Consider the following 56,247-nt stretch of genomic DNA (forward strand, 5'->3'; position numbering starts at 1 on the left):
GACGTCGGTGCTCCCGCCGCCGCTTCGGCGTCGGCCGCGCCACAGCCGGCCGCACCACAGCCGGCAGCACCTGCAGCGGCACCTGTTGCCGCCCCGGCGGCTTCCGCTGGGCCTGCAGCTTCCCCAGCGCCCGCCGCCGCACCGGAACCCGCTCCGGCCGCGCCAGTACAGCCCGCGCCCGTTCAGGCCCCGCCCGTCCAGTCACCGCCGGTTCAGGCACCGCCGGTTCAGGCACCGCCGGTTCAGGCACCGCCGGTTCAGGCACCGCCGGTTCAGGCACCGCCGGTTCAGGCACCGCCCGTTCAGGCCACCAGCCCCGTGGCGGAACCCGCCACCGGACGAAGCGAGGCGCCCGCGCGCGAAACCATCACTCCGCCGCGGGTTTCCACCACCGACTGGCCCGTTGACGAGCCCTCCGCGGCAAATCGGGGCACGGCCGGCCAGGTTCCCTCCCGCTCCGCCGCTCAGCAGGTCCCGCCTGCGGCTGCTGCGGCTTCTACGCCCGCAACGCCAACACCGGCTGAACCGGCAGCGGCCGAGCGCACACCCCTGAAGTCCGAAGCGGCCCAGCCGGCCGCGGCAGGCAATCCTGCAGCCCCAGGTCCCGCCGGCGACGTCGAGGTACTGCGCCGCGCCTGGCCTGATGTCCTGCAGACCCTGAGCAAAATCAAGCGCAGCACCTGGGCCCTTGTGGAACCCAACGCCCAGGTGAGCCAGTTCGACGGCCAAGTGCTCACCCTGGCCTTCACCACGTCCGGACTGGCCGGGGCCTTCGGCCGGGCCGACCATTCGGAAAACCTTCGGCAGGCAATCCACAAGACCGTGGGGATCGACTGCCAGATCAATGCAGTGGCCGGCGGCGCCAGCAGCTCAGCGAGCTCTGAGCCAAACCCAAAAGCACCCGCTAGCCCGGAAGCTCCGGCACTCAGCCAGCAAGCTCCGGCAACGTCCGCCGACGTTGCCTGGGGTCTTGCCCCGGCGCCCGCCGCGCCGGCCGCCGGACCCGCGGTAAGCCCTGCGGTTCAGCGCCCGGCCGCCACGCCTGCCGGCGGTCAGGTCGCGGACACACCTCCGGCCCGTGCCGCCGCCGCAGCCGAACCTGCCGACGCGGTCAACGCCGCCAGCGCTGCCAACGCCGCCACCGTGACCAACGCCGCCACCGTGACCAACGCCGCCAACGCCGCCAACGCTGCCAACGCTGCCAACGAGCGTGAGTCCGTGCAGGTCCCCCCGGCACCGCGGCCTCAAGATGACGCGTCCGGTTCCTACAGCTACCCCGACGACGACTGGGGCCCGCCCCTGGACGAAGACGCTCCGCCGCTGGACGAGGAGCCGCCCATGGACTGGGCTCCGTCCGCTCCGGCGCAACCAGGTCCGGCGCAGTCCGCTCCGGCGCAGTCCCGCAGGACCTCTCCCGGCGCACCGGAACGTGCACGCACGAATAGCGGGAACTCCAGCGAACAGCCTTCCGGGCGCTCAAGTGCCGCAGACTCTTCACGTGCCGCAGCCGAACTGTCGAACGACGATCCATGGTCCCGTGCGAAGGAAGAGGCTCCGGGCGTCTGGACCGTGGGTGCCGAGTCGAACGTCGGCAAGTCCGTGGAAGATCCGGACCGCGCCGGCATGCCCGTGGTTCCGGAACCCCAGGCGCCCCGATACGAGCCGGCCACGGCCCAGTTCCCCCGGCCCGCCGGGATGCCTGACGACGCTTCGACCCGCCAACCGGACGACTCCCCGCACCCGGCCGAAATCCGGCAGCCGGTGGGTGCACTCGCTGGTGCGAACAGTTCCCCCGGTGCAGGCTGGGCAACCTCGGCGCAGTATGTTCCGGCCCCGGCCACTGACCCGTCGACAGCAATTGCCGGCCCGGATGTCCGGAGCATCGCGCCCGCGGCTGCGCCGTCGTCTTACGCGTCCGCCCCCGCCCAGGCTGCCCCGGCCCCCGCAACCGCGCCCGGCGCGGTGAAGCAAAGCCTGTACCAGCGGCTGTCCAACAGCCCCGAGGCCGAAGCCGGCCGGGCCAATGCCCCTGCGCGGCAGGCCGAGGCGGTCAAGACCTATGTCCAGGACACGCCCAGCCCGGACGACGAAACAATCGAGGAATCAAGCGTGTTTGGCCGCGCCGCCGTCGAGCGTATTCTGGGCGGAAAACTGGTGGAGGAGCGGTCGTTGGACGGCAGCCCGATCGCGCCCCGCTTCTAGACTGCCACCCGGGATATCCGGGAATCCTTCCAACAAACGAGTCAAACGAACGAGGACATTGTGTACGAAGGTGCAGTTCAAGAGCTGATCGACGAACTGGGCCGGCTCCCCGGCGTGGGGCCCAAATCCGCCCAGCGGCTAGCTTTCCATATCCTCGAGGCGGACCCGCAGGACATGAAGCGGCTCGTCGAGGCCATCACCACGGTGAAGGAACGGGTGAAGTTCTGCACGGTCTGCGGCAACGTCACGGAGCAGGAATTGTGCAACATCTGCCGCGACCCGCGCCGGGATCCGTCGGTCATCTGCGTTGTGGAGGAGTCCAAGGACGTCCTGGCTGTCGAGCGCACACGTTCCTTCCGGGGCCGGTACCACGTCTTGGGCGGAGCGATTAACCCCATCGCCGGAGTCGGTCCGGAGCAGCTGCGCATCCGGGAACTCCTTACCCGGTTGAACGACGGCGCCATCCAGGAAATCATCATCGCCACCGACCCCAATCTCGAGGGCGAGGCCACCGCCACCTACCTGGCCAGGATGCTGAAGTCGATCGGCATCACTGTCACCAGGCTCGCCTCGGGCCTGCCGGTGGGCGGAGACTTGGAATACGCCGATGAGGTCACCCTGGGGCGCGCCTTCGAGGGCCGCCGCAACGCCCTGAGTTGATCCGGATAGCGACGGCACACCATGGAACTGTTTCCCGCCATCGTCACTGAACGCCTGGAACTGCGCCTCGTGGCGGAAGCCGACGCCGCCGCGCTCCGAGGATTCCGGGGTCATCCCGGCGCGGTCCGCTATTTGTCGCACCATCCTCTGACGGCGGGGCAGACGGACCGGCTCCTCGCTGAACTCCTGGTCCGTGCTGAACGCTCCACGGCCGATTGGTTCCACTACGCCTGGGCGGTGGTGCTCCGCTCGACCGGCACGGTGATCGGCGACGCCCGCACATGGAACACAGCCGAGCCGCCTCTGCCCGGCGGCATTCCTGCGGACTTTGCCAGCCTCGGCTACCTCATCCACCCGGACCACCACGGCAAGGGGTACGGCAGCGAAGCCGCCGGGGCTCTGGTCCGCTGGCTCTTCACCAGGCGAGGAACGAACGCCATCTACGCCGGCGTCTACGAACCGAATACTGCTTCGCGGCGCCTCCTGGAAGGCCTCGGCTTCGTCCAGGATCACTACTTCACCGCCGCCCAGGATACCCATGGCAAGGGTCTGGCCTCGTGGCGCTACCGTCTTGACCGTACGGCGTGGCACCTCGTTGAAGATGACTAGCGGGAGGCCACCATGCGGTCACAATTCAGCGCGGCGCTATTCCCGGCGATAAACTGGGCACATCAGTTACGCCGTCGCGCCGTTTTTGGTTGCTTGGCCCCGGAACCCCGATTTGATGCAGTGAGGGTGCGCGCATGAGTATGCCCACTACCGAAGTGAAAACCGAGAACCAGCCCGGCGTGCTGCCTGTCGCTACCGCCCGCACCAAGCAGCTCATCGTGCAAAAGTTCGGCGGCTCATCGGTTTCCGACGCTGACGGCATCAAACGGGTTGCCAAGCGCGTCGTCGACGCACAACGGGCCGGCAATGAAGTCGTCGTGGTGGTCTCGGCCATGGGTGACACCACCGACGAACTGCTGGACCTCGCCGCACAGGTCACCGATGCTGCGCCCGCACGTGAAATGGACATGCTCCTCTCCGCCGGTGAGCGCATTTCGATGGCCCTGGTGGCCATGGCCATCAACAAGCTCGGCGCCTCCGCCCAGTCGTTCACGGGCTCGCAGGCCGGCATGATCACCGACGGCATCCACGGCAAGGCGCGCATCATCGACGTCGACCCGCACCGCATCCGCACCGCCCTGGACAAAGGCCACATCGCCATCGTTGCCGGTTTCCAGGGAATGAGCCGCACCACCAACGAGATCACCACCCTGGGACGCGGCGGATCCGATACCACCGCCGTGGCGCTGGCCGCAGCCCTGGACGCTGATGTTTGCGAGATCTACACGGACGTGGACGGCATCTACACGGCGGATCCCCGCGTTGTGCCCTCCGCCCAGAAGATCGACCGCATTTCCAGCGAAGAAATGCTGGAGCTGGCAGCTTCCGGCGCCAAGATCCTGCACCTGCGTTGCGTGGAATACGCGCGGCGATTCGGCGTGCCCTTGCACGTTCGTTCGTCATTCAGCCAGAACGAAGGCACCTGGGTCATGCCCGGAGCCGACGACAAGATCAAGACTCAAGAGGGAGTTGCCTTGGAGCAGCCAATCATTTCCGGCGTTGCACACGACCGTTCCGAAGCCAAGGTCACCGTGGTGGGCGTCCCGGACATCCCGGGCAAGGCCGCCGCGATTTTCCAGGTGATCGCCGACGCACACTCCAACATCGACATGATCGTCCAGAACGTCTCCACGCATGGCACGGGCCGGACGGACATTTCCTTCACGCTCCCCATCGTGGAAGGCGCCGACGCCCTCGCCGCCCTCCGTGCCGCCCAGCCGGAAATCGGCTTCGAAAGCATCGAGTACAACGAAAAGATCGGCAAGCTTTCGCTGATCGGCGCCGGCATGCGTTCCCACCCCGGCGTCTCCGCCACGTTCTTCAAGGCGCTTTCCGATGCCGGCATCAACATCAACATGATCTCGACGTCGGAAATCCGCATCTCCGTGGTGACGCACGCCGACCTGCTGGATGATGCAGTCCGGGCCATCCACAAGGCATTCGACCTGGACAGCGAAGACGAAGCAACGGTCTACGGCGGCACCGGCCGCTAAGGCAGGCCCGCCCCGGTCCCAGGACCAGCACTGAAGTACGCCAAAAAGGAACGGCACCGCGGAAATCCCGCGGTGCCGTTCCTTTTGGCGTTGGTGTGCTGCACAACGGGGTCGCAGTTCCGTTGCGCCGCAAGGGGGCTAAGTGATGTCTTCCTTGCGGACTGCGTAGTGGTGTCCCTCAGAGTCTGTCTCTACCTCGAAATGGGCCAGGTCCTCTTCGGAAGCAGCCTCAAAGTCGTCGTGCCTGTGAACAACGGGGACTGTTGGATCACCGCGTGTGGCGGGTCCAAAGAAGAACCGCAGCTTGTCAGTCTTCCTCATAAAGCGCTGTATCGCCTTTGCCACAATTCCCACCCCCTTTCCCTTGCTCGGGTCAAGCAGTGATGCATTGGCCGGTTGGTATCTGTGCCCATATTTTACGCCCGGGGACAGAAAAAGGCCCCGGCCCGCACGCCACTGTGCGGCACCCCGGTTCGCAGACTAGCGCGGTTCGCAGACTAGCGCGGTTCGCAGACTAGCGAAGGGACTTGTCCTCCGGATTCCTGGGCACCACGTACGTGCTGCCGTCCGGCCTGCGGATCGTTTCCCACTGCTGGGACTCCGCTTCCCGGCGCAAAAGCAGGGCTTTGTTCTCGTCGGTCATCTCATGGCCGAGGGCACTGCGGTTGGCCGGCCCGAAGATGGCACGGAGCTTGCCGGTGGCGCGCATGAACCTTTGGGAGGCGTTTTCCTTGTTAGCCATTGCGGGTTCCCTTCAGAACGGTCGAGTCCAATCCAGTGTACGCTAATGATTAGCCCACTAACGATTGAGAGGACGCCGATGAACCAGCGCTCGGCCGAAGCCATCGAAGCCTCTGACGAAGACCTCCTGCTGGAACACCAGCTCTGCTTCGCCCTCACGGTGGCGTCCCGTAGCGTCGTGGGCGCGTACAAGCCGGTCCTGGACACCTTGGGACTGACCCACCCGCAGTACCTGGTGATGCTGTGCCTGTGGGAATCCAGCCCCCGCACGGTGCGGGACATCAGCGATGCGCTGGCCCAGGAACCGGCCACCATATCGCCGCTGTTGCGCCGCCTCGAAGCAGCCGGCTACATCACCCGCGGCCGGGCTGCCGGCAACGAGCGCGCACTGGCAGTGGGGCTGACACCGAGCGGCGCCGCGCTCCGGCAGCGGGCGACGGCGGTTCCCGGCACCATGATGGAACGCCTTGGCCTGACCCGCGACCAGGTAGGCGCACTACACCAGGCGATGATGGATCTGATCGCCGCCACCAGGGACGCAGCCGAACGGGATGCAGGCGAACCGGACGCAGCCGATCTGGTCGCGGACGGGGATACCGGCGGGGCCTAGCCCCGCCCTGCCCGCAGCCAGGAAGGCAGTGCGGCTGGCAATCACTGCGCTGTTACGCCGACGTTCAGCTGCGTTGTGGGCCCCGTTCCGTACTTGATCAGGCCCACCCAGTTGCCCGCCGCCAGTCCAGCCCAACTGGCAGTGAGCTCACCGGTGGTGCCGTTTTCAATGCTGAGGGGGTTGGGGCTCACCGTCAGGTTTCCCGCGTCTCCGCCAAGGACCATCACCTCAACCGAAGCTGCCGTCGCCGCGCCGCCGGGGCTGGCGAACAGGTTGGTGGTCACCTTCCAGTCGCCCGCCACGGGATCCGTGATGGTGACTGCCTCGTTGGCAGCTGGCGTGGCCCCCGGATACAGGAGCCCGGCCGGGGAAACCACGTACAAATCGAAGTCCGCTGCCGGGTTGGCGGAGGTCACCGCAAACTTGGCCAGGGAGGAACCTGCCGCAACGGTGACGATCTGCACGTCGTTCGCGGCATCCTTGACCCCGGTGTACGGCCCGGGAACCAGGCTGATCGCCGTTGAGTTTGCCTTGGCGAGCCCCTTAACGGTGACGTCGATCGGCTCGGGGCTGCCGGACGTCACCGGAATGACGATGCTGCCCGTGCCGCCGGCGGAAGCGGCATTAACCACCGCCGGCGCAACGGCGGTCACTGAACGGATTGCCACCGGCGCACGGACAGTGGCTTCATCCGAGGTCCAGGTCAGCGATCCGCCAACAAAGGTGTCCAGGGCGGCGCCGGAATTCGTGAACTGCACCGTGAAGGTGGCTTTTTCTCCTTCGGCCAGGGTCAGCACGTCCGGGGTGACCTCAGCCGTGATCCCGGGGACGTCGACTTCCGCACTGTAGCTTCCGGCCGATAGCGCGGTCACTGTCCGCGTCACGGTTTGCGTGCCCGTGAGCCCGCCGATCGCAATGGAGGGCAGGTTGACGTCCTTGGCGGCCACCGGAGCAACGCCCAGCTGATAGCCCTGGCCCTGCAGGAAACCGAGCCAGTCGCTGGGGCCCGCGTCGTACACCAGCCCCGGCGTTGCCATCCGGGCCGGATCGATCTGTCCGGCACCCTGGGCAAAGACGTCGTGGACGGGAGATCCCTCGGCATCCACCATATCGTAGGCCGTGGTCATCATCGCTGATTTGACCGTCGCCGGGGACCACAGGGGGTTCTTGCCCAGCAACAGCGCCCCGAGACCGGCAATATGCGGCGCTGCCATGGACGTTCCGGACAGGAAACCGAAGTTCTGCCCGTTGGAACCGGCCGGCGAGACAGCAGCAAGGACGCCCACGCCGGGAGCTGCAATGTCCGGCTTCAAGAGGTCGCTGCTGGCCGCAAGGGTGGGCCCGCGGGAGGAGAACCCGGCGATCTGCGGGACCGGCGGCGGGTCAAGGCCCGTGGTGTCGGTGGACACCAGGCTGGCCGTCAACGTCGCGTCCGCCCCTACCGCCTCCTTGATGGCGGGATCGTCGAGGTGGACCGTGGGAACGCTGTGCAGGTCCACGTCCAGGGAGTTGGTTGTCAGGTTGACCAGGACCATGCCGACGCCGCCGGCCTGGGCCACGGTCATGCTCTTGGCCGTCCGGTCCACCACGCCGCGGTCGCAGACTACGATCTTCCCGGTTGTCTTGGCCGGGTCCAGCGTGCCGGGCGCGCACAGTGCGGCATTGGCGTCGAGGGCACCGGCGGCCTTCACCGTCACCGCGAGCGCGATCGGCGCATCCGCAACCTCAGTGGCCATGATGCTGGCGCCCGCGAACTTCTCTCCGCTGGACAGTTCCACTGTGCCGCGGAGGCTGCTGCTGTGGGTTGAGGCAGCCACGCTGGTAATCCAAGGAGCGGCATGGTTGACGGTGCCGGCCGTCGGTCCGGAATTGCCGGCCGACGCGGCCACGAAGATCCCGGCCGCTGCGGCGTTCAGGAAGGCAATGGACACCGGGTCCGCAGCGGAGTTGTTGGTGCCGGAGATGGAGTAGCTCAGGACATCGACGCCGTCCCTGATCGCATCCTCAATGGCCTCGACTGCGCTGGAGGCAAAGCAGCCGGTAGTTGCAGGGCTGGCACCCTCCCAGCAGATCTTGTAGATGGCGAGCTTTGCGCCCGGGGCAACGCCCGAACCCTTGCCGAAGTCCCGGCCGCCCACAGCCTGGCTGACATCGGTGTTACCCGCGGCGGTGCTGGCGGTGTGTGAGCCGTGGTTGTTGATGTCCAGTGGCGAGAACGTTTCCTTCGGCGAGCGCAGCCCCGGCGGTACGCCAGCCTTGAAGGCCTCATCGTAGTACCGGGCGCCGATAACCTTGCTGTTGCACTCTGTTCCGGCGAATTGGATGCCCGCCTCGCAGACGCCCGCGAAATTGCTGCCGTCCGCTTTCAGCATGGTGATCTGGTTTGTGGGCGACAGGTAGGGTTCGCCCACTTGGGGCGCTCCGGCCAGCGGCTTCACCTGTTCGCCGGCAAAGAACGGATTGCCCGGGGTGTAGCCCGTATCCAGGACACCCACGACAGTTCCCTTGCCGGCGTTGGCTGCGCCGGCAAACTGTTGCGCCCAGAGCCCGTCAGGTCCGGGCAGGCCCAGGAACTCGGTGCTGGAGTAGTCAATTTTATTCAGGCTGTCTTTAACGACAGCAAGGACGCTTCCGTCCTTGCTGAGTGCGCTGGCCTGCTCTGCGGACAGCTCCGCACTGAAGCCGTTCACCGCAAGTGTGTAGCTGTCGTCGATGGCCACGCCCTCCTCCGCGGCCAGCCTGCCTTGCTCTGACTCCAGGTGTGCCGAGTAGCGCTGGGACTCAGCGCTGCCGGCATCGAGCCTTCTGCCGTTGGACGCTGCCGTCCCGGGGATGCCTTCGATGCCGCCCGTGTAGGCAGCCAGGGGTTTGTCCTTCAGCATCACGATGTAGCGGCCGGCCTCCAGTGACGGCGTGTCTTCCGCCACAGGGTCCGCGGCCGCCCGCACTGGCGCCGCCAGCCCCTGGCCGAACATGAGTGCGATTCCCAACGCGACGGCGGCGCCAAGGCGCATGGCCGGTTTTCTGGTTTGAAGGCGGGAGTCCACAGGCGGGTGAGTCATGATGTACGGCCTCCTAGGTTGCCGGACCGGGGGCATAGCCGGTCCCACCTCCCGGATGCATCCGTCCACGTTGGCGAAACGTGGGCGTGAGGCCATACATCCAGTGATGTGAGAAACATACCGGAGTGGGGCCGCGGAATCGAGATGTTCGGGACAGATTTAATCTCCCGGCCCCCACGGTGCGCCTGGGCCGGGGGCACACCGCGGCGGCCGGGCCGAACGGCAGGGTTCATCGTGGGGCTGCGGCGATAGAATGGACCAAAATGAGGAGGACCGGTAATGCGTAAGGCATGGATTCACGCGCTCGTTCTGGTATCCGTCGCCGGTCTCGCTGCCTGCTCGCCGGGCGGTGGCGGCCCGACACCTTCCCCCTCGGCCACCTCCAGCATTGCCAGCCCCACAGCCACGCCGTCACCGGACACCGAAACAACGGTCCCGGCACCCTCTCCCCCGCCGTCGTCGGCGGCCGCCACGTCAGGGCCGGGCAAGGGGGACGCCGAGCTCGCCATCATGGTCAAGCCGTCGGAATCGGAAGCCGCACTGAACTACACACTCGTATGTAAAGACGGCGTTCCGACCGACGAAAGCAGCCACCCCTCAGCCGCCGCGGCCTGCACCGCGTTGAAGGACAACCCGGCTGTCCTGAGCCCCGCTCCCCGCGGCACCGACCAAGCCTGCACCCAGCAATATGGCGGCCCGCAGGAGGCCACTGTCACCGGGATCGTTGACGGGTCCCCGGTGGATTCATCCTTCGCCCGCAGGGACGGCTGCGAAATCGGCCTGTGGAATGCGGCCAAGGACATCCTGGGCTCCGCAGGAGGAGTTTCCTAGGCTGATGCAGATTCTGAAGCACGGCCGGCAGAAGGCGCTGCCGGCGGACGCCTGGCAGCACCTCGAAGAAGCCCATCAGACCCGGGTCAAGCGCTATGCCGACCCCTACCTTGCCCGCCGTTCGGCGGGCAAGAAACACCCTGTTGAGGATTTCCTCTTCACCTACTACACCCAGAAACCCGGCCAGCTCCTGCGCTGGCACCCGGGCGCCGGCGTCGTCCTGACCGGGCCGGAAGCCGCCGCCCGCTCCGGCTGGAAATACTACAAAATGCTCGACGACGGCGGCCTTGCCGCCGCAGGCCTGCCGGCCGGGACCACGGCCGCGACCGTTGACCTCGCCTTGTTCCTGGCCGAGCGCCGGGAAGCGTTGGAGTTCGCCGGGATCATCCTGCGCGGCACCGCGTTGCGGCCCGCCCAGTTTGGCTGCTTCGGCCTGCACGAGTGGGCGATGGTGTACCGCCAGGACAAGTTCGAGCTGCGCCACGAATACCTGAAGCTGCGCCTCGGGGCAGCAGGCACCGACCAGGTGGTGGAGGAGAACAGGATCCGGTGCTCCCACTTTGATGCCTTCCGCTTCTACACGCCCGACGCCACACCCCTGAACGAACTCACTCCGAGCCGCGACAACCAGCGGTCCATGGAGCAGCCCGGCTGCCTGCACGCCAACATGGACCTCTACAAGTGGGCCTACAAACTGGCGCCTGCCCTGCCCAGTGACCTCGTGATGGACTGCTTTGAACTGTCGTGGCGGGTCCGCGCCATGGATATGCAGGCCTCCCCCTACGACCTGGAAGAGTGGGGCTACCCGCCCATTCCGATTGAAACCGCCGCCGGCAAGGCGGAGTACGTTGAATACCAGCGGGGATTCTCCGCCGAGGCGCAGGAACTGCGCGGCCGGTTGCTGGACGCCCTGGCGCCGCTGCTCGACCGGATTGGGGACGGCGGATGACGGCCGGCGCGGACCCGGACGTGGACCTCACGGTCCGGCTGACCGAGGCTCCGGGCGCGCCGGCGCATGAGTTCCGCCTGGTGGTGCGCCGGGGAACGGTGCCGGACACTGCGGCCACCGGCTCAACGGTACCGGACCCTGCGGCGGCGATTGCCGCCGTCGAACGTTTTGGTGAGGAAGCCTTCTTCACGCCGCGGCGGGCCGACATGCTCTGCACCCAGCAGTACGGCGGCCCGCAGGTTGCCGTGGTGACGGGGATGTTCCATGGCCGCCCGGTCAACAGTCACTTCAGCCTGACCGACGGGTGCGAAATTGCGCGCTGGCGGTCCCTCGCGCCGCTCTTCGGCGGCACACCCGGATCCACCGGCCAGGTCTGAGCGAACAGGCGCACCACACAGGAACGTCCCGGGAGCCTCGCGGCTGCCGGGACGTTCCTTACTGCTGCTTACAGTGGGTGTTCGGGATTAGGACCCCGGAACGGCGTCAGCGGCAGTGATCGCCGGAGCTCCGGCAGGGTTGGACACCGCTGCGGCACCCACCTTGACGTTGACCCACGTCTTGATCCCGTTTCCGCCCAGGCTCAGGCGTCCCAGGTAGGATCCCGATTCCAGGCCGGTCCAGCTGGCTGTCGCCGTGGTGGCTGTGCCGTTGGGGGCAACGATTGGATTCGGGTTGACAGCGAGCTTCGTCTCCGGCTTTCCGGGGAACGAAACCGCCTGGACGACCGCGGAAGCGGGTCCGTTGTCCGGGGTGGAGTAGAGGTTCGCCACGATGTAGTAGGTGCCTGCACGCGGCGATTCAAGATCCAGGAACTCGCTGGCGGACGCCGTTGCTACCTGGGTTGCCACAAGTCCGCCGCTTCCGTTGGGTGCGTAGACCACCATGTCCCAGTCGACGTCGTCCGTTCCGGCCTGGATGCCCAGCCGGGCGAAGGTGGCGCCGGCGGGAACGTCCACCTTGACGAGTGCGTTGTGCTCGTCGTTCTTGGCCGCGTAGGCGCCGGGCGTCTTGGTGATGGCCGTCTCGGCCAGGGGCGCAAGCCCTTCGACTCCCACCGCGATGGGGGCGTCCGAGCCGGAAACCAGGTCCAGGGTTCCGCTGCCGGTGCCGGTGGCCGAGCTGAACGCGAATGACGGTGCGATCTGCGCGTCCACCGGACGGACCGCAATAGGCGAGCTGACCGTGCGCGGGCCCTTCCACGTCAGGGTGCCCGTGGTGAACTTGCCCACCGGCGCGCTGACGTTCTTGATGGTGAGGGTGACCTCGCGGGTCTGCCCTGCCTTGGCGAAGTTCAGCATCTGCGGCTCCACGTGGACGCTGACGCCGGGCATGTCCACCACGGGCCGGTAGGTTCCCGGCACCAGAGCTGTGATCTGGCGCTTGACCTGGATCTCGCCCACGAGGCTGCCCAGTGCAATGGAGGGCAGGTTGAGGTCGCGCGCGGCAATGGTGCCGGCCTGGGGTGCACCGGTCGCCACGCCCTGGCCGTTCAGGAAGGCCAGCCACTGCTTGATGTCCGAGTTGTACACGAGTCCCGGGTCCAGGACGCGGGTGGCGTCAATATGTCCGGCGCCGCCTTCGAACGGGTTCCGGTTGGGAGTGCCGTCGGCGTTGACCAGCGGGTAGGCGGTGGTCATCATCGCGGACTTGACCGTGGCAGGCGACCATTTGGGCTGCTTGCTGAGCACCAGGGCTCCGAAGCCGGCGATGTGCGGGGCAGCCATGGAGGTACCGGACATAAAGCCGAACTGCGCGCCGTTGTTGCCGATGGTGGAAACGCCCGCAAGGACGTTCACGCCGGGAGCCGAAATGTCCGGCTTCAGGAGGTCGCCGCCGGAGGCCAGGCTGGGTCCCCGGGAGGAGAATCCTGCCACCTGGGGCGCCGGGGAGAGCGGCTGGCCGGTGAGGTCACCTTTGAGGAGGCTCACCGTCAGCGCTGGATTGGCGGCAAGCTTGGATTTGAGTTCCAGGCTCTTGGGGGCGTTGACGTGGACGGTGGGCAGTACATGGTTGTCTGCATCTTCGGAGCTGGAGGACAGGTTGACCAGGATCATGCCCACGCCGCCCTTTGCCTGGATCTCGAGGCTCTTGGCCGTGCGGTCCACGACGCCGCGGTCACAGACGACGACCTTGCCGCTGACCTTGGCGGCGTCCAGGGTTCCCGGGCCGCACAGGTTCGCGGCCGTTGGCGCATCCGGTGCCGCAGCGTCGGCGGCAACCACCACGCCGGCGTCCTTGACTTCGGTCTTCATGATGGACGCACCGCGGTACATGCTGCCATCGGATACCTTGACCGTGCCCAGCAGATCGCTGGGGAAGGTGGAGGCTGCGACGGTGGTCAGCCACGGCGAGGCGTGGTTCACGGTGGAAACGGTGGGGCCGGAGTTGCCGGCCGAGGCCGAAACGAATACACCGGCGGCGGCGGCGTTCAGGAAGGCCAGCGCAACGGGATCCGAAGTGCTGTTGGTGTTTCCGGAGATGGAGTAGTTCAGGACGTCCACCCCGTCCTTGATGGCCGCGTCAACAGCTTCGACCGAGGCGGACGAGTAGCAGCCGCCCGTTGCGGGATTATCGTCTTCCCAGCAGACCTTGTAGACGGAGACTTTCGCGGCCGGGGCAACGCCGGAGCTCTTGCCGAAGCTGGCGCCGTCGATGACCTGTTCCACGTTGGCGTTGCCGGCAGCGGTGGTGGCCGTATGCGTGCCGTGGCTGCCAACGTCCACCGGGGAGATCAGTTCCTCCGGGGCCCGGTGTTCGGGCGTCACGTACTGACGGAAGGAGTCGGCGAAGTAGCGGGCGCCGACCACCTTGGAGTTGCAGAGCGTGCCGTCAAACGAGGCCCCCGATTCGATGCCCTTCTGACATTCGCCTTCAAAGGTGGTGCCGTCCGACTTGAGCATGGCGATCGTGCCATTCGCCGTGAGATAGGGGACGCCCACCTCGGCCTTGCCCTTGAGCGGCTGCACCGCATCCCCCTGCAGGAAAGGATTATCCGGGGCGTAGCCGGAGTCGATCACGCCGACCACCACGCCCTTGCCGGCACCGGCTTCGCCGCCGAACTGCTTCGCCCAGGCGCCCTCGCTGCCCGTGAGCTTCAGGAAGTCAGTGGTGGTGTAGTCCGGGGCGTTCTCCACATCCGGAGCCACCAGGAGCACATTGGCGTCCTTGGCAAGTTCGGTTGCCTGCAGCGCAGTGAGCTCAGCGACGAAGCCGTTGAGCGCACCAGTGAACTGCTTGGACGGGGTGACGCCCTGCTTGGACGCGACGTCACGCTGGGCCTTGCGGAGGTGTGCGTCGTACGCTTTGTAGTTCTGGCTCCCGGCATCCAGCTTGCGGCCCTGTTGCGGTTTAGTTGCCGCGATGCCGTCCGTTCCGCCCTCGTAGGCGGCCGCGGCTTTCTCAGCCAGGACGACGATGTAGCGGCCGTCCTTGTAATCTGTCGGGTTGACGTTTTTTGCCTGTTCAACCCCGCTGGGTTCGGCGGGCGCCGCGGTAGCGGGACCCACTGCAACGGAGGAGAGCAGCAGCGGGAGGCCAACAGCCAACGCTGCAGCCTTCCGGAGTCCCCCGCCCCGGACAAGGCTTATTCTGTGTGATTTCACGAGCGACTGAAACCTTTCATGAGGTACGGGTCCGGCGGCGCGGCCGGACTCGGTCAGCTGGGAAATGGCAGCCGGATCGACAGTTCCTGTCATCCGGCGAGACCAGCCGAGTCAAACAGTACAGAGTGAGAGCCGGATATGACATAGGACACAAGTATCGTTTTGCTTTTGTCATCTCGAGGCTTGCCCCGGGCATGGCTGAGGGCGGTTTCCGCGATGGAAACCGCCCTCAGTTCACGTCAAATATTCAGTTCAGAAGTTCAGTTCAAGACTTCGGGAAGCGGGCCTTACTGGCGCGGAGTCCTGACAACCTCACTGATCCACTCGCGTGTCTTCTCGTCGATGGGGCCGGCGACGTTTGTTTCGCGGGCCGCGCGATCGGCCTTGATCTTCTGGATGACCATTCGGCCCAGGCCTGCGAACACTGCCGCGGCCATGACCGGAAGAAGGACGGATCTGGGTTTCTGAGCCATGCCGCAATCCTACTGAGCGCATCAGCGCACCACCAGAGCCGGCGTCGTTCTTCACGCTCCGGCGAGTGCCGCATTTCACAGTCCACGGCCGAATGCGGCTTGACGCATTGCGCCCGGTAGAATGGGCAGGCAAGCTCGCGGAGCGCTCGTTCCCCGCTGTTCTGATGCCGCTGGTCTTATGTTTGGAGTCCGCAGTGGCTGTGAATACAGCAGCAGACCGGCGTGAGACGGCATCACTCCGCTGCGCCCTTACCCAACGCTCACGCACAGGAGTTACCGGATGCCCCGGATCGTCGTCGACGTCATGCCCAAGCCCGAGATTCTGGACCCGCAGGGGAAGGCCATCGTGGGTGCACTCCCGCGGCTGGGCTTCACTGCCTTTAGCTCTGTCCGCCAGGGCAAGCGCTTTGAACTCACTGTCGACGGCGAGGTGACCGAGGAAATCCTGGCCCAGGCCCGGAACGCCGCAGAAACCCTGCTGTCGAACCCCGTCATCGAGGATGTCGTCAACGTCGAGGTCGTCGAGGCCTGAGATGACTGAACTCCCCCTGATCGGCGAGGCAATCGCCGTCGCCGCGCACGATTCCGGTGTTCGCAAGCTCACCGGTGCGAAGATCGGCGTCGTCACCTTCCCCGGCACCCTGGATGACCGCGACGCCGCCCGTGCAGTCCGGCTGGCCGGCGGCACCGCAGTGCCGCTCTGGCACGCGGACAGCGCGCTGGGCGACGTCGACGCCGTCGTGATTCCCGGTGGATTCTCCTACGGAGACTACCTCCGCGCCGGCGCCATTGCCCGCTTTGCGCCGCTGATGTCCAAGATCATCGACGCGGCCAACTCCGACGCCAAGCTGCCCGTGCTGGGCATCTGCAACGGCTTCCAGATCCTGACCGAATCGCACCTGCTGCCCGGTTCCATGATCAAGAACGACCACCTGAAGTTCATGTGCCGTGACCAGGTCCTGCGGGTTGAAAACAGCAACACTGCGTGGACGCTCGACTACGAGGCCGGCCAGGAAATCACCGTTCCCCTGAAGAACCAGGACGGCCAGTACATCGCGGACGAGAAGGTCCTGGATGCCCTGGAGGCCGAAGGCCGCGTGGTATTCCGCTACGTGGGCTTCAACCCGAACGGCTCACGCCGCGACATCGCGGGCATCTCCAACGCCGCGGGCAACGTGGTGGGCCTTATGCCGCACCCGGAGCACGCCGTGGAGGCCGGTTTCGGCCCCTCATCCCTCGACGGGGTCGGCGGGTCCGACACCGACGGCCTCGGTTTCTTCACCTCCGTATTGAACAAGATTGTGGGAGGCGCCAAGTGAGTACCTCAGCTGAAACCGTTGGCAGGAAGTTCAACATCGACACGGTCGAGAACGCTGCCAAGACCCCGGACACCGAACTCCCCTGGGCCGAGCTGGGCCTGAAGCAGAACGAGTTCGACGAGGTTGTCAAGGTACTGGGCCGCCGCCCCACCGGCGCCGAGCTCGCAATGTACTCCGTGATGTGGAGCGAGCACTGCTCCTACAAGTCCTCGAAGAACCACCTGCGCCAGTTCGGCGAAAAGGTGACCGACGAGATGAAGAAGGACATGCTGGTGGGCATCGGCGAAAACGCCGGCGTCACCAACCTGGGCGACGGCTGGGCCGTGACGTTCAAGATCGAGTCCCACAACTCGCCGTCGTTCGTGGAGCCCTACCAGGGTGCCGCCACCGGCATCGGCGGCATCGTCCGCGACATCATCTCCATGGGCGCCCGCCCGGTGGCCGTGATGGATCCGCTGCGCTTCGGTGCCATCGACCACCCGGACACCGCCCGCGTGATGCACGGTGCCGTCGCCGGTATCGGCGGCTACGGCAACTCTCTGGGCCTGCCGAACATCGGCGGCGAAATGGTCTTCGATTCCGTGTACCAGGGCAACCCGCTGGTCAACGCGCTGGCTGTCGGCGTCATGCGCCACGAGGATATCCGCTTGGCCAACGCCTCCGGCAAGGGCAACAAGGTGGTGCTGTTCGGTGCCCGCACCGGCGGCGACGGCATTGGCGGCGCTTCGGTGCTGGCCTCGGAGTCCTTCGATGACACCAAGCCCTCCAAGCGGCCGGCCGTCCAGGTGGGCGACCCCTTCGCCGAGAAGGTCCTGATCGAGTGCTGCCTGGAGCTGTTCAAGGGTTCCCTCGTTGAGGGCATCCAGGACCTCGGCGCCGCCGGCATCTCCTGCGCCACGTCCGAGCTCGCCTCCAACGGCGACGGCGGCATGCAGGTCGAGCTGACCTCGGTCCTGCTCCGCGACCCCACGCTGACCCCGGGCGAGATCCTGATGTCCGAGTCGCAGGAACGCATGATGGCCGTGGTGACTCCCGAGAACATCGCCGCCTTCGAAGCGGTCATGGACAAGTGGGCCGTGGAGTACTCCTGGCTGGGCGAGGTGACCGACACCGGCCGCCTGATCATCACGTGGGAAGGCGAAGTCATTGTCGACGTCGACCCGCGCACCGTTGCCCACGACGGCCCGGTCTACGACCGTCCGTACGCACGCCCTGAATGGCAGGACTCCGTCCAGGCCGACCCGTTCACCGGATCGGTCCAGGACGCCGGCCGGCCCGCCGCCCCCGCGGAACTGGCCGCAGCCGTGACCGAGCTCATTGCCTCGCCGAACATGTGCAGCAAGGACTGGATCACTAACCAGTACGACCGCTACGTCGGCGGCAACACCGCGCTGGCGTTCCCGGACGACGCCGGGGTGGTCCGCGTGGACGAGGAAACCGGACTGGGCGTGGCCCTGGCCACCGACGCCAACGGCCGCTACACCTACCTCGATCCGTACCACGGCGCACAGCTCGCCCTGGCTGAGGCCTACCGCAACGTCGCCACCTCCGGCGCCGTTCCGATGGCCGTCAGCGACTGCCTGAACTTCGGCTCCCCCGAGGACCCGGATGTCATGTGGCAGCTCGCCGAGGCCATCCGCGGCCTGTCCGACGCCTGCATGGTGCTGGGCATCCCGGTCACCGGCGGCAACGTCTCGCTGTACAACCAGACCGGCACCACGCCGATCCACCCCTCCCCTGTGGTGGCAGTGCTGGGCAAGCTCGACGACGTCGCCCGCCGCACGCCGTCGGGCTGGCGCGAGGACGGCCAGGCCATCTACCTGCTGGGTACCACCGCGGCAGAACTGGACGGATCCGAATGGGCGAACATGCGCGGCCACCTCGGCGGCCTGCCGCCCAAGGTTGACCTCGCCGCCGAACGCGCGCTGGGTGAGATCCTGATCAACGCCTCCCGTGACGGCATGGTGGACTCCGCCCACGACCTCTCCGAAGGCGGCCTCGCGGCAGCCCTGGTGGAGTCCTCGCTGCGCTACGGCGTGGGTGCGCGGATTGCACTGCAGGACGTCATGGACCGCGACGGCGTGGACCTGTTCACGGCGCTGTTCTCCGAGACGCAGGGCCGCGCGGTTGTTGGTGTGCCGCGTTCCGAGGAAGTCCGCTTCACGGACATGTGCACCGCCCGCGGCTTCGCCCACACCCGCATCGGCGTGGTGGACGCAGCCAGCGGTCAGCTGGAGATCAACGGCGTGGACACCCTGTCCCTCGCCGCCCTCCGCGAAGCCCACGAGGCCACGCTGCCGAAGTACTTCGACTAATCCCGCTGCACCACTAAGCGCGAACGGCTAAGCGCGAACGGACACTTGAGGCCCCTTGTTCCAGGGCCTCAAGTGTCCGTTCGCGCTTAAGGGCTGGTCAGTCGTCGCTGCGGAGCTCCCGCTGGCGGGCGCTGAGGAGTTCGAGTTCCGGGCGGAAGGCCACGAAGCGTTCGACGGCGGTAAGCACCTCCACGAGGTGCGCGCGGTCTGCTGCCACCAGGCCCGCTCCCAGCTGCGTCCGCCGGTACTGTTCGTGGTCACCCACCTCGGCAACGGATACCTCGAAGCGCCGCTTCAGCTCCGCCAGCAGGGGACGCACCACGGAACGCTTCTCTTTGAGGCTGTGAACGTCGCCCAGGAGAATATCGAATTCGATCCATCCGATCCACATGCCATAAGCCTATCCATTGCTCCCCACCGGCACCCTCGCCTCGCAAGCAGTCGATGACGTCAGATGGTGAGTTCGCCCATCCGGTCCCAGCCGTCGCCGTCGAGCTGGCGGCTGATGATCCGGGGCGTTTCCGCGAGGGCCTGCGGCATGTCCGCCATGGCCTTCTGGAAGTGTGCGCTGTTGACGTGGTCGCCCGCGGCGTCGTCCTTGAAGGCTTCCACGAGGACGAACTCGTTGGGGTCATCCACGCTGCGGGACCAGTCGAACCACAGGTTTCCCGGCTCCTGCCGCGTCGCCTGGGTGAAGTCCTCCACCAGGCCCAGCCACTTCTCCGACCAGTCGGGCTTGACCTTGAACTTGACGACAATAAAGATCACTGGGGTTATGCCTTTCGTTGTGTTTCTGCTGTCAGGCCGCCGGCAAGGGAGTGCTCGCACTCCTCGATCGCCTCACGGGCCCATTTCTGCTGCTGGGGAGTGCCGATGCGTTCCGCCCATTGCTCGGCCAGCTGGAACTCCACCAACGCTTCGGTAAAGCGCCCGGCCTGGTGCAGCGTCCAGCCGAGGTTGTTGTGCAGCGAGACCATCCAGCGCTTGGTCCGCGGTTCGTGAACCGTGGAGGCGTACTCGAGGGCGCTGCGGGTCCAGGACTCGGCATGCGCAGGGTCGGCGATAGCCAGCATGTGCAGCGCGTCAACGGCCAGGAATTCCTCGCTGAGATGGTCCGCGAGTTCTGCGGCCTGTTCAAACAGCGGAACGGCCATTGCGGCATGGCCGCTGGAGTTCAGCAGCCGGCCGCGCTCCAGCAGCACCCGCACGGCCACGGTGGGCTCGTCGGCGTCGATCGCATCCAGGAGCGCATCGGCTTCCTCGTAGCGGCCCTGCAGGCCGATGGCCCGCCCCACCTGGGTGGCGAGTTCCGCCTGTTCGTCGGCGTCGTACTGTTCGTCTGCAGCGGCCGTCCGGAAGCGGACTTCCGATCCGGCGGGGTCTTCAAAATTCCACAGTTGGTCAAGGGTTTTCTGTTCCAGCATCCACCTGCTCCTGCTCAGCTTTCACCTGCGGCCAGTTCGTGTGCACTCCCAATGTATCGGGAAGTGACATGCCTTTGTGCACGGGCCGTGACGGCGCTGCCGGCAGCGAAAAACCAGTTCGACGGCCGGCTGAACGCTGTGATCTTCAGGAACACCCGGCCCTGACCGTCCAGCTCCACTTCAAATGCTTCCTCGCCTTGCACCGGGTGGCCGGGCAGCGTTCCGTAGCCGAAACCGGCGCTTTGCGGACCGCCGCCGGGCACCGGGCGCCGGACCCACACCACCTCGCAGGGAGCGTTGATCCGGAAAGGGCCGACGCCGAATCCGCTCACCACGCGCGCGCCGGGCCTCACGATGTCGGAGTCAGTGCGGACGCGCAGCCCGGACCGTTTCTGCAGCTGCCAGGCCAGGATGCCCTGGGCCACCCTCCGGTAAAGCGCCGGCCCTTCGCCGAGGTAGGCCTGTGTGACCACGCAGGGCATGCCGTCCGGCGGCCGGCCATGTTCGGTGGACCCGATGCCGGGGTAATCCAGGCCTCCCCGGGCAAAACGGCGGGCGCCGCGACCCAGGCGGAGGCTGCCGGTTCGGGCCTCCCCGCGGCCACGCCTCATGCGCTGTCACCCCGGGCGAGCCCTGCCCATCCAAGCTGCTCGCGCTGCTTCCTGCTCAGCGTGGCCACCACCAGGTCGTAGGAGTCCTCCACCATGTCCCGGATCATGTCGTCCGGCAGTGATCCGTCCAGCCTGACCCCGTTCCAGTGGGTTTTGTTCATGTGCCAGGCACCGGTGATCTCAGGGTGGATCGCCCGCAGCTGTTCGGCCAGCGCAGGCTCGCATTTAAGGCTCACGGACCAGTCCGCCGGGTCCATGGCGGACGCCGCGAACATCTTGGCCTCGTGCCGCGCCCCGCCCGGCACCGCCGCCCTCACCTTGAAGACTGAGGTTTCAGGCCCGAACGGGAAGTCTTCAAAAGTGCCGGGAAAGCCTAGGCAGATCGCGCGGAGGGTGGCAACGTCCATGGCACGAGCCTATCCGGACTCCTGGTGGATCAGACAGGGCATCAGATGCCCACGCGCCAGCCTTCGCGGGCGGGGCACTCGTTGACCACCACGTCCAGCCCGGCTGCCTTGGCCCGCTCCACGGCGGCGTCGTCGAAGACGCCGAGCTGCAGCCACACCGCCTTGGCACCCACGGCAATGGCCTGGTCGATGACGGCCCCCACCCTGTGCGAGTTCACAAAGCAGTCCACGACGTCGATCGGATGCTTTTCCGCGGGGATGTCCGCCAGCGATCGGTACCCCTTCTCGCCGTGGACGTCGTCGCCGGGAAGGTTGACCGGGATGATTTCCATGCCCATCCGGTCACGGATGTAGAGGGAAACGTCATACGCCGAGCGCCATTCGTTGGTGGTGAGGCCCACCACCGCCCAGGTGCCTTTGGTTCGCATGAGTCGCTCAATGACTGCCGGATCGTTAACGTGGGCCATGCATCAACCTTACTCCTGCGGCGATTCCGGCCAATCCCCGAATATATGAATGAATGGAACCGGCATGCCCGGGCGATGAAAGAATATTACAGCCCGAAAGCCCCGGATTTTGTGAAATCGTGCATCTCGGCTCTAGTAGGTAATGACCATCCCGAGCGGCCGAGAGACCTGGATCGATGAAGCCGCAGCAACCCCCGGTGACGTGAGACGACCATTCCCACGGAACTGTTCCATTCTCCTTCGATGAAGATCGAGGGAACCAAGGGAACTACGGGTGCTACTGCCAGGACCGATGGAGTGCTGCAATGACCCCAGAGATTTCTTCCGCCCTGCCCACCCTTGCCCGGATTCCGTCCGAGGCAACCCCACAATCCACTTCGGACGCGACGGCGAACGAAGCAGGGCTGCGTGACGCGCCCGGCTCCTCTCGCGGCTCTTCGGGATGGTCCCTGACCGAGCCCACGGACGGCGCAGTGCACGGCGTCCCCATTGACGGACCGGCGCGTCACCGCAGTACCACCCAGGTTGAATTCTGGGAAGAACAGGCCCTCCGCCTCGACTGGGCTGAGCCCTGGCACACAGCCCACCGGCGCGTACCGGCAGACCTGGATGCCGGCACCGGCCCGGACATCACCTGGTTTGAAGGCGGCAAGCTCAACGTCTCCTACAACTGCGTGGACCGCCATGTTGCGGCAGGCCGCGGCGACAAGGTGGCGCTGCACTTCGAGGGCGAGCCCGGCGACCGCAGGGCCATCACCTACGCCGAACTGCAGCGCGAAGTGGCGAAGGCTGCCAACGCGCTCGTGGCACTGGGCATCACCCAGGGCGACCGCGTGGTCATCTACCTTCCGGTCATCCCCGAAACTGTCATCATCACCCTCGCCGTGGCACGCATCGGCGCCATCCATTCCCTGGTGTTCGGCGGCTTCTCCGCCGAGGCGCTGAAATTCCGCGTCGAGGATACCCGGGCCAAGCTCCTGGTCACCACGGACGGCCAGTTCCGCCGCGGCGTGGCCGTACCGGTCAAGGACAACGCGGACGCCGCTGTGACCGGGGACAACGCAATCGAGCACGTCCTGGTGGTCAACCGCACCACCCCTGCCGACCAGCTCGCAACCGTCCCCATGACCGCCGGCCGCGACGTGTGGTGGCACGACGCCGTCGGGCAGGCCTCCGACAACCACGAACCCGAAGCGTTCGACGCCGAGACGCCCCTCTTCATCATGTACACCTCCGGGACCACCGGTAAGCCCAAGGGCCTGGTGCACACCTCCGGCGGCTACCTGACGCAGGCGTCCTGGAGTTTCGAGCACCTGTTCAGCAACCCGGACCCGGCGCTCCGGGACCGGGACGTGCACTGGTGCACCGCCGACCTCGCCTGGGTCACGGCCCACACCTACGAGATCTACGGCCCGCTCTCCAACGGCGTCACCCAGGTGATCTTCGAAGGCACCCCGAACACTCCGCACCCGGGCCGGCACTTCGAGATCATCGAGCGCTACGGCGTGACCCAGTACTACACCGCGCCCACCCTGGTCCGCTCGCTCATGGGCTGGTTCCCGGACGGCGTGCCGGACAGCTACGACCTGTCCTCCATCCGGATGCTGGGCACCGTGGGCGAAGCCGTGAATCCCGAGGCCTGGCGCTGGCTCCGCCGGAACGTCGGCGCCGGCACCGCCCCCGTGGTGGACACCTGGTGGCAGTCCGAGACCGGCGCCACCATCCTCTCCCCCGCCCCGACCGACGCCGAGTTCAAACCCGGCTGCGCCGCCCGTCCGCTGCCCGGCGTCAGCACCCGGATCGTGGACGACGCCGGCAACACCGTGCCGCCGGGCGTCCAGGGCTTCATTGTGGTGGATTCCCCCGGCCCGGCCATTGCCCGCACCGTGTGGGGCAACCCGCAGCGCTACTTCGATTCGTACTGGCGCAAGTACGCCGCGCAGGGCTGGTTCCTCGCCGGAGACGGTGCCAAATACGACGACGACGGCGACATCTGGATCCTGGGGCGGGTGGATGACACCCTCAACGTCTCCGGCCACCTGCTGTCCACGATCGAAATCGAGTCCGCGCTCGTCTCCCACCCGGCCGTCGTGGAAGCGGGCGTCTGCCCGGTGGCAGACCCCAAGACCGGCCACGCGATCGTCGCGTTCGTGGTGCTGAAGGGCGGGGTTCCGACAGAGGTGGCCAACGACCTCCGCAACCACGTCGCGAAAGAGATCGGGCCCATCGCCAAGCCGCGCGACGTCGTCGTGGTTCCTGACGTGCCCAAGACCCGCAGCGGCAAGATCATGCGCCGGCTGCTCACCCAGCTTTTCGAGGGAACCGCCCTCGGCGACACCACATCACTCCAGAACGAGCCGGCAATCGCCGGCATCCAGGATGCCCTGGCCGGCTACGCCGCCACCGTCCCGGCATCTCCCCTCAACGGACAGAAGTAAAGGACAAATCATGAACGACATCAGCAACGTTGCCCGTCTTTCCGAGCCGCTCAAGTTCGCCTACTGGGTGCCGAACGTCTCCGGCGGCCTGGTGGTCTCCACGATCGAACAGCGCACCGGCTGGGACTTCGACTACAACAAGAAGCTTGCACGGATCGCCGAGAACTCCGGTTTCGAGTACGCCCTGACGCAGACCCGGTATGCCGCCTCCTACGGTGCGGACAAGCAGCACGAAGCCACGTCCTTCAGCCTGGCGCTGCTGGCGGCCACAGAGCGGCTCAAGGTCATCTCGGCCGTCCACCCCGGCATGTGGCACCCCGGTGTGCTCGCCAAATACATCATCACCGCGGACCACATCTCCAACGGCCGCGCCGCCGTCAACATCGTCTCCGGCTGGCTCAAGAACGAGTTCACCAACTTCGGCCTCGAATGGCTCGAACACGACGAACGCTACGTCCGCACCGAGGAATTCATCAAGGTGCTCCGCGGCCTCTGGACCGAGCAGGAATACAGCCAGTCCGGCAAGTACTACAACATCACCGACTTCACCCTGAACCCGGCGCCGGTGGACGTTCCGGGCCGGGCCCACCCGGAGATCTTCTTCGGCGGCAACTCCACGGCGGCCCAGGCCACGGCCGGCCGCGTGGCCGACTGGTACTTCTCCAACGGCAAGGACCTGGAGGGCTTCAAGGAGAACATTGCGGGCGTGGTCGCGGCTTCGGGCGAGACCCGGCGCGGCACCGAGGGCGGTCTGCCAGCCGCTTTGCCCTCTCCGCGGTTTGGCCTCAACGGCTTCGTCATCGCCCGCGACTCCGAGAAGGAAGCCCGCGACACCCTCCGCGAAATCGTGGAAAAGGCGCACAAGCCCGCAGTCCAGGGCTTCCGCGACGCCGTCCAGGAAGCCGGCGCGTCCACCAAGGACGGCAAGGGCATGTGGGCCGACTCAAGCTTCGAGGACCTGGTCCAGTACAACGACGGCTTCAAGACCCAGCTGATCGGCACCCCCGAGCAGATCGCCGAACGGATCGTGGAGTACAAGAAGATCGGCGTGAACCTGTTCCTCACCGGCTACCTGCACTTCCAGGAGGAAGTGGCCGCTTTCGGCCAGGACATCCTGCCGATCGTCCGCGAACTCGAGGCGGACCTTGCCCGTAAGCACGGCACCGAACTGGACCTTTCCCAGACCCCCGTTGCTTCCGTGGGGGTGGCCGCGTAATGGCTGACCGCAAGTTCGGTTTCCGCACCCGCGCGCTGCACGCCGGCGGCACCCCCGATGCAGAGCACGGCGCCCGGGCAGTGCCGATCTACCAGACCACCTCGTTCGTGTTCAAGGACACCCAGGACGCCGCCAACCTCTTCGCGCTGCAGAAGTACGGCAACATCTACTCCCGCATCGGCAACCCCACGGTGGCCGCGTTCGAAGAGCGCATCGCTTCCCTGGAGGGCGGCATCGGCGCTGTTGCGACGTCGTCGGGCATGGCCGCGGAATTCATCACGTTCGCTGCACTGACCCAGGCCGGCGACCACATCGTGGCGGCCTCCCAGCTGTACGGCGGCACCGTCACCCAGCTCGATGTGACCCTCCGCCGTTTCGGTGTGGACACCACATTCGTCCCCGGCACGGATCCGGCGGACTACGCCGCCGCGGTCCGGGAGAACACCAAGGCGATCTTCGTCGAGGTGGTGGCCAACCCGTCGTCGGAAGTCCAGGACCTTGACGGGCTGGCAAAGGTGGCGCACGACGCCGGCATCCCCCTAGTGGTCGACGCCACCTTGAGCACGCCGTACCTCGTGCGGCCGATCGAACACGGGGCGGACATCGTGATCCACTCCGCCACCAAATTCCTGGGCGGACACGGCACCACGCTGGGCGGCGTGATCGTCGAAAGCGGCCGCTTCAACTGGGGCAACGGCAAGTTCCCCACCATGACCGAGCCCGTGGCCTCCTACGGCAACGTCTCCTGGTGGGGGAACTTCGGCGAGTACGGCTTCCTGACCAGGCTCCGCTGCGAGCAGCTGCGCGACATCGGTCCGGCCCTGTCACCGCAGTCCGCCTTCCAGCTGCTGCAGGGCGTGGAAACCCTCCCCCAGCGCCTGGACGAGCACCTGAAGAACGCCCAGGCCGTGGCCGAATGGCTTGAGGCCGACGAGCGGGTGGCCTACGTGAACTTCTCCGGACTGCCCTCGCACCCGCACTTTGAGCGCGCCAGGAAGTATCTGCCGCTGGGCCCGGGGTCCGTGTTCTCCTTCGGCGTGAAGGGCGGCCGCGCCGCCGGGCAGAAGTTCATCGAATCCCTGCAGCTGGCCTCGCACCTGGCCAACGTGGGCGACTCCCGCACCCTGGTGATCCACCCCGGCTCCACCACCCACCAGCAGCTGAGCCCCGCCCAGCTCGAATCCGCCGGCGTCCCCGAAGACCTGGTCCGCATCTCCGTGGGCCTGGAAGACATCGACGACATCCTGTGGGACCTGGACCAGGCGCTGGAGGCGGCGTCCTCCTCGGTGGTTGAGCCTGTCGAAACCTGCACGATCGGAGCAATCGCATGAGCGCAGAATCCAGGACCTGGGAAGGCCCTACCGCCCCGGAACGGCTGAACCTGCTCCGGCAGGCAAAGTCCATTGCCATTGTGGGCGCCTCTGACAAGCCGTCGCGGGCCAGCTACTTCGTGGCCACGTACCTGCAGTCCTCCACGCGGTACAAGGTGTACTTCGTGAACCCCGTTGTTAAGGAGATCCTTGGCCAGCCTACCTACGCCTCCCTGGCCGACCTTCCCGAGAGCCCGGACATCGTGGATGTGTTCCGCAAGCACGACGACCTCCCGGGCGTCCTGGACGAGGCCGTCGCCGCGGGCGCCAAGACACTCTGGCTGCAGCTGGGCTCGTGGCACGAGGACGTGGCCAAGGAAGCCGAAGCCGCCGGGCTCGACGTCGTGATGGACCGGTGCGTCAAGATCGAGCACGCACGCTTCCACGGCGGGCTCCACCTGGCAGGCTTCGACACAGGCGTTATTTCCTCGAAGCGGCAGGTACTGGCCTAAAGCGGCCCTCGCCGCCTGGCGTCTACCGCAGCTTGCCGAGCCAGCGGCTGATCGGATCCAGGGAAGAGTCCAGCGCGGAGTCGAGCAGGCCCGTGCTGGACTTTTCCTTCTTCCGGCCGGACTCGCCGCGAACCTCACTGCCTTCCTCCGGAGCCGGAGCGGCTTGTTCCGAGAGCATGCCACCCTCCTGCAGGGAGCCCTGACCGGACTGTTCGTCCGCTGAAGCATCACTCTTGCCTGCGCGTTGGCTGTCGGCATCCGGCTGCCCTGCTTTGCCATGGCCGGAAGCCGCGCCGGGAGCCCAATCCGAACCCTTCACAGGCGGAAGCTCGCGGGTATCGGGCGGCGTTGCTGCCGATTGTCCTTTGGCGTGCTCCTGGGCCGCCGGGGGTGCCGGCGGTTCGGCCGGCCCGTCTACGGCTGAAGGACCCTCGTGGTCAAGCTGCAGGAAGAGCGGAGAAACCCACCCCGCCGGTCCGTCCTGGCCAGTAGCGGCCGGGGCGAGGGGAAGCGTCCAGTCCGGGGCCCAGTCCGTCGTCAGCTGCTGGACGGACCAGAGGCCGGAGCCGTCTTCCGATACCTGGCTGGTGGCGGCCACACCGGTCACTCCGAGACCCATGCCGGCAAGAACGGCAAGGCCCACGACCGTGGGGCGGTGCTGGCGCAGCCAACGCTTCCGGGTCAGTTCATCCCGCGGACCGGCCAGCATGGCAGCAAGTTCGGCCCCGGGAGCGGGAACCGGCATCTGTGCCAGCGAAGCTATGGACAGGAGGGCGGCCCTGAGTTCGGGCACGTCCGTGTGGCCGGCGTCGAGGAGAAGCCGGTCAACGGTCCCACCAGAAAAGTCATCCCTGGTTGTCATGGCGCTACATAGTCCTTTACGGCCGAATGTTCACGGAGTCTGTCCAAAGCACGTCGCTGAAGCTGTTTGACGGCTCCGGCACTCTTCCCCATGATTTCGGCCACTTGCTCCACCGTAAGATCAGCAATGATCCGCAGGGTCAGCACCTCTTTTTGGTCCTCCCCCAGGACCTCAAGCAGCTCAAGCACTTCTCCCGGCGCTACCAGCAGCATTGCCGCGGCTTCAGCCGAGGTGGCTTCCCGCCGGTCAAATTCCGGTTCGAACGGTTGTTTCGGCGGTGTCCGGCTTTGCCTTCGGTGATCATCGACCATCCGGGCATGGGCCACCGAGAACAGGAAGGTCCTCAGCCCGCTGGCGCCGCCGCTAATGGTGTCTATCCGGGGCAGGACAGCCAGGAAGACATCCTGCATGGTGGCCTCCGGATCCTCGACGCCACGTGCGGTCAGGTATCCCAGTACCTGCGACGCATAGCTCCGGTAGACCAGGTTGAACAACTCGCCATCTCGGCCCTTGAGGGCCCGCAAGGCATCGTCGGTCAGTGCTTCGGTCACGGACGTGGGCTTTCGTTCAAGGGAGATGGCTACATCATTGTATGGCCATCATGTGGCGGCTGTGGGTTGAACCCGCTCAACAACTTTACCCCGGGTAAAGAAGGGGAAAGCCCACAAAGACCGCGCACTCCTGGGCAGGCGCCCTGCTGAACCGGCCCCGGACAAAAAAGAGCCAGGCCGGAAACATGATGGGGGACAGTTCCGGCCCGGCTCTCTTTTTGCAGTCAAGCGCCAGGTTCGAACCTGATGGGGGACAACTTCGAACCCGGCGCTTTCATAGTGGTAATCGTCACGGCACGGTCCAGGGTTACGCGGAATCCAAAAAACTTTCAAAAAAGTTTTCAGCCCCCGTCCGGGCCCCGTTCCGGCGCCGGACCAGGGGCGGAACAGCCTGCCTGCGACACGGCCGGAACCGCCTCATCGGATGCTGGCATTCAGGTATGCACTCAGTGTATAGATGGACGTGTGAACAACTCCCTCACGCTGCTGGGCCTCCTCAGCCGCCAGCCCAGCTACGGCTACGACCTCAAGCATTCCTACGACCGCTACTTCGGAACCGGGAAGGCCCTGGCCTTTGGGCAGGTGTATTCCACCCTCGCCCGCATGGTTCGCGACGAACTGATCAACGCCCTGGGCGGGGAGACTGGCGCCGGACCGGACCGGAAGAAGTACGAAATCACTGCCGCCGGCCAGGTCAAGGTGCACGAGTGGCTGTTCACGCCCGACGTTCCCTCGGAGTCCCTCCAAAGCAACCTGTTTGCCAAGACCGTGATCGCCTTACTGCTCGACGACGACGCCGACCGGCTGCTCGATGTGCAGCGCAGCGAACACATGGCCCGCATGCGTGAGCTGACCCGCCTGAAAAAGGACGCGGACCTGCTTCAGGTCCTGATGTGCGACCACGGCCTGTTCCACATCGAAGCCGATCTGCGCTGGATCGACCTTACGGGCGCCCGCCTGGCCCAACTCAAGAAGGAGCTCCAGAGCACATGAGCACGACTGGCACCCCGTCACCTATTCTCAGTGCCCGCGGCCTCCACCACTCCTTCGGGCAGACCAGGGCCCTGCGCGGAATCGACCTCGACGTCCAGCGCGGCGAAGTGCTCGCCGTCATGGGCCCCTCAGGGTCCGGCAAATCCACACTGCTGCACTGCCTGGCCGGTGTCCTGGTCCCCGACGGCGGTTCGGTGACCTACCGCCCCGCCGGTCGGTCACCGATGGAGACCAGCGCCCTCGGGGAGCCGAAACGGACCCGGCTGCGGCTGACCGATTTCGGGTTCGTGTTTCAGTTCGGCCAGCTGCTGCCGGAGCTCACGGCGGCGGACAACGTCAGCCTCCCGCTCCTGCTGGCCGGGACCCGGCGGCCGGAGGCGCTGCGCCGGTCCACGGAACTGCTGGAGCGCCTCGGCCTGGACGGGATGGCCGCCAGGCTGCCCGGCGAACTGTCCGGAGGCCAGGCCCAGCGCGTCGCCGTTGCCCGCGCCCTGGTGACATCCCCTGCCGTGTTGTTCGCCGATGAGCCCACGGGTTCGCTGGATTCCCTCGCTTCCGAAAACGTGCTGACTCTTATGCTCGAGCTTGTCCGCGAAGCGGGCACCACCGTTGTGATGATCACCCACGATGCCCGTACCGCCGCCTACGCTGACCGGGAGGTCATCGTGCGCGACGGCGGTACCGGTGCGGGATACCGGGTGACGGCGTGAATCCCGGATTGCTCAAACTGGCAGTCGTCGGCAGCCGGTCCGCCTACGGCAGGGTCGCCGGAATCGCCGGAGGGGTCGCCGTCGGAGTCTGCCTGCTGTTGTTGCTGTGGGGCGGCGCCAACGGGCTGAGCGCACGTGATGACCGCGGCGCCTGGCTGCGCGAAACCGGCCTGCCTTCCGTGGCCGCTCCCCTGACAGACGATCCGGCCGCTTCGGCGCCCGCGACGCCGGTGCCGCTGACCGCGGACACGGTGCTCATGGAGGCGAACCCGGTGGAGGTCTTCCGCGACCGGCTGATCAACCGCCGCGACGTCGCGGCCCTCGAGGCGACCACCGTCAAGATCCCCGGCATCGGCAGCCCTCCGGAACCGGGGAGCTACTTTGCATCCCCGGCGCTGCAGCGTCTGATCGAGTCAACTCCCCGGGACGAGCTCGGCGACCGTTTCGGGACGTTCGCCGGCACGATCGACGATGCTGCCTTGCCGGGACCTGATTCCCTGGTCATCGTCACGGGAGCAGCGGAAGCCCACCTCCGCCAGAACGGCAGGGCCTTCCTGGTGTCAGACTTCACGACCAACCCCTACGGTGGCAGCGCGGCCGCTTACAACACCGTGCTATCCATCGGGGCCATCGCGGTGTTCTTCCCCATTCTGCTCCTGATCAGCATTGTCACCGGCCTGGGTGCTGCCCAGCGCCGGGAACGCTTCGCGACCCTGCGACTCATTGGCGCTTCCCCGCAGGCAATCTCCGGGATCGCCGCCGTCGAAACCGCTGTCCCCAGCCTGATCGGGGCGGTCCTCGGCGTCGTGCTGGCCGCCGTCCTGCGGCCGGCTGCCGCACAGATACCGGTCAACGGCAGCAGGATGTTCGCCGCGGACCTGACCCCCGGCTGGGCGGTGACCGCAGCCGTCGTCGCCGTGGTGGTCACCGCCTCGGCGTTCGTCGCCGCGCACCGCACTGCCCATGCAGGCATCGGCCCCTTGGGCGTCACGAGGGCTGTGCACGAAAAGACCCCCACCATGTGGCGGAGCGTTCCCTTGCTGGCCGGCCTGGCCGCCATGATCACGGCTGTACTGATGATCCGGGTCATGGCGGTCCGGCTGCCGTGGTTGGAGTCCCTGCTCCTTGTCGGCGGCTTCGTGCTGGTCCTCGTCGGCATCGTGGTCATCGGCCCGTGGCTTACCCGGCTGGTGAGCCGGCTGGGGCTGCGCCGGGCACAGAGCGCGGCGGGAGTCATTGCCGCCAGCCGGATCCAAAAGACTCCGGTGGCGACTTTCCGTTCCGTATCCGGGCTGGTGATCGCCGTGTTCGTCGTGTCCGTGTTCGCCGGAGGATCCAGCATCGTCGAATCAACGCAGGCGCCTCCTGTCCGGCCGGGCCTCCTCCAGCCCACCAGCCTCCACGCGACCGTGGCCGCCGGACACACTCCTGGCCAGGTCGCGGACGCCGTCCGCGCAGCCAGGGAACTGCCGGGAATCCGGAACGCCACCATCGGCTACGGCCCGGCAGCCCTCTCCGAACGGGATGCCGGCCCGGAAATCTACCTTCGCGCCGCGGACGCTCCCGGCCTCGGGTTCGAGGACATCCCGGCAACAGAAACCGTCGCCGTCGATTCCTCGTTCCTCCAGTACTGGACGACGCAGCCACTGGCGCTGACCCCGGCGCCGGCCGCCACCCTGGACGGAATGGTGCCGGTGGTGATTGTGCTCGGCACCGACGGGACCCCCGAAGCCATGGACCGCGGCCGCACGGCATTGAACGGGTCAGGCGTCACGGCCATCCCGGCCACTGCCCGGCTGGACCTCCAACTGCAGTCCTCCACGCGCCTGATCCAGGGCCTGGCGGTGCTCGCCTACCTCGGCATGTTTGTCGCAATCGCCATAGCCGGACTGTCCCTGGCCGTCGCCACCGCCTCCGCCATCCTGGACCGGAAGAGAGTTCTCGGCCTGATGCGGCTGATGGGGATGCCCGTCTCGGTCCTGCGCCGGATCATCACGCGTGAGGCGGCCGTCCCGCTCCTGACCGTGGTGCTTCTCTCGGTCGGCCTGGGGTTCCTCGTGGCCTGGCTCATGGTGGCCTTCATTGACGACACGTACCGGGTGACGTGGCCTGCGCCCGAGTATTTCCTGGCCTTGGGCCTCAGCCTGGTCCTGGCCCTCGGAGCGGTCATCGCGACATTCAGCCTCATCCGCGGCAACACAGCGGTGACGGCCACACGCTTTGAATAGGGTCCGCAGCGCGGGCAGCACCAGCATTCCGGGCAGCTCCGGATTGCTGCCTGAGGGCCTGTCAGCGGCCTGTCAGCAGCCGGGACAGGGCTGATGCCAGCTCGGCGGCGTCCGGTCCGAGGCGCCGGCCGGTCTCGCGGGCCCGGTCCATCCGGCCGATGCGGAGATCGCTGTCGACGAGCAGGGCAACGAGTTCCAGCCGGGCTGCTCCGGCCATCGCGGCGGACGATGCAAGGCTCTGGGCGGCCGCGCTCGCAGCCTGAGGGTCTCCGCTGGCCAAGGCACCTGCCACATTGTTCACCCTGGAGGGCAGCAGGACCAGGAAAAGGTTAAGGAATTCAAGGAGCCGGCTTTGGGAATGGATGTCCCCGGCAAGCTCCTGCACGCGCATGGGGTCCAGGACCGGGGCCCTGTTGATGCGGGCTCGGTACCGCCGCGGCCCCTGCTCCAGCGTTGCGGCCCGGTCAGATTGCCGTGGTTCCGGAGCGGTCTTGTTCTTTCCTGACTTCACGCTGAGACCCATAACGTCCATCCCCTCCCGTTAGCGGTCCGGCGACTTGCCTGTGGAAGTCCACTTCCAGCGCAGCGCCGGTGAGTCCAAGATAGGGAGGAAGGGCGGGGACGGTCACGAGTGGCCGCTACCCGAAACACACCCGCCACCACCTGCATCATGAGCACCACTACGCATCACCCCGCAGCAGGCGGCATGGGTAGCCGCGGCTCGTCCGGACCGGGGGCAGGTTCCGATCCTGTAACGCTCCCGTGCCGGGGGTTTCGTGGGGCGGGCGCGGGTGTCAGGATACCGGCATGAGCGAGGAAGTGATGGCCGTCCCTGCCGCCGGTCCGGCAGCGACCCCCAAACATGTGACCGGTTTGATAAATCCACTGGGTTCCGCCGCGACGCGGGCCATGCGCGAGCAGGCCAGCCGGCGGCGGGATGCCGAAGCAAAACTGCAGCAGCACCTGCTTCAGATCCGCAACAAGCAGTCGGACGCCTAGCCGGCACCCACGGTTGCCGGCAGACGGGTTAACGACGGCGGCGGGCCACCTTCAAGGTGACCCGCCGCCGTCGAACGTCATACGTGCCCGTCAGTTCAGAGCCGTTAGTCGTTGATCAAGTCGTTGACCACGATGGTCTGGTCGCGGTCCGGGCCGACGCCGATGGCCGAGAATCGCGTGCCGGACAGCTTCTCGAGTGCCAGCACGTAGTTCTTGGCGTTCTCCGGCAGGTCCTCCAGGGTGCGCGCACCGGTGATGTCCTCGGTCCAGCCCTCGAAGTACTCGAAGATGGGCTTGGCGTGGTGGAACTCGGTCTGGGTCATGGGCATTTCGTCGTGCCGCACGCCGTCCACGTCGTAGGCCACGCAGACCGGGATCTGTTCGATGCCTGTCAGCACATCCAGCTTGGTGACGAAGTAGTCGGTGAAGCCGTTGACGCGCGAGGCGTGGCGGGCCAGCACGGCGTCGTACCAGCCGCAGCGGCGGGGGCGGCCGGTGTTGACGCCGAACTCGCCGCCGGTCTTCTGCAGGTACATGCCCATCTCGTCGAACAGTTCCGTGGGGAACGGCCCGGCGCCCACACGCGTGGTGTACGCCTTGATGATGCCGATGGAGCGCGAGATCCGGGTGGGGCCGATGCCCGAGCCCACCGACGCGCCGCCGGCGGTCGGGTTTGAGGAGGTCACGAACGGGTAGGTGCCGTGGTCCACATCCAGGAACGTGGCCTGGCCGCCCTCCATGAGCACAACCTTGCCCTCGTCCAGTGCCTTGTTCAGGACGAAGGTGCTGTCGATGACCAGCGGGCGCAGGCGTTCGGCGAAGGAGAGGAAGTAGCTGACGATCTCCTCGACCTCGATGTCGCGGCGGTTGTAGACCTTGACCAGGAGTTCGTTCTTCTGGCGGAGCGATCCTTCCACCTTCTGGCGCAGGATGGACTCGTCAAAAACGTCCTGGACGCGGATGCCCAGGCGGGCCACCTTGTCCATGTACGCCGGGCCGATGCCGCGGCCGGTGGTGCCGATGGCCCGGCTGCCCAGGAACCGCTCGGTGACCTTGTCCAGCACCTGGTGGTACGGGGCCACGAGGTGGGCGTTGGCGGAGACGCGGAGCTTGGAGGTGTCGGCGCCGCGGGCCTCCAGGCCGTCAATTTCCTGGAACAGGGCTTCGAGGTTCACCACGCAGCCGTTACCGATGATCGGAACCGCGTTCGGGCTCAGGATGCCGGCAGGAAGGAGCTTGAGCTCATACTTCTCACCGCCTACGACGACGGTGTGCCCGGCGTTGTTGCCGCCGTTCGGCTTGACCACGTAGTCGACGCGGCCGCCAAGCAGGTCAGTGGCTTTACCTTTGCCTTCGTCGCCCCACTGGGCTCCGACGATCACGATTGCTGGCATGGGATCCTCCCCCATTCGTTCGGGCCGCACCGCAGCCGGTTCACCGAGGTGACCGCCAGGGGACAGCGCCGTTCATGAGAATGCCCCGAATTCCACTGCCGCGCCTTTCCGGCCTGCTGACCGTCACGCGCAACGCAAGAGTTCCGGGGCTCTTACCACCCAAGTTTAGCCGATATGAGTGACAAGCACCGCTTTCGCCTGTTGGCGGAGCGGCTTCCCGCCGGGGCCGGGATTTGAGCCTGCATCGGGGGCGGCAAAGTGCCCGAGCGCTGCCGCCGCCCGGCATTTCGCTGGGCTTGATAGACTGGTAAGGATCGATCAGGAATCGGTCCACTCACACATTTTCAAACCACACCGTATATGGCGTGCCCGGTACTTGGCATGCCTTAATCCGGTCTGGCAGCGTCACCGATCCCGCAGGAGACACAGCAATACATGACAGCCCTGGCTACTGAATCTTTCCGCGAGCAGCTTCTGAGCCGCCGTTACGAACCCAACGTCGCAGTTGTCAACGAGCTGTGCGACACCTTCCAGAGCCTCAAGCCGGACACCGTGGTCCCGTACGTGGACCCGATGCACGACGTCGACGAGTGCCGCATCATCAGCCTGTACTCCAACATCGGCACCGCCGATGAATCCGGTTTCATCACCGCCGGCGACAGCGAAGCCGCCACCCGCATGCTCGGCGTGCAGTGGAAGCTGGGCCTTCGCCCCGAATTCGTCATGCCCTGGAACGTGCACCCGTGGCACATCCCCGGCGAGCCCAACGGCAAGTTCACGCCTGACCAGATTTCGGCCGGCCTCAAGCCGCTGCTGAAGTTCCTCGCGCTGGTGCCCCGCGCCTCCGTCATCGTGGCGCACGGCACCGAGGCCAACCGCCTGGCCCAGCTGCTCTTGAAGACCGAAGTGCCGCTGCTCTGGCGCCGCGGCCTGAAGACCTACAAGGTCCGTTCACTCAGCGGCCGCGCCTTTGCCGGCACTGAGGCCCGCCAGCAGCAGTACCTCGACGAAATGCACGTTGCGTACGCTGACGCCATGGCCCGCACCGGCCTCACCAAGGCGAACTAGCACCCCTGGACCAACAACGACGGCGGCTCCCCACCAGGAAGGGGGGGGAGCCGCCGTCGTCTGTTCAGTTGAGGTTTTCGCCGATGGCTGCCTTGGCAGTGGGATCGGAGTCATTGAGGAACTTCTCAATGCGCTCCGGTTCCTCCGCCTCGCCGATGGCGGACGCTGCACGGCCCAAGGAGTACAGGGCGCGCAGGAAGCCGCGGTTGGGCTCGTGCTCCCACGGGATGGGTCCCACTCCGCGCCAGCCGTTGCGCCGCAGCGAATCCAGGCCCCGGTGGTAGCCCACGCGGGCGTAGGCGTAGGAGTCGACGACCCGGCCCTCGTTCCAGGCTTCCTCGGCCAGGATGGCCCAGAGGAGCGAGGACGTGGGGTGCTTCGCCACAAGATCCAGTGCCTCCTGGCCGAGGGCCAGGTGCTGGTAGATCTCAGACTCCGCGGGCAGGAGCGTGGGCTCCGGGCCCATCAGGTTCCTGCGGAATTCGTCGGACATGATTAGAACGTCTTTCCGGCCGAGCCGAGCTGCTTGGTGGCTTCCACCACGCGGGCGGCGAGTCCGGCTTCAGCGGAGGCACCCCAGACGCGCGGGTCGTAGGTCTTCTTGTTGCCGACTTCGCCGTCAACCTTCAGCACGCCGTCGTAGTTCTTGAACATGTGGTCCGCCACGGGGCGCGTGTAGGCGTACTGGGTGTCGGTGTCGATGTTCATCTTGATGGTGCCGTAGGAAACGGCGTCCGCGATTTCCTGGTCCGAGGAACCGGAACCGCCGTGGAACACCAGGTCGAACGGGCTGTCCTTGCCGATCTTCGCGCCGACCTGGGCCTGGATGTCCTTGAGGATTTCCGGACGCAGCTTCACGCCGCCCGGCTTGTACACGCCGTGTACGTTGCCGAAGGTCAGGGCCGTGATGTAGCGGCCGTTCTCGCCGGCACCGAGGGCTTCGATGGTGGCCAGGGCGTCTTCCACCGTGGTGTAGAGCTTTTCGTTGATCTCGTTCTCGACGCCGTCTTCCTCGCCGCCGACCGTGCCGATCTCGACCTCGAGGATCATCTTGGCAGCAGCGGTGCGCTCGAGCAGTTCACGGGCGATGCGGAGGTTTTCCTGCAGGGTCTCGGCGGAGCCGTCCCACATGTGCGAGTTGAAGATCGGGTTGCGTCCGGCCTTGACCTCGGCCTCGGAGGCTGCCAGCAGCGGCAGGACAAAGCCGTCCAGCTTGTCCTTGGGGCAGTGGTCGGTGTGCAGCGCGATGTTCACGCCGTAGTTCTTGGCGACTTCGCGGGCGAACGCGGCGAAGCCCAGGGAGCCGGCAACCATGTCCTTGGTGGAGGCGCCGGACCAGTAGGCTGCACCGCCGGTGGAAACCTGGACGATGCCGTCGGACTCAGCCTCGGCGAAGCCGCGCAGGGCCGCGTTCAGCGTCTGCGAGGACGTGACGTTCACGGCCGGAAATGCGAAGCCGCCCGCCTTGGCGCGGTCGATCATCTCGGAGTAGATCTCTGGGGTTGCAATGGGCATGCTGACTCCTAAAGTGAATTTCGTCTACGGGTTGTGTTGACCCTGGAGTGAACCTCGTCGGCTAGCACCCATCCTAGCCATTTCTGCGAAGCGGCAGTGTTTCGGGTCACTGGCCGGGTAACACTTTGCACTGGCCCGCTGCACCGAGGTGGCACTTCGAAGGGACTAGACGGACTGGCTGAACACGTGCCTGCGGATCCAGGCGTGCATGGCGATGGCGGCCGCGGACGCCGCGTTGATGGACCGGGTGGAGCCGAACTGCTCGATCGACAGGGTGTCCAGGGCCGCCTCGTGGACCTCCGGTGTCAGGCCCGGACCTTCCTGGCCGAACACCAGGACGCAGTTCTTCGGGAGGTCGTAGGTTTCCAGCGGCACGGAATCGGGGAAGATGTCGATCCCGATAATCGCCAGCCCCTCCCCCTGCGCCCACGCCACGAAGTCCTCCACGGTGGGGTGGTGGCGGACGTGCTGGTAGCGGTCGGTGACCATGGCCCCGCGACGGTTCCACCGGCGTCGTCCGATGATGTGCACTTCCTTGGCGAGGAACGCGTTGGCGGTGCGCACCACGGTGCCGATGTTGAGGTCGTGCTGCCAGTTTTCGATCGCGATGTGGAAGTCGTGGCGCTTCGAATCCAGGTCCGCCACGATCGCCTCGTGCTTCCAGTAGCGGTACTTGTCCACCACGTTGCGGCGGTCGCCGTCGGCCAGGAGGTCCGGGTCCCAGTGTTCCCCTTCGGGAAGCTCGCCTTCCCAGGGCCCGACGCCGACCTCCGCCTTGGGCTCCGGTTCCTCGCCGGAGGGGGAACCAGGCGGGGAGGCGGGCGCTGCTGGGGTCTGGGGGTCAGTCACGCTTCAACTTTAGCCGCGGCGTAGCCGTCCAGCTTCCAGCGGCCGGCCCGGTCCGTCATTCTTCGGTTCCGGATGTTCCGGCGCGCCAAAAATGACAGACTGGGAGCCGGAACCGGCCCATCACCGTTGGAGGATCAGCATGGCAAAGTCAGACGAAGTACGTTCATCGGCAGCGCTCTACCGGAGCGGCCAGGAGATCGAATGCTGGCTGACGGACATGGACGGCGTGCTGGTCCACGAAAACCAGCCCATCCCCGGCGCCGCGGAACTGATCCAGCGCTGGGTGGACACGTCCAAGCGCTTCCTGGTGCTCACCAACAACTCCATCTTCACGCCCCGCGACCTGGCCGCACGGCTGAAGTCCTCCGGCCTGGAGATCCCGGAGGAGAATATCTGGACTTCGGCACTGGCCACCGCCCAGTTCCTGAAGGACCAGGTGCGCGGCTCGGATTCCGGGAACCGCGCGTACACCATCGGCGAAGCAGGACTCACGACGGCGCTGCACGAGGCCGGCTTCATCCTCACCGACCAGAACCCCGACTTCGTGGTGCTCGGCGAAACCCGCACCTACTCCTTCGAGGCCATCACCATGGCCATCCGGCTGATCCTTGCCGGCGCCCGCTTCATCGCCACCAACCCGGATGCCACCGGCCCGTCCAAGGACGGCCCCATGCCCGCCACCGGCGCCATCGCAGCACTGATCACCAAGGCCACCGGCCGCGAACCCTACATTGTGGGCAAGCCGAACCCCATGATGTTCCGCTCGGCCATGAACCAGATCGACGCCCACTCCGAGACCACCGCCATGATCGGCGACCGGATGGACACCGACATCATCGCCGGGATGGAGGCAGGGCTGCACACCGTGCTGGTCCTCAGCGGAATCACGCACAAGGACGACATTGCCGCCTACCCGTTCCGGCCCAACCAGATCCTGAACTCGGTGGCTGACCTCAAGAGCCAGATCTAGCCCGGCTCCGGGCGCAGGCTTCGGGGGCAGGTCAGGATCCGGGCAGCAGGTCAGAAGGCGGTCATCTTGGGGCCGCCGGTAGGCAGCGGGAAGATCTCATCCTGCAGCTCCTCCAGGATGGGCCGGTAGACAAACGGGTTCCACTGGGGGCTGGCATGCGCCGGAAGGGCGTCGTCGGTTCGGCGGTCATTGGACACCATGTTGGCCGCAAACGTCCGCGACCACGATTCGCGGGCTGTCTGGTAATTCACGGTGCCGTCCCGGGGATTGCCGATGAAGGCCATCCGCGTCCCGCCCAGCTTGTCCGCGAACCGGGTGGCGTCGAAGTGGTAGATGTAGGCGGATTCGGACTGGATCAGCACACTGGACGGCGCGATCGGCGAAAGCTGCTCCAGGCTCTGGTCCACCACCTGGCGCCAGGACCGTTCATCTTTGTGCACGATGCGCTCGCCCAGCTCGTACCCGCCGCGCAGCACCGTGGGAACCCGGAATCCGCCCTCGTAGAGCACCACCACGCCTTCGAACCAGCTCTGGTCCAGGACGTCGTACTTGCTGTACGGGCTGGAGTCCAGCAGGATGAATTCCACCTCCACGCCGTGCAGTTCGCGAAGCCGGGCAGCAACCTGCGTTGCCACCATGCCGCCGAAACTGTGGCCGTAGAAATACAGGCGGGTCAGCTGCTTGGCCCGGACATGCTCAATCACCGCAATCACGATCTGGTCAATGTCCAGCCCCTGGTTGGAATAGCCGACGGCGGCCAGCTGGCCGCGCTGGCGCAGTGCACCGCGCAGGGAATTGAGGATCCACTGCGCTTCCTCCCAGCTGGTCTTGTAGCCGGGAAACAGGATCCAGCTGGCGTTCGGGTAGTAGCTCTCCGCGAAATCATCGCCCACCGTCAGGATCCTGTTGGTGCGGCGCTCGGCCTGGACATACCGGGTGAAAAACATGTCGGTGGCCAGCAGCGCTGCCGCACCCGCCCCCGCCAGGAAGTTGCGCCGGGAAAACCGCCTGAGTTCTGCTGCATGCTTGAGGAGGCGGCCCTCGGCTGATCCGGGGCCGCCCTCAGGCTGTGGTGGCTCCTGGACTTGCGGCACACCTCTACCGTAGCCACAGCGGAAGCCGGATATGAAACGAGCGAAACCGGCTAGTTCGCGGGCTCGGCCGGAAGCGCCCGCAGGGCCTCCGTTGCGGCGTTCCGGCCGGCTTCTGCATTCTCCCGCCGCGAAATTTCCACCCCGATCGCGTCATACTGCGCCAGCAGCTCAGTTCCGGCAATGGCAGCGGGATCGTCCAGCAACCCGAAGACCGAGTCGCTGGCAGCCAGGAGTTCGTCGTCGGAGTACTGGGCCAACGGTCCGCAACCGGAGGGGTCGATGGAGGCGGCGAATTCACCGGTGATTTCAACAGTCTTCACACCGGGTCCGGCATCAGGGCCGATGCTGTCCAGCCTGGGCATGAATTCGAGTGAAACGCCGGAACCCGCTGCAGGACCGCCGTCGGAGGTGCCGCCGTCGACCGCGTTGAGGTCGTTGCGGAGCCCCACCAAAGCGGGCGATTCCACGAACGCGGCCTGGGAGAGATCCACCCGGATGTGGGCAGTGACACCCATCCGGCGGATACGGCGGATGACGTGCACCAAGGCGGGTCGGGATTCCTGGTTGAGGCTGCCCCGGACATCGATCCGAACAACGTCGGCGGCGACGTCCAGCTTAACGAGGGCGTGAAGTTTGCGGTCCATAGGTACTCCAAAAAAGGGTGTCTATGGCCGACGGCTCAACCTCGGACAGCGTAGCTTCCGCGCGCCGGCAACACAAGCCCCGCAGTGCGGCCCGGGTCAGGCTGTCCCGGGCCTGCCTCCGGTCAGCCCACCCGGGACTTGCCCTGCCTGGGCTCCTCGAAGTGGGTCCGGGTGCCCGCCCCGCCGACGGAATCCACCAGGGACTTGGCGATGTCCCGCAGCTTGACGTTGCTGTTGCTGGACGCGTCCGTCAGGATCTGCACGGCCGCTTCCTGGCTGCAGCGGTTCTGCGCCATCACGATGCCCACGGCGATGTCGATGGTGGTCCGGGACTCCAGCGTTGCCCGGAGGTTGGTGGCGCTGTCCGTGTGCAGCGAAAACCTGACGGCCAGGCGCAGCGCCTGCGACACTTCGCGTGTGTACCCCCGGGCGCGCGCCGCCGCCTTCTCATCGAACTTGTGCGGGACATCCGAGTAGAGGTTCAGGGCGGCCTTCGCATCGCCCTGGAGGTGGAACGGGAGGGACAACACCGAACGCAGTCCGTGCGAGGCAACGGCGTCGGCGTAGTCCGGGCCCCAGCGGTCCTCTTCGAAAAGGTCCGGGACGTGGACCTCCCGCTCCTCCTCGGCAGCCGTCAGGCAGGGCCCCTGCGAGAGCGAATACTGGATCTCGTCCACCTCACGCGCCGAATCGCTGCTCCAGCCGATGGTGGCCGCCTTGCGATCCCGGAGCAGCGTGATGCCGCAGAGGGCGTCGTCACCGTCGCCCGCCATCTGGTGCGCGGAAAAGCGCGCCAGTTCGTTGAGGAATTCCTCGAAGTCGGCACTCTCCAGGATGAGGTTCTGGATCTGTTCGACGGTGTTGGGAACTGGGTTCGGTGCTGGGTTGGACGGGAGCATGGCGCGGTCTCTCCAGGTGCGTGACTTGAATTTGAGCTACGCAAATTGTAGGGTCCCGCCTCTAGGCCATTCAAGCGGGGTTAGCTCCCGGCTGAATCATGCAGCTGAAACGCGCTGCTGCAGAGCGCGCTGCCGCCGGCCCGCACGCTAGCTCAGGCCGAGCTCATCCTTGCCGAACGCGAACAGGTAGGGAACGCCGGTCTCCGCTTCAATTTTTTCCTTGGCGCCGGTGTCGCGGTCCACAATCACGGCGACGGCCACAACGTTGCCGCCGGCCTTGCGGACACCCTCGACGGCGGTCAGTGCGGATCCGCCGGTGGTGGACGTGTCCTCGAGCACCAGGACCTTGCGGCCCTCGACGGAGGGTCCTTCCACTTGGCGGCCCATGCCGTAGGACTTCTGGGCCTTGCGGACAACAAACGCGTCCACGGTGCGGCCGGCATCCACGGCGGCATGCATCACAGCGGTGCCCACCGGATCGGCGCCCATGGTGAGGCCGCCGGCGCACTCAAAGTCGATGCCGGCGTCGTCGATCAGCGAGAGCATGACCTGGCCCACCAGCTTGGACGCCTCGTGGTGCAAAGTGATGCGTCGGAGGTCGATGTAGTAGTCAGCCTCGGCCCCGCTGGACAGGATCACCTTGCCGCGGACAACGGCGAGTTCCTTGATGAGTTCAAGCAGGCGGGCACGGGCGGCAGCAGCGTCAGCTGCACGGGGGCTGGTGGCAGTCATGGGGTCCAGTTTAGTGGCTCCGCGGTTTGTGACGGCGCGTCCTGCCCCGGCAGGAGAACAGGCAGGAGAACAGGCAGGAGAGCGGGCCGGGGGCGTCCCACGGGACTTTCTACTCTATCCAGTTCTCCCGGCGAGGAGTCCGATTGAACCATGACGGCCGGAACCGCTCCATCGACCCGCTGGCCCGCAATCCCGAAGGACGTCCTTGGCCTGGCCGTCCGCCCCAACATGGTGGATTACGACGCCAGCCGCGCCGCTTTCTCCTGGGATGAGGCGCGCCATGAGCTGGCAGGGCTGCCGGACGGCGGCGTTAACATAGCCTTCGAGGCCGTGGACCGCCATGCCGCAGGCGAACGGGCCGGCCACGAGGCCCTGCGGTTCATCCGCGCCGACGGCACCGCGCGCTCCCTCAGTTACGCGGAACTTGCCGAACAGACCGCACGGTTTGCCGGCGTCCTGCACGGGCTGGGAATCGGCCGCGGGGAACGGGTCTTTTCGCTCATGGGCCGCAGCCCGGAGTTGTACGTCGCGGTACTGGGGACGCTCAAGAACGCCAGCGTTTTCTGCCCCCTGTTCTCCGCCTTCGGCCCGGAACCCGTCCGCCAGCGCCTTCAGCTGGGGGCCGGCCGCGCCCTGGTCACCACCCGGGCGCTGTACCGGCGGAAGGTTCTGCAGATCCGGGACCTGCTGCCGGAATTGGAGCACGTCCTCCTGATCGATGCCGAGGGCCGGCCGGACCCGGGCACCCTGGACCTGGCCGAACTCATGCGGGACGCGCAGCCGCTGGAGACGGCGTCCACCCGCGCCGAAGAAATGGCCCTGCTGCACTTCACCAGCGGCACCACCGGCACCCCCAAAGGGGCGATCCACGTGCACGACGCCGTCACCGCCCACCGCGCCACCGGCTTCTTTGCACTGGACCTGCACCCGGACGACATCTACTGGTGCACGGCGGACCCCGGCTGGGTCACCGGCACCTCCTACGGTGTGATCGCTCCCCTCACCCACGGCGTGACCACCATCGTGGACGAAGAGGAGATGGACGCGGACCGGTGGTACCGGATCCTCGCAGAGCAGCACGTCACGGTCTGGTACACCGCCCCCACCGCCCTGCGCATGCTGATGAAGGCCGGTGCCGGCCACGCCGCCGGGCATGACCTGTCCGCCCTGCGGTTTGTGGCGAGCGTGGGCGAACCGCTCAACCCCGAAGTGGTGGTGTGGGGACAGGAAGCCTTCGGCCAGCCCGTCCACGACAACTGGTGGCAGACCGAAACCGGCGGCATCATGATTTCGAACTACCCCGCCATGGAGATCCGGCCCGGTTCCATGGGCCGGCCCCTGCCCGGCGTTGAGGCCGCGATTGTGGCCCGGGACCCGGACGGCAAACCGGTGCTCCGGGACGGCGAGGCCGTGTTGCTCACCGAACCGGATGCGGTGGGCGAACTGGCGCTCCGGCCGGGCTGGCCGTCCATGTTCCGCGGCTACCTCCATGAAGACGAACGGTACCGGCGCTGCTTCGCCGGGGGCTGGTACCTCACCGGAGACCTGGCCAGGCAGGACGCCGACGGGTACTTCTGGTTTGTCGGCAGGGGCGACGACGTCATCAAGTCCTCCGGGCACCTGATCGGACCGTTCGAGGTGGAGAGTTCGCTGATGGAGCACGAAGCGGTGGCCGAGGCCGGGGTGATCGGCGTGCCCGATGCCGTTGCCGGCGAAGTGGTCAAGGCCTTCGTGGAACTGCGCACCGGGTGGCAGCCCTCGGAGGCGCTCAAGCTGGACATCATCGGCTTTGCCCGCAAACGGCTCGGCCCGGCGGTGGCGCCCCGGCTGCTGGACTTCACCGACGCGCTGCCCAAGACCCGGAGCGGCAAGATCCTCCGGCGGCTCCTGAAAGCCCGCGAACTCGGCCTCCCCGAGGGTGACACGTCAACCATCGAGACCCCGGCCGGCACCTACCCCGGAGCGCCGGCGTGAGCGGCACAGCAGCGCGGGGATCCGGAAGCTCGGACTCCGACCATACACGCCACCTGCTCCATCAGATGCTGCGGGTGCGGCGGCTCGAAGAGCAGTGTGTGGAGCTCTACAGTGCCGCGAAAATCCGCGGGTTCCTGCACGTCTACATCGGCGAGGAAGCGGTCGCCGCGGGGGTGATGAGTACCCTGGCTCCGGACGACGCCGTGGTGGCAACGTACCGGGAACACGGCCATGCGCTGCTGCGCGGCGTGTCCGCGGGCGCCATCCTGGCCGAAATGTACGGCTATGTTGAAGGCTGCTGCCGGGGCCGCGGCGGCTCCATGCACCTGTTCGACGCCGCCACCCGCTTCTACGGAGGCAACGCGATCGTGGCGGGCGGACTGCCGCTGGCCGTTGGCCTGGCGCTCGCGGACAAGATGTCCGGCCGTTCCCGGGTGACCGCCTGTTTCTTCGGCGAAGGCGCCGTTGCCGAAGGGGAATTCCACGAGAGCCTGAATCTCGCCGCGCTCTGGCAGCTGCCGGTCCTGTTCTGCTGCGAGAACAACCTGTATGCCATGGGCACGGCCCTGGCCCGCTCCGAATCGCAGACCGATATTGCCCTCAAGGCGGCCAGCTACGAAATCGCCTCGTGGTCCGCGGACGGGATGGATGTGCTCGCCGTCGAAGAGGCTGCTCGCCGCGCCGTGGACGCCGTCCGGTCCGGCGGCGGACCGCACTTCCTCGAGCTCCGGACCTATCGGTTCAGGGCCCACTCCATGTTCGATCCCGAACGGTACCGGGAAAAAACGGAGGTCTCCCGCTGGATGGAACGCGATCCGATCAACACGCTGCGGAAAGCGCTGGAAGACGCCGGCCAGCTGACGGAGAAGGACTGGAAGAAAATCCAGCAGGACGTGGACGCGGAGGTGAAGGCCGCCGTCGAGTTTGCCGAAGCCGGCACGCTGGAGCCGGTGGAGGAACTGACCCGGTTCGTGTACAGCGAACGGCGCCCGCAATGAAGACCACCTACCGCGAAGCCATGCGGGCAGCCATCCGGGACGCCCTCCAGCGCGACGAGCGGGTGTTCCTCATGGGCGAGGATGTTGGCGCGTACGGCGGATGCTTCGCCGTGAGCCTTGGCCTGTTCGAGGAGTTCGGCCCGGAGCGGATCCGGGACACGCCGTTGTCCGAATCCGGCTTTGTGGGCGCCGGCATCGGGGCCGCCCTGGGCGGGATGCGGCCCATTGTGGAGATCATGACCGTCAATTTCAGCCTGCTGGCTCTGGACCAGCTGGTCAACAACGCCGCTACCCTGCTGCACATGTCCGGCGGGCAGTTCAACGTGCCGCTGGTCATCCGGATGACCACGGGCGCCGGGCGCCAGCTGGGAGCCCAGCATTCGCACAGCCTGGAGGGGTGGTACGCCCACATCCCGGGGCTGCGGATCCTCACCCCCGCAACCCTCGAGGACGCCCGCGGGATGCTGTGGACGGCGCTGGAAGACCCGGATCCGGTGCTGATCTTCGAGCACGGAACCCTGTATAACGTGGCCGGGGACCTCGCTGACGACGCCGGCCCGGTGGATATCAGCACGGCCGCCGTCCGCCGCCCCGGCAAGGACATTTCGCTCATCACCTACGGCGGAACGCTGCCGGCAGTGCTCGACGCCGCCACGCAGTTGGCAGCCGAGGGAATCGACGCTGAGGTGCTGGATTTGCGCGTGCTGCGCCCGCTCGACGACGCCGCCGTCCTGGGGAGTGTGGCCCGGACCCACCGCGCCGTGGTGGTGGACGAAGGCTGGCGGAGCGGCAGCATCTCCGCAGAGCTGTCCGCCCGGATCACCGAGAACGCCTTCTTCGACCTGGACGCACCGGTGGGCCGCGTCTGCAGCGCCGAAGTGCCGTTGCCCTACGCCAAACACCTGGAGCTGGCTGCACTGCCCACGGCGGAACGCATCGCCGCCGCGGCCCGCGAGGCGGTCGGCGCGCGTGGGTGATTTCAGGATGCCGTCCCTGGGCGCGGACATGGAGCACGGCAAGATGGTGGAGTGGCTGATCAAGCCCGGCGACTACGTGCACCGCGGTGATGTGGTGGCCGTGGTGGACACGGACAAGACCGTCATGGACGTGGAGACCTTCGAAGAGGGCGTGGTGGCCGAGCTCCTGGTGGATGTTGGCACCACTGTTCCCATCGGCACCCCCTTGGCCCGGATCACCCAGACCCCGGACGACGGCGCCGGCCAGGCAGGAGGGCAGCCGGCGGTCCCGCCGGCACAGGCCGGTCCGGAAGCAGCCACGGCGCAGGTTCCTCCCCCGGTCCGGCACCTGGCACACCAGCTTGGTGTGGACCCGTCCGGAATCCGCGGCACAGGCAAGCACGGCGCGGTCACCCGCGCCGACGTGGAACGCGCGGCGGCCGTGCAGCCGGCGCGGCCGGTTCCTGAAGCCGGGCCGGTGCCAAAAGCCGCGCCGGTTCCTGAAGCTGCCCCGGCTCCGGCTGCTGGCCCGGCACCCCGCGCGACCCGGGTGCGGTCCTCGCCCCGGGCACGGCGGCTGGCGGACCAGCTCGGCGTCGACATCGGCACGGTGCCGGGGACGGGCCCGGACGGCGCCGTCACCGAGGCTGACATCCAGCGTGCCGTGCAGGGAGCCGGTGCGCCCGCTTCCGCGGAAGGTACCGCCTCGGCGGAAACGACGGCAGCGGGAGCGACGGCAGCAGAGGCGCAGCCCGCGGAGGAGGCACCGCCGTCGGACGCGCAGGACCGCTTGTCCAGCCTCCGCAGGTCCATCGGCTCGCTTATGACCCGTTCCAAGCAGTCCATCCCGCACTACTACGTCAGCACCACGCTGGACCTCCGCGCCGCCATCGGGTGGATGCAACAGGTCAACGAACAGCGTCCGGTGGCCTCGCGGCTGGTTCCGTCCGCCCTGCTGTTGAAGGCGACAGCCGTGGCCGCGCGCGAGATCCCGGAAGTCAACGGCTTTTTCACGGACGGGGTGTTCCGGCCGAGCAGCACCGTGCACCTCGGGGTGGCCGTGGCCCTGCGGCACGGAGGCCTGGTGGCGCCTGCCATCCACGATGCCGACACCCTGGCCGTGGACGTGCTGATGCAGAAGCTCCGGGACCTGGTGGGCAGGGCCCGGGCGGGGCGCCTGCAGCGCGCGGAAATGGCCGATCCCACCATCACGGTCACGAATCTGGGCGACCTTGGAGTGGAGTCTGTGTACGGCGTCATCTACCCGCCGCAGGTGGCCATGGTGGGCCTGGGCAAGGTGGTGGAGCAGCCCTGGGCGCAGGACGGCATGCTGGGTGTGCGGCCCGCCGTCACCGCCACACTGTCCGCCGACCACCGGGTGAGCGACGGACTCCGGGGTGCCCGCTTCCTGGCCCGGATCGACGAACTGCTGCAAAAACCGGAGGAGCTATGAATGAGCAGGAGGCGCGGCAGGCCGTGCGCGCGGCCATCAACCAGGTGGCCCCGGACGTGGAGCTGGACGGCCTCGACGAGGGGTCCAGGCTGCGGCAGGACCTTGAGCTGGATTCGCTGGATTTCCTGAGGCTGGTGGAAACCATCGATGAGGCCACAGGCGTGGACATCCCTGAACGCGACTACGCCTCCGTGGCCACGGTGAAGGGCCTGATCGACTACGTCGCCTTACGCGGCTGAGCGCTGGGCCCGGCGGGCAAAGCCGGGCGCGTGCTCCGGCCTTGGCCCGAAGGCGATGAGCCGCGGCATGAGCCTTGTCAGCGCCGGAACGCGCCTGGCAAGGAACAACACCACTGACGGAACCCCGGCCCTCCTTCCGGCGAACAGGGGGACGAAAACCGCCCGGTGCATGATGCGCTGGACGGTCTGGAGCAGAACGGTGGGCATCCGGCGCCGCCGTTCCACCGCGGCGAGATCATGCACTGTCACCCGCCCCTGCAGCAGGCCCGGGGCCAGCCGCGCGGCCGCGGCCACCGCGTCCTGGATGGCCAGGTTGATGCCCACCCCGCCTGCCGGGGACATGGCATGGGCGGCGTCGCCAATGCACAACAGCCCGTCCACGTACCAGTGCCGCAGCCGGTCCAGCCGCACATCCAGGAAGTGAAGGTCATCCAATGAACGGATGGCGTCCACACGGTCCGCCAGGTCCGGCCGCAGCGCGGCGACGCGTTCCCTGAACCGTTCAACTCCCTCGGCACGGATCCGGGCATCCGTTCCCTTGGGGCCGAGGTACCCCATCTGGTAGTAGTCGTCGCGGAAGAGCGCAATCATGGCTTCGCGGCCCCGGAAGGCCGGGACGATGCCCGCCACGGCGCCTTTTTCCGACGCGTGGCGCGGGAGCTTGAACCACCAGGTGTCGAAGGGAACGGGGTATTCCTTCGGCTGCAGGCCGGCGGAGCGGCGCAGCACCGAATGCCGCCCGTCCGTGGCCACCACGAGGTCCGCGTGGATCGCCCCCTCGGTACTTGCCTCTTCGCTGCCCCCACGGGTCCGGTAGCGGACGCCGGTGACGCGGCCGTCGTCGAACATCAACGATGTGGCTTCATGCCTCATCAGCAGCCGGAACGTGGGTTCCCGCGCGGCCTCGGTGGCCAGGAAGTTCAGGAAGTCCCATTGCGGCATCATGGCGATGTAGTTGTACGGCGGCTTCAAGGAGGCGAAATCGCCGAGCGTCAGCATCCCGCCGTTGGGGAGGGGAAAGGCGGCGGCGTTCAACCTGCTCTGCGGGAGCTTCCGGAATTCGTCGCCGAGTCCCAGTTCGTCGATCAGCCTGATGGTGGAGGCGTGCACGGTGTCGCCGCGGAAATCCCGCAGGAAGTCGCCGTGTTTTTCGAGCACCGTGACTTCCACACCGGCCCGGGCCAGCAACAGGCCCAGCATCATCCCCGCCGGCCCTCCGCCGGCAACAACGCACGCCGTTTGTTCCATGCACCCACGCTACGCCGGACACACAAAGGCCGCACGCGCAATTGCTGCGCGTGCGGCCTTGGTGTCCTGCCTGGACCGGATCAGAGCCGGGTGTCGAAGGAATCGCAGAACACGTTCTCGTTGAACGTTCCCTGGAACTCCGAGCTGCCCATGATCTTTTGGATGGTCGCCCGAATGGCCTCGGGCGACCCTGCGTGGGCGTGGATGGCGGTCTTCACCATCGGCACGTCAATCAGGTGGTTGGGCTGGTTGAGCGAGACGAACACGGTGGGGACCTCTGTGACGTACCACGGGATCTCCGCGGCCATCGGGGTGGACCACTTGATCCGGATGGCTGCCTCCTGGGCGAAGCCCTTCACATTGGCGAACACGAACGCGGCGTCGTACTTGTCCGCGTAGTCGCCGGTGGCTTCCTCGGAGATGACCGACATGAAGTTCACGCCGGTCTCCCCTGCCGCTTCGCGCTGGTCCGCCGTCTTGAACAGGTGCACCTCGAAGCCGGCGTTTTCCAGCTCCGCCTTGACGGTGTCCAGGTAGGCCAGCGGGTCGGCGCGGGTGAAGTCCGAACCTCCGGAGATGCCGTACAGGCGGATCCGTTTGTGCGTAGCCGGCGTGATGGGCAGGTTGTTGGCGGTGTCCTTGACCAGGGTGACGGTCTTGTCCGCGATGTCGGCTGCGACAGCGCGGTGGGCGTCACTGCCGATCACGGCGAGTGCTTCCACAGGCGGCACTAGCTCGTTGCGTGCCTTCCGGTGCAAACCGAGCGATGCCTTGAGGGCAAGGATCCGGCGCAGCGCGTCATGCAGGCGCTGCTCGGTGATGACGCCGGACTTGTAGCCGTCCAGCATGTACTGGAAATCTTCCGCGGGGTTGCGGAAGAACAGGAACATGTCGCAGCCGGCCGCAATGGTGGCCGGCACCAGGTCACGGCGCTTCATGGCCTGGGTCAGGCCGATCATCTGTGAGGCGTCGGTGAGGATCAGTCCGTTGAAGCCGAGTTCGCCGCGGAGCAGGTCCTGGAGCAGTTCCGGCGCCAGCGTGGCCGGGCGGATGTCCTTGTCCGCCAGGCCGGGACGGAAGTGCCGGGACAGTTCCGGCGCCCCGATGTGGCCGATCATGATGGACTGCACGCCGTGCCCGATCATTTCCCGGTAGACGTGCCCGTAGCTCCGGTTCCACTCCTCATAGCCGAGGGTGTTGTACGAGGTGACCACGTGCTGGTCGCGCTCGTCCATGCCGTCGCCCGGGAAGTGCTTCATGGCGCAGGCGGTGGGTGACTCGCTGATGCCGTCGAAGTACTCCTTGGCGCGCTCCACCACGATCTCCGGCGTGTTGCCGAAGGTCCGGGTGGAGATGACCGTGTTCCGCCAGTTGTAGTGGATGTCCACGATCGGCGCGAACGCCCAGTTGCAGCCCAGTGCGGCGGTTTCGACGCCGGCCACCTGGCCCATCTGCCGGGCGATGGCCTTGTCCGGGTGCGAGCCGGCCTGCAGGTGCGTCGACACGAACGTCCCGTCGTCGCAGCTTCCGGCTCCCCCCATTTCCGGGTTGGAAGCCACCAGCAGCGGGATCCGGGTCTTGGACTGCGCGTAGCGGATGTGCTCCTGCACGGCGGCGGAGGGGCCCGGCCGGTAGCGCATGCCGCCCACGTGGTAGTTCTCCAGCACACCGTCGAGGTACTCCGGGGAGTAGTCGTTGTTGTGGTTGATGAACAGCTGGCCGATCTTTTCCTCGAGGCTCATCGACTCCAGGGTGCTGTTCACCCACTGGACCGCTGCGTCGTCGAGGTTGAACGGCGCGGCCTGGAGGTCGACGTCGAACTGGCGCGGCTGGGTGCCCGCGGCACCGTCGGCGGTACCCGCCGGAGCGGTGGCCGCGTCGGCGTTAACAGCCCCGGCAGCGTTCACGACGGCGGCGATCCCGGCCAGCGCTTCGGCCACCACCTGGTCCACCGGCGCGGCGATGTCCACCACGATGCCGGCTTCGTCGGCGTCGAGCGGTTCCAGCGTTGCGAGTTGGGAATCAAGCAGGGCAGGCGGCATGAAGTGCCCGGAGCGGCCTTCAGTCCGTGACCTCAGCACCTCTTTGCTGCCGTGCAGGTGCAGGAACACGGTGTCCGGCGCCTGTTCCCTGATGGCGTCACGGTAGCTTCGCTTGAGCGCCGAGCACGCCAGCACCAGCCCGCCGTTGCCGGCGGCTGCGAGTTCGGAACCCACGGTGGCCAGCCAGGGCCAGCGGTCCTCGTCCGTCAGGGGCGTGCCGGCGGCCATCTTGGCGACGTTCTCCACGGGGTGGAGCGAATCGCCGTCGAGGAACGGTACGCCCAGCTCGCGGGCCACCAGGTCGCCAATGGTGGTCTTGCCGCAGCCGGAGACGCCCATGACGATGATGCGGTGCTTGGTGCTGCCGTGTTGTGTCGCGGATTGTTCTGTCACGGGGTGTTCTGTCACGACTCGTGCCTCACCAGTCATGGACGGTGCCGTCAACCAGGCGGTTGTAGGGCAGGTAGGCCTGCTGGTACGGGAACGCGGCCGCTGCCTCCTCGTTGAATTCGACGCCGATGCCGGGCTTGTCGCCCGGGTGCAGGTAGCCGTCCTTGAAGGTCATGGACTGCTGGAAGACCTCGTTGGTCTTGTCCGAGTGCTGCATGTATTCCTGGATGCCGTAGTTGTGGATGGCCAGGCCCACGTGCAGCTGCGCGGCGAAACCGACCGGGGAGATGTCGGTGGGGCCGTGGAAGCCGGACTTGATCTGGTACTGCGCGGCGAAGTCCATGACCTTCTTCAGCGGTGAGATGCCGCCGAAGTGCGTGGAGGCTGCCCGGACGTAGTCGATCAGCTGTTCCTTGATGATGGTCTGGTAGTCGTACACGGTGTTGAAGATTTCACCGATGGCCAGCGGAGTGGTGGTGTGCTGGCGGACCAGGCGCAGGGCTTCCTGGTTCTCGGCCGGGGTGCAGTCCTCGAGCCAGAACAGGTCATAGGGTTCCAGGGCCTTGCCCAGCTTGGCGGCCTGGATCGGGGTCATGCGGTGGTGGCCGTCGTGCAGCAGCGGCAGTTCCGGACCGAATTCGTTCCGGACGGCCTCGAACACGGTGGGCAGGTGGCGCAGGTAGGCCCGGGTGTCCCAGTCCTCTTCCACCGGGAACGCGCCGCGGCCGGCGGGCTCGTAGTCATAGCGTTCGCCGGAGGCCTGGGCCTGGGCGGCGACGCCGTAGACGGCCTTGATGCCCGGAACGGCGGTCTGGATGCGGACGGACTTGTAGCCGAGTTCCAGGTGCTCGCGGACGGAGTCGAACAGGGAGGGGATGTCCGCGCCGGAGGCGTGGCCGTAGGCACGCAGGCCGTTGCGGGAGGCACCGCCCAGGAGCTGGTACACCGGCATGCCGGCCACCTTGCCCTTGATGTCCCACAGCGCCATGTCCACGGCGGCGATGGCGGCCATGGTCACCGGGCCGCGGCGCCAGTACGAGCTGCGGTACAGGAACTGCCAGGTGTCCTCGATCCGGTGCGGGTCCTTGCCGATCAGCAGCTGTGCGACGTGTTCCTTGAGGTATGCGGCGACGGCGAGCTCGCGGCCGTTCAGGGTGGCGTCACCGATGCCGGTCACACCGTCCTCCGTGGTGATCCGGAGGGTCACGAAGTTACGGGACGGGCTTGTCACGAAGACTTCCGCGGCAATGATTTTCACAGCTGTTCCTTTCGAGCGGGGCTGGGTCGAGGAGTGGGTCGGGGCTTAGTTGGAGGTGGTGAGGGGCTTGGCGGCGTCTGCGGCTTCTTCGCCGGTGCGGCGTGCCTGGATTTCGTTGAGGATCTCGGCGTGCATGGCGTCGGTCAGTTTGTACTTGGACATGACCAGGACGGCGAGGATGGTCAGCACTGCCGGGATGGCGCCGGCTGCAAGCTGGATTCCGAAGAGGGCGTCGGCCGTCTGTGCACCGCCGGACTTGTAGCCGCCCAGTGCCAGGGCGTAGGCGGCGAGGGCGCCGCCCACGGCCTGGCCGGTCTTGCGGGTGAAGGAGAACAGCGCGTAGGTGATGCCCTCGGTGCGGACGCCGGTCTTCCATTCTCCGTACTCCACCGTGTCGGCTTCCAGGGCCCACACCACGATGTTGACGGCGAGGACGCCCACGAGGCTGATCACGAGGCCGGAAAAACCGATCCAGACCTGGCTGGCGGGGGTGAAGAAGATGATGGTTCCGCCGATGACGGTGAGCACCGACGAGTAGATGTAGACGCGCTTCTTGCCGATGGAGCGGACCAGCCTGGGCATGAACCCGGCCAGCACGAAGGTGGCGGCCAGCTGGATGATGGACAGCACCGGGTACAGGCCCAGGTTTCCGAGGACGTCGCGCAGGTAGTACAGCTGCACCGAGGTCAGTGCCAGGTAGCCGGAGAGGAAGAAGAACGAGCTGATGCACAGCATCAGGAGGGGCTTGTTGCCCTTCAGGGTTTCCATGCTCTGCTTGACCGAGACGTTCGGGACGGCGCGGTGGACGCGTTCCTTGGCGGTCATGACGGTGAAGAAATACAGGGCTGCGCCGATAACGACGAACACCAGGGTGATGGTGGTGAAGGTTGACTGCAGGTCAGCGCCCGGCTTGATCAGCGGTGCCACGAAGATGCCGAGGGCCGAACCCACCAGCAGGCCGCCCACCATGCGTGCGGAGCCAAGCTTGGCGCGCTCCCCCGGGTCCTGGGTCATGGCGCCGGCCAGGGAGCCGTAGGGGATGTTGACCAGGCTGTAGGCCAGGCCGAGTGCCGCGTAGGTGACGTAGGCGTAGAGCAGGGTGCCGGATTCGCCGAGCTGCGGGACGGAGAACGTTGCCACGCTCAGGAGCAGCAGCGGGATGGAGCCGAACATGATGAATGGACGGAACTTCCCGAAGCGCCTGCTGAAAGTGCGGTCCACCATGCGGCCGGCGAAAACGTCGGCGAAGGCGTCGAAGATCCGGACCACCAGCAGCAGCGTGCCTGCCGCTGCGGCCGAGATTCCTGCAACGTCCGTGTAGTAGACCAGGAGGAACATGGTGGCCGTGGTGAAGGCGAGGTTGTTGGCGGCATCGCCGGCGCCGTAGCCGAGGATGCTGAGCTTTCCTAGTTTGCTGGGTTTTTTCATGATTGGGCTCCTTTACCCGGTGCCGCCTCCGTGGAGCCGGCGAAAAAATGGTCAGAAATGCTACGGGGTGGTGATGCTGCTGTTCGGGGCGGCATTCTTGGTGCCGGCCAGTGCGGTCCAGCGCTGGCGGAGGGCGTACGCGGCGGGCTTGGGCCGGCGGTCGCGGGTGAAGACGCCCTTCTTGTTGCCGTCCACGCGCATGATGCCGTTGGACGTCTGGAAGTCCGCGAAGTTCCAGACCTGCTCGCCCACCATGGCGTCCACCCGGTCGAACACCCGGTGGTACATGGATAGGAAGGCGGCCTGGTATTCCTCGCTCCAAGGCTGCTCATAAATGGAGTGGAAGCCGGGCATGGTGTCCGGGCCGTACTCGGTCATGATCATGGGTTTGCCGTACTTGGCTTCCCATTCGCGCAGTTCCTTTTCCAGGACCTGTTCCGCTGTTTCGAGGTCCCCGTTGTTCAGGTACCAGCCGTAGTAGCGGTTGAGCATGATGACGTCGAAGAGGTCCCCGAGCAGTTCCTTGTCCGGGGTGTCGAACATGACGTTGACGTAGCCCACGGGGCGGGTGGGGTCCAGCTCGCGGGTCAGTTCCGCCAGGGGCTGGAAGTACTCGCGTGCGCCTTCCTCGGAACCGTTGGGTTCGTTGGCGATGGACCAGATGACCACGGACGGGTGGTTCTTGTCCCGGGCCACGAGTTCGGTGATCGCCTGCCGGTGGTTGGCCGCCGTATTGGCGTCCACGCCCCCGTCCTCGTAGGTCTTCTTGGCGATGCCGCCAAAGACGGCGCCGAAGCCGAGGTGGAGGCCCACAGCCGCGGTTTCGTCGATGACCACAATGCCGTGGCGGTCGGCGAACTCCATGACTTCCTCGGCGTAGGGGTAGTGCGAGGTGCGGAACGAGTTGGCGCCCACCCAGTCCAGGAGCTGGAAGTCGTTGACCATCTGGGCGTTGCTGTTGCCCTTGCCGACCGTGACGTGGTCCTCGTGCATGCCGAAGCCGGTGAAGTAGAAAGGCTCGCCGTTGATCAGGAATTCCTTGCCGCGGACCTCCACGGTCCGGACGCCGACGGGCAGCGTGTAGCTGTCCAGCAGCCGGCCGCCTTCGCGGATTTCGGCGGTCAGGCTGTAGAGGTAGGCGGCGCCGGGCTGCCAGAGCACGACGTCGTTGATCACCAGCGCGCCGCTGGCGCCGTCCGCACGGGAAACCTCGACGCCGTCGGCGTCCTTGAGCGTAACGGTCACCGTTTCGCTACCCGTCCCGCCAGCGGTGGTGCCTGCCGTCGCGATCGTGTAGTCCACCGTGCCGGTGGGGCCGTCGAAGCCGGTGACCACCGTGATGTCGTCCACGGTGACCGCCGGGGTGCTGTACAGCCAGAGGCTGCGGTGCAGGCCGGCGTAGTTGTAGAAGTCGTGGAGGTAGCTCTGCTGGCGTCGGCCGTCTTCCGTGACGGTGATGCTGCCCGGCGGAATGGTGGCCTGGGTGAGCTCGTTGTTGACGG

52 protein-coding genes and 1 pseudogene (1 of these 53 only partly in view) are annotated in these 56,247 nt (G+C 66.7%); 26 read left to right on the forward strand and 27 right to left on the reverse strand.

What is annotated here, in order from left to right; translation table 11 throughout:
* From BS38_RS0118930 to BS38_RS0118945, 4 genes and pseudogenes are all read left to right on the forward strand, one after another.
* A pseudogene (locus tag BS38_RS0118930) lies at window positions 1–2,202 on the forward strand (DNA polymerase III subunit gamma and tau); the annotation flags it as partial.
* Window positions 2,203–2,262: 60 nt separating this feature from the next.
* Window positions 2,263–2,862: a recombination mediator RecR gene (recR, locus tag BS38_RS0118935; RefSeq protein WP_028272227.1), complete on the forward strand. Its 600-nt coding sequence runs from the start codon at window positions 2,263–2,265 to the stop codon at window positions 2,860–2,862.
* A gap of 21 nt (window positions 2,863–2,883) precedes the next feature.
* Window positions 2,884–3,471, forward strand: coding sequence for a GNAT family N-acetyltransferase (locus BS38_RS26545; RefSeq protein WP_028272228.1), 588 nt, complete (start codon window positions 2,884–2,886; stop codon window positions 3,469–3,471).
* A 134-nt stretch (window positions 3,472–3,605) separates the two neighbouring features.
* Window positions 3,606–4,964: an aspartate kinase gene (locus tag BS38_RS0118945; RefSeq protein ID WP_028272229.1), complete on the forward strand. Its 1,359-nt coding sequence runs from the start codon at window positions 3,606–3,608 to the stop codon at window positions 4,962–4,964.
* A gap of 138 nt (window positions 4,965–5,102) precedes the next feature.
* On the opposite strand, the gene BS38_RS0118950 is transcribed toward BS38_RS0118945, so the two are convergent.
* Window positions 5,103–5,285: a hypothetical protein gene (locus tag BS38_RS0118950; protein WP_156037185.1), complete on the reverse strand. Its 183-nt coding sequence runs from the start codon at window positions 5,283–5,285 to the stop codon at window positions 5,103–5,105.
* Between the two features lie 193 nt (window positions 5,286–5,478).
* A complete protein-coding gene (locus BS38_RS0118955) occupies window positions 5,479–5,706 on the reverse strand; it encodes a hypothetical protein (RefSeq protein ID WP_028272231.1) in 228 nt (75 codons plus the stop codon).
* A gap of 78 nt (window positions 5,707–5,784) precedes the next feature.
* On the opposite strand from BS38_RS0118955, the gene BS38_RS25680 reads away from it, so the two are divergent.
* Window positions 5,785–6,315, forward strand: coding sequence for a MarR family winged helix-turn-helix transcriptional regulator (locus BS38_RS25680; RefSeq protein ID WP_051629026.1), 531 nt, complete (start codon window positions 5,785–5,787; stop codon window positions 6,313–6,315).
* A gap of 41 nt (window positions 6,316–6,356) precedes the next feature.
* Here the strand turns inward: BS38_RS25680 and BS38_RS0118965 are convergent, their stop codons facing one another.
* Window positions 6,357–9,377 carry a S8 family serine peptidase gene (locus tag BS38_RS0118965; protein WP_028272232.1) on the reverse strand — a complete coding sequence of 1,007 codons (3,021 nt, stop codon included), beginning with the start codon at window positions 9,375–9,377 and terminating at the stop codon, window positions 6,357–6,359.
* A 279-nt stretch (window positions 9,378–9,656) separates the two neighbouring features.
* Between BS38_RS0118965 and BS38_RS0118970 the strand changes: the two genes are divergently transcribed.
* The 3 genes from BS38_RS0118970 to BS38_RS0118980 are packed head-to-tail and all read left to right on the forward strand — an operon-like array spanning window position 9,657 to window position 11,534.
* On the forward strand, window positions 9,657–10,208 hold the full coding sequence (locus BS38_RS0118970) for an SSI family serine proteinase inhibitor (RefSeq protein ID WP_028272233.1): 552 nt from the start codon (window positions 9,657–9,659) through the stop codon (window positions 10,206–10,208).
* 4 nt (window positions 10,209–10,212) lie between these two features.
* Entirely contained in the window at window positions 10,213–11,157 is a 945-nt protein-coding gene (locus tag BS38_RS0118975) for a 3-methyladenine DNA glycosylase (RefSeq protein WP_197024987.1), read from the forward strand.
* Window positions 11,154–11,534: a hypothetical protein gene (locus BS38_RS0118980; RefSeq protein WP_028272235.1), complete on the forward strand. Its 381-nt coding sequence runs from the start codon at window positions 11,154–11,156 to the stop codon at window positions 11,532–11,534. Before BS38_RS0118975 ends, BS38_RS0118980 begins: the two co-directional genes overlap by 4 nt.
* An 87-nt stretch (window positions 11,535–11,621) precedes the next feature.
* On the opposite strand, the gene BS38_RS0118985 is transcribed toward BS38_RS0118980, so the two are convergent.
* Window positions 11,622–14,759 (reverse strand): S8 family serine peptidase, encoded by a 3,138-nt coding sequence (locus tag BS38_RS0118985; protein WP_028272236.1) that lies wholly within the window; start codon window positions 14,757–14,759, stop codon window positions 11,622–11,624.
* A 287-nt stretch (window positions 14,760–15,046) separates the two neighbouring features.
* Complete coding sequence (locus tag BS38_RS0118990) at window positions 15,047–15,232, reverse strand: hypothetical protein (RefSeq protein WP_028272237.1); 186 nt, start codon at window positions 15,230–15,232, stop codon at window positions 15,047–15,049.
* 280 nt (window positions 15,233–15,512) lie between these two features.
* On the opposite strand from BS38_RS0118990, the gene purS reads away from it, so the two are divergent.
* The 3 genes from purS to purL are packed head-to-tail and all read left to right on the forward strand — an operon-like array spanning window position 15,513 to window position 18,866.
* A complete protein-coding gene (gene purS / locus BS38_RS0118995; protein ID WP_011690410.1) occupies window positions 15,513–15,764 on the forward strand; it encodes a phosphoribosylformylglycinamidine synthase subunit PurS in 252 nt (83 codons plus the stop codon).
* A 1-nt stretch (window position 15,765) separates the two neighbouring features.
* Window positions 15,766–16,551: a phosphoribosylformylglycinamidine synthase subunit PurQ gene (gene purQ, locus BS38_RS0119000; RefSeq protein ID WP_028272238.1), complete on the forward strand. Its 786-nt coding sequence runs from the start codon at window positions 15,766–15,768 to the stop codon at window positions 16,549–16,551.
* Window positions 16,548–18,866 carry a phosphoribosylformylglycinamidine synthase subunit PurL gene (gene purL, locus BS38_RS25685; protein WP_043439278.1) on the forward strand — a complete coding sequence of 773 codons (2,319 nt, stop codon included), beginning with the start codon at window positions 16,548–16,550 and terminating at the stop codon, window positions 18,864–18,866. The genes purQ and purL overlap by 4 nt, the downstream gene beginning before the upstream one ends.
* A gap of 97 nt (window positions 18,867–18,963) precedes the next feature.
* Here the strand turns inward: purL and BS38_RS0119010 are convergent, their stop codons facing one another.
* From BS38_RS0119010 to BS38_RS0119035, 6 genes are read right to left on the reverse strand one after another with little or no spacing between them, the layout of a single operon-like run.
* Window positions 18,964–19,257: a DUF503 domain-containing protein gene (locus BS38_RS0119010; RefSeq protein WP_028272239.1), complete on the reverse strand. Its 294-nt coding sequence runs from the start codon at window positions 19,255–19,257 to the stop codon at window positions 18,964–18,966.
* A 59-nt stretch (window positions 19,258–19,316) separates the two neighbouring features.
* Complete coding sequence (locus BS38_RS0119015) at window positions 19,317–19,634, reverse strand: putative quinol monooxygenase (protein WP_028272240.1); 318 nt, start codon at window positions 19,632–19,634, stop codon at window positions 19,317–19,319.
* 5 nt (window positions 19,635–19,639) lie between these two features.
* Complete coding sequence (locus tag BS38_RS0119020; protein WP_028272241.1) at window positions 19,640–20,290, reverse strand: hypothetical protein; 651 nt, start codon at window positions 20,288–20,290, stop codon at window positions 19,640–19,642.
* Between the two features lie 14 nt (window positions 20,291–20,304).
* Window positions 20,305–20,901, reverse strand: a complete 597-nt coding sequence (locus tag BS38_RS0119025) for a DUF1990 family protein (protein WP_081818976.1) — start codon at window positions 20,899–20,901, stop codon at window positions 20,305–20,307.
* Window positions 20,898–21,308 carry an MmcQ/YjbR family DNA-binding protein gene (locus tag BS38_RS0119030; RefSeq protein ID WP_028272243.1) on the reverse strand — a complete coding sequence of 137 codons (411 nt, stop codon included), beginning with the start codon at window positions 21,306–21,308 and terminating at the stop codon, window positions 20,898–20,900. The genes BS38_RS0119025 and BS38_RS0119030 overlap by 4 nt, the downstream gene beginning before the upstream one ends.
* 41 nt (window positions 21,309–21,349) lie before the next feature.
* Window positions 21,350–21,775: a CoA-binding protein gene (locus BS38_RS0119035; protein ID WP_028272244.1), complete on the reverse strand. Its 426-nt coding sequence runs from the start codon at window positions 21,773–21,775 to the stop codon at window positions 21,350–21,352.
* A gap of 305 nt (window positions 21,776–22,080) precedes the next feature.
* On the opposite strand from BS38_RS0119035, the gene acs reads away from it, so the two are divergent.
* From acs to BS38_RS0119055, 4 genes are read left to right on the forward strand one after another with little or no spacing between them, the layout of a single operon-like run.
* Window positions 22,081–24,213: an acetate--CoA ligase gene (acs, locus tag BS38_RS0119040; RefSeq protein WP_028272245.1), complete on the forward strand. Its 2,133-nt coding sequence runs from the start codon at window positions 22,081–22,083 to the stop codon at window positions 24,211–24,213.
* A gap of 10 nt (window positions 24,214–24,223) precedes the next feature.
* Complete coding sequence (gene sfnG, locus BS38_RS25690; protein WP_043439281.1) at window positions 24,224–25,429, forward strand: dimethylsulfone monooxygenase SfnG; 1,206 nt, start codon at window positions 24,224–24,226, stop codon at window positions 25,427–25,429.
* On the forward strand, window positions 25,429–26,760 hold the full coding sequence (locus BS38_RS0119050; protein ID WP_028272246.1) for an O-acetylhomoserine aminocarboxypropyltransferase/cysteine synthase family protein: 1,332 nt from the start codon (window positions 25,429–25,431) through the stop codon (window positions 26,758–26,760). Before sfnG ends, BS38_RS0119050 begins: the two co-directional genes overlap by 1 nt.
* On the forward strand, window positions 26,757–27,251 hold the full coding sequence (locus BS38_RS0119055) for a CoA-binding protein (protein ID WP_028272247.1): 495 nt from the start codon (window positions 26,757–26,759) through the stop codon (window positions 27,249–27,251). The genes BS38_RS0119050 and BS38_RS0119055 overlap by 4 nt, the downstream gene beginning before the upstream one ends.
* A gap of 22 nt (window positions 27,252–27,273) precedes the next feature.
* Here the strand turns inward: BS38_RS0119055 and BS38_RS25695 are convergent, their stop codons facing one another.
* The gene (locus BS38_RS25695; RefSeq protein WP_043439284.1) at window positions 27,274–28,113 is read right to left on the reverse strand and encodes a hypothetical protein; all 840 of its coding nucleotides are present in this window, start codon (window positions 28,111–28,113) and stop codon (window positions 27,274–27,276) included.
* On the reverse strand, window positions 28,110–28,664 hold the full coding sequence (locus BS38_RS0119065; RefSeq protein WP_028272248.1) for an RNA polymerase sigma factor: 555 nt from the start codon (window positions 28,662–28,664) through the stop codon (window positions 28,110–28,112). The genes BS38_RS25695 and BS38_RS0119065 overlap by 4 nt, the downstream gene beginning before the upstream one ends.
* A 465-nt stretch (window positions 28,665–29,129) precedes the next feature.
* Here BS38_RS0119065 and BS38_RS0119070 point away from each other — a divergent pair, with 465 nt between their 5' ends.
* From BS38_RS0119070 to BS38_RS0119080, 3 genes are read left to right on the forward strand one after another with little or no spacing between them, the layout of a single operon-like run.
* A complete protein-coding gene (locus tag BS38_RS0119070; protein WP_028272249.1) occupies window positions 29,130–29,657 on the forward strand; it encodes a PadR family transcriptional regulator in 528 nt (175 codons plus the stop codon).
* Window positions 29,654–30,367 (forward strand): ABC transporter ATP-binding protein, encoded by a 714-nt coding sequence (locus BS38_RS0119075; protein ID WP_028272250.1) that lies wholly within the window; start codon window positions 29,654–29,656, stop codon window positions 30,365–30,367. Before BS38_RS0119070 ends, BS38_RS0119075 begins: the two co-directional genes overlap by 4 nt.
* Window positions 30,364–32,595, forward strand: a complete 2,232-nt coding sequence (locus BS38_RS0119080; RefSeq protein ID WP_051629027.1) for an ABC transporter permease — start codon at window positions 30,364–30,366, stop codon at window positions 32,593–32,595. The genes BS38_RS0119075 and BS38_RS0119080 overlap by 4 nt, the downstream gene beginning before the upstream one ends.
* A 61-nt stretch (window positions 32,596–32,656) precedes the next feature.
* On the opposite strand, the gene BS38_RS0119085 is transcribed toward BS38_RS0119080, so the two are convergent.
* The gene (locus BS38_RS0119085) at window positions 32,657–33,106 is read right to left on the reverse strand and encodes an Hpt domain-containing protein (RefSeq protein WP_197024993.1); all 450 of its coding nucleotides are present in this window, start codon (window positions 33,104–33,106) and stop codon (window positions 32,657–32,659) included.
* A 296-nt stretch (window positions 33,107–33,402) separates the two neighbouring features.
* Between BS38_RS0119085 and BS38_RS0119090 the strand changes: the two genes are divergently transcribed.
* A complete protein-coding gene (locus BS38_RS0119090; RefSeq protein ID WP_028272253.1) occupies window positions 33,403–33,594 on the forward strand; it encodes a hypothetical protein in 192 nt (63 codons plus the stop codon).
* A gap of 104 nt (window positions 33,595–33,698) precedes the next feature.
* Here BS38_RS0119090 and BS38_RS0119095 read toward each other — a convergent pair whose 3' ends face one another.
* A complete protein-coding gene (locus BS38_RS0119095; protein ID WP_028272254.1) occupies window positions 33,699–34,988 on the reverse strand; it encodes an adenylosuccinate synthase in 1,290 nt (429 codons plus the stop codon).
* A gap of 435 nt (window positions 34,989–35,423) precedes the next feature.
* Between BS38_RS0119095 and BS38_RS0119100 the strand changes: the two genes are divergently transcribed.
* Window positions 35,424–36,056 (forward strand): uracil-DNA glycosylase, encoded by a 633-nt coding sequence (locus BS38_RS0119100; protein WP_028272255.1) that lies wholly within the window; start codon window positions 35,424–35,426, stop codon window positions 36,054–36,056.
* Between the two features lie 64 nt (window positions 36,057–36,120).
* Here BS38_RS0119100 and BS38_RS0119105 read toward each other — a convergent pair whose 3' ends face one another.
* From BS38_RS0119105 to BS38_RS0119115, 3 genes are all read right to left on the reverse strand, one after another.
* Window positions 36,121–36,549 (reverse strand): DUF3151 domain-containing protein, encoded by a 429-nt coding sequence (locus BS38_RS0119105; RefSeq protein ID WP_028272256.1) that lies wholly within the window; start codon window positions 36,547–36,549, stop codon window positions 36,121–36,123.
* A 2-nt stretch (window positions 36,550–36,551) separates the two neighbouring features.
* Window positions 36,552–37,571, reverse strand: a complete 1,020-nt coding sequence (gene fbaA / locus BS38_RS0119110; protein WP_028272257.1) for a class II fructose-bisphosphate aldolase — start codon at window positions 37,569–37,571, stop codon at window positions 36,552–36,554.
* A gap of 165 nt (window positions 37,572–37,736) precedes the next feature.
* Window positions 37,737–38,420: a TrmH family RNA methyltransferase gene (locus BS38_RS0119115; protein WP_028272258.1), complete on the reverse strand. Its 684-nt coding sequence runs from the start codon at window positions 38,418–38,420 to the stop codon at window positions 37,737–37,739.
* A 139-nt stretch (window positions 38,421–38,559) separates the two neighbouring features.
* On the opposite strand from BS38_RS0119115, the gene BS38_RS0119120 reads away from it, so the two are divergent.
* Window positions 38,560–39,390: an HAD-IIA family hydrolase gene (locus BS38_RS0119120; protein ID WP_028272259.1), complete on the forward strand. Its 831-nt coding sequence runs from the start codon at window positions 38,560–38,562 to the stop codon at window positions 39,388–39,390.
* A gap of 50 nt (window positions 39,391–39,440) precedes the next feature.
* Here the strand turns inward: BS38_RS0119120 and BS38_RS0119125 are convergent, their stop codons facing one another.
* The 4 genes from BS38_RS0119125 to pyrE form a co-directional block, all read right to left on the reverse strand.
* A complete protein-coding gene (locus BS38_RS0119125) occupies window positions 39,441–40,484 on the reverse strand; it encodes a thioesterase domain-containing protein (protein ID WP_028272260.1) in 1,044 nt (347 codons plus the stop codon).
* A 50-nt stretch (window positions 40,485–40,534) separates the two neighbouring features.
* On the reverse strand, window positions 40,535–41,128 hold the full coding sequence (locus tag BS38_RS25700; protein ID WP_051629028.1) for a hypothetical protein: 594 nt from the start codon (window positions 41,126–41,128) through the stop codon (window positions 40,535–40,537).
* Window positions 41,129–41,250: 122 nt separating this feature from the next.
* Window positions 41,251–42,027 carry a GAF and ANTAR domain-containing protein gene (locus BS38_RS0119135; protein WP_028272261.1) on the reverse strand — a complete coding sequence of 259 codons (777 nt, stop codon included), beginning with the start codon at window positions 42,025–42,027 and terminating at the stop codon, window positions 41,251–41,253.
* Between the two features lie 147 nt (window positions 42,028–42,174).
* Window positions 42,175–42,759 carry an orotate phosphoribosyltransferase gene (gene pyrE / locus BS38_RS0119140; protein WP_028272262.1) on the reverse strand — a complete coding sequence of 195 codons (585 nt, stop codon included), beginning with the start codon at window positions 42,757–42,759 and terminating at the stop codon, window positions 42,175–42,177.
* Between the two features lie 150 nt (window positions 42,760–42,909).
* On the opposite strand from pyrE, the gene acsA reads away from it, so the two are divergent.
* The 5 genes from acsA to BS38_RS0119165 are packed head-to-tail and all read left to right on the forward strand — an operon-like array spanning window position 42,910 to window position 48,379.
* Window positions 42,910–44,733, forward strand: coding sequence for an acetate--CoA ligase (acsA, locus tag BS38_RS0119145; RefSeq protein WP_028272263.1), 1,824 nt, complete (start codon window positions 42,910–42,912; stop codon window positions 44,731–44,733).
* Window positions 44,730–45,731 carry a pyruvate dehydrogenase (acetyl-transferring) E1 component subunit alpha gene (gene pdhA / locus BS38_RS0119150; RefSeq protein ID WP_028272264.1) on the forward strand — a complete coding sequence of 334 codons (1,002 nt, stop codon included), beginning with the start codon at window positions 44,730–44,732 and terminating at the stop codon, window positions 45,729–45,731. The genes acsA and pdhA overlap by 4 nt, the downstream gene beginning before the upstream one ends.
* Window positions 45,728–46,708: an alpha-ketoacid dehydrogenase subunit beta gene (locus tag BS38_RS0119155; RefSeq protein WP_028272265.1), complete on the forward strand. Its 981-nt coding sequence runs from the start codon at window positions 45,728–45,730 to the stop codon at window positions 46,706–46,708. The genes pdhA and BS38_RS0119155 overlap by 4 nt, the downstream gene beginning before the upstream one ends.
* A complete protein-coding gene (locus BS38_RS0119160) occupies window positions 46,701–48,140 on the forward strand; it encodes a dihydrolipoamide acetyltransferase family protein (protein WP_028272266.1) in 1,440 nt (479 codons plus the stop codon). Before BS38_RS0119155 ends, BS38_RS0119160 begins: the two co-directional genes overlap by 8 nt.
* Window positions 48,137–48,379 (forward strand): acyl carrier protein, encoded by a 243-nt coding sequence (locus BS38_RS0119165; protein ID WP_028272267.1) that lies wholly within the window; start codon window positions 48,137–48,139, stop codon window positions 48,377–48,379. Before BS38_RS0119160 ends, BS38_RS0119165 begins: the two co-directional genes overlap by 4 nt.
* Here BS38_RS0119165 and BS38_RS0119170 read toward each other — a convergent pair.
* The 5 genes from BS38_RS0119170 to uidA form a co-directional block, all read right to left on the reverse strand.
* On the reverse strand, window positions 48,368–49,627 hold the full coding sequence (locus tag BS38_RS0119170; RefSeq protein WP_028272268.1) for an FAD-dependent oxidoreductase: 1,260 nt from the start codon (window positions 49,625–49,627) through the stop codon (window positions 48,368–48,370). The two genes, BS38_RS0119165 and BS38_RS0119170, sit on opposite strands and share 12 nt — an antisense overlap.
* An 80-nt stretch (window positions 49,628–49,707) precedes the next feature.
* Complete coding sequence (locus tag BS38_RS0119175; RefSeq protein WP_043439299.1) at window positions 49,708–52,008, reverse strand: gluconokinase, GntK/IdnK-type; 2,301 nt, start codon at window positions 52,006–52,008, stop codon at window positions 49,708–49,710.
* A gap of 79 nt (window positions 52,009–52,087) precedes the next feature.
* Window positions 52,088–53,317 carry a D-mannonate dehydratase ManD gene (manD, locus tag BS38_RS0119180; protein ID WP_028272270.1) on the reverse strand — a complete coding sequence of 410 codons (1,230 nt, stop codon included), beginning with the start codon at window positions 53,315–53,317 and terminating at the stop codon, window positions 52,088–52,090.
* Between the two features lie 45 nt (window positions 53,318–53,362).
* Window positions 53,363–54,745, reverse strand: coding sequence for a glucuronide transporter (gene uidB / locus BS38_RS0119185; protein ID WP_028272271.1), 1,383 nt, complete (start codon window positions 54,743–54,745; stop codon window positions 53,363–53,365).
* Window positions 54,746–54,805: 60 nt separating this feature from the next.
* Window positions 54,806–56,247: the 3' portion of a beta-glucuronidase gene (gene uidA / locus BS38_RS0119190; protein ID WP_028272272.1), read on the reverse strand. The gene runs 397 nt beyond the window's last position; 1,442 of the gene's 1,839 nt are visible here — the last part of the coding sequence; its start codon lies off the right edge, out of view; the stop codon is at window positions 54,806–54,808.

Origin of the sequence: Arthrobacter sp. UNC362MFTsu5.1 (assembly GCF_000685965.1) — a bacterium.
Lineage (GTDB): Bacteria > Actinomycetota > Actinomycetes > Actinomycetales > Micrococcaceae > Arthrobacter.

Excerpts from the sequence above, each read along its gene's own strand:
- purS (WP_011690410.1), top strand. The coding sequence starts at position 15,513 with ATGCCCCGGATCGTCGTCGACGTCATGCCCAAGCCCGAGATTCTGGAC.
- BS38_RS0119135 (WP_028272261.1), bottom strand. The coding sequence starts at position 42,027 with ATGCTCCCGTCCAACCCAGCACCGAACCCAGTTCCCAACACCGTCGAA.
- BS38_RS0118955 (WP_028272231.1), bottom strand. The coding sequence starts at position 5,706 with ATGGCTAACAAGGAAAACGCCTCCCAAAGGTTCATGCGCGCCACCGGC.
- BS38_RS0119035 (WP_028272244.1), bottom strand. The coding sequence starts at position 21,775 with ATGGCCCACGTTAACGATCCGGCAGTCATTGAGCGACTCATGCGAACC.
- BS38_RS0118970 (WP_028272233.1), top strand. The coding sequence starts at position 9,657 with ATGCGTAAGGCATGGATTCACGCGCTCGTTCTGGTATCCGTCGCCGGT.
- fbaA (WP_028272257.1), bottom strand. The coding sequence starts at position 37,571 with ATGCCCATTGCAACCCCAGAGATCTACTCCGAGATGATCGACCGCGCC.
- acsA (WP_028272263.1), top strand. The coding sequence starts at position 42,910 with ATGACGGCCGGAACCGCTCCATCGACCCGCTGGCCCGCAATCCCGAAG.
- BS38_RS0119095 (WP_028272254.1), bottom strand. The coding sequence starts at position 34,988 with ATGCCAGCAATCGTGATCGTCGGAGCCCAGTGGGGCGACGAAGGCAAA.
- uidB (WP_028272271.1), bottom strand. The coding sequence starts at position 54,745 with ATGAAAAAACCCAGCAAACTAGGAAAGCTCAGCATCCTCGGCTACGGC.
- BS38_RS0119055 (WP_028272247.1), top strand. The coding sequence starts at position 26,757 with ATGAGCGCAGAATCCAGGACCTGGGAAGGCCCTACCGCCCCGGAACGG.
- sfnG (WP_043439281.1), top strand. The coding sequence starts at position 24,224 with ATGAACGACATCAGCAACGTTGCCCGTCTTTCCGAGCCGCTCAAGTTC.
- BS38_RS0119075 (WP_028272250.1), top strand. The coding sequence starts at position 29,654 with ATGAGCACGACTGGCACCCCGTCACCTATTCTCAGTGCCCGCGGCCTC.
- BS38_RS0119155 (WP_028272265.1), top strand. The coding sequence starts at position 45,728 with ATGAAGACCACCTACCGCGAAGCCATGCGGGCAGCCATCCGGGACGCC.
- BS38_RS0119025 (WP_081818976.1), bottom strand. The coding sequence starts at position 20,901 with ATGAGGCGTGGCCGCGGGGAGGCCCGAACCGGCAGCCTCCGCCTGGGT.
- BS38_RS0119020 (WP_028272241.1), bottom strand. The coding sequence starts at position 20,290 with ATGCTGGAACAGAAAACCCTTGACCAACTGTGGAATTTTGAAGACCCC.
- BS38_RS0118950 (WP_156037185.1), bottom strand. The coding sequence starts at position 5,285 with ATGAGGAAGACTGACAAGCTGCGGTTCTTCTTTGGACCCGCCACACGC.
- BS38_RS0119165 (WP_028272267.1), top strand. The coding sequence starts at position 48,137 with ATGAATGAGCAGGAGGCGCGGCAGGCCGTGCGCGCGGCCATCAACCAG.
- BS38_RS0118980 (WP_028272235.1), top strand. The coding sequence starts at position 11,154 with ATGACGGCCGGCGCGGACCCGGACGTGGACCTCACGGTCCGGCTGACC.
- BS38_RS25695 (WP_043439284.1), bottom strand. The coding sequence starts at position 28,113 with ATGACAACCAGGGATGACTTTTCTGGTGGGACCGTTGACCGGCTTCTC.
- BS38_RS26545 (WP_028272228.1), top strand. The coding sequence starts at position 2,884 with ATGGAACTGTTTCCCGCCATCGTCACTGAACGCCTGGAACTGCGCCTC.
- BS38_RS0119090 (WP_028272253.1), top strand. The coding sequence starts at position 33,403 with ATGAGCGAGGAAGTGATGGCCGTCCCTGCCGCCGGTCCGGCAGCGACC.
- BS38_RS25700 (WP_051629028.1), bottom strand. The coding sequence starts at position 41,128 with ATGGACCGCAAACTTCACGCCCTCGTTAAGCTGGACGTCGCCGCCGAC.
- acs (WP_028272245.1), top strand. The coding sequence starts at position 22,081 with ATGACCCCAGAGATTTCTTCCGCCCTGCCCACCCTTGCCCGGATTCCG.
- BS38_RS25680 (WP_051629026.1), top strand. The coding sequence starts at position 5,785 with ATGAACCAGCGCTCGGCCGAAGCCATCGAAGCCTCTGACGAAGACCTC.
- BS38_RS0118975 (WP_197024987.1), top strand. The coding sequence starts at position 10,213 with ATGCAGATTCTGAAGCACGGCCGGCAGAAGGCGCTGCCGGCGGACGCC.
- BS38_RS0119010 (WP_028272239.1), bottom strand. The coding sequence starts at position 19,257 with ATGTGGATCGGATGGATCGAATTCGATATTCTCCTGGGCGACGTTCAC.
- BS38_RS0118990 (WP_028272237.1), bottom strand. The coding sequence starts at position 15,232 with ATGGCTCAGAAACCCAGATCCGTCCTTCTTCCGGTCATGGCCGCGGCA.
- BS38_RS0118945 (WP_028272229.1), top strand. The coding sequence starts at position 3,606 with ATGAGTATGCCCACTACCGAAGTGAAAACCGAGAACCAGCCCGGCGTG.
- BS38_RS0119050 (WP_028272246.1), top strand. The coding sequence starts at position 25,429 with ATGGCTGACCGCAAGTTCGGTTTCCGCACCCGCGCGCTGCACGCCGGC.
- BS38_RS0119105 (WP_028272256.1), bottom strand. The coding sequence starts at position 36,549 with ATGTCCGACGAATTCCGCAGGAACCTGATGGGCCCGGAGCCCACGCTC.
- BS38_RS0119175 (WP_043439299.1), bottom strand. The coding sequence starts at position 52,008 with ATGGGCGTCTCCGGCTGCGGCAAGACCACCATTGGCGACCTGGTGGCC.
- BS38_RS0119030 (WP_028272243.1), bottom strand. The coding sequence starts at position 21,308 with ATGGACGTTGCCACCCTCCGCGCGATCTGCCTAGGCTTTCCCGGCACT.
- BS38_RS0118965 (WP_028272232.1), bottom strand. The coding sequence starts at position 9,377 with ATGACTCACCCGCCTGTGGACTCCCGCCTTCAAACCAGAAAACCGGCC.
- purQ (WP_028272238.1), top strand. The coding sequence starts at position 15,766 with ATGACTGAACTCCCCCTGATCGGCGAGGCAATCGCCGTCGCCGCGCAC.
- BS38_RS0119170 (WP_028272268.1), bottom strand. The coding sequence starts at position 49,627 with ATGGAACAAACGGCGTGCGTTGTTGCCGGCGGAGGGCCGGCGGGGATG.
- pyrE (WP_028272262.1), bottom strand. The coding sequence starts at position 42,759 with ATGACTGCCACCAGCCCCCGTGCAGCTGACGCTGCTGCCGCCCGTGCC.
- BS38_RS0119120 (WP_028272259.1), top strand. The coding sequence starts at position 38,560 with ATGGCAAAGTCAGACGAAGTACGTTCATCGGCAGCGCTCTACCGGAGC.
- BS38_RS0119100 (WP_028272255.1), top strand. The coding sequence starts at position 35,424 with ATGACAGCCCTGGCTACTGAATCTTTCCGCGAGCAGCTTCTGAGCCGC.